Source organism: Trinickia sp. Z7 (assembly GCF_056498045.1).
Genome location: NZ_JAUEQW010000007.1, coordinates 228,548 through 286,218, shown reverse-complemented (window position 1 = coordinate 286,218; position 57,671 = coordinate 228,548). Strand labels below are relative to the sequence as shown.

Genomic DNA, 57,671 nt, shown 5'->3' with positions numbered 1-57,671 from the left:
TCCAAACCTTGTCTTCAACTCGGATCTCATGATGATCGAGGCCGCGGCCCACCTCGGGCGCGAAGACGATATCGTGCGTGGCCGTTTCGAACGATACCCGTGGCCCGATTTGCACGTCGGCCCCGATCGCGATGCGGCTGTTGCGGCAGGCAAGCCGCGTGTCGAAATTCAGGTAGGCGCGATCGCCGATCGAAATGCCTCGGATCGTTTCCTCGTTCAAACTCAGCTCGACATTGAGCGGGCCGATGATCGTCACGTTCGCGCCGATCGTCATGCCCGCGGCGCGGTACAGGGCAGGCCGGATGCGGTTGAACGGGCCGTAGGTTGGCATGGCATTGCCGAGACTGATGAAAAAGTGTCGTTTGAAAGCCGTCAGGAGCTTCATCGGTTCGCCCACGGGAAGGCGCGTCGCGCCACAACACTCCACAGTACCGCGCCCGCGGCGTTCCGTCCCTAATCTGGCGCATAGAGCAGTGCTTTTGTCGCAAATCCGGGCAGTGCCCGGATCAATTGCCGTTTTCGCAATGCGAGGCACCCGTTCTCCAAGCGTTTCGGCATTTCCTCGTATCGGCCGAAATCGTCATGCGGCGGCAGAAACGCAAAAATTAAATTAGGGTCGTTATCCGAATAAAGAACCGGGTTAATCGTTAATCGCCCGTAATAACTTCCGAAATTCCTACAAACTTTTTGCGCAAATTAGGGATTCCCCTAGTGTGGTATCGGTAACAAATAGCCGACTAGCCGTCACACTTTGATACAAAAATACGCACTTCGGGAAATTTGCCCGTAGAGCGTTTTTCATGCCTGTTATGTCGGATGAATCCTACAGAACTTGCTGACGCCCTACGCGATCTTCCTCCTGCGCTGATTTCGCCAGCCCGCGCGTTCCCCGATACTTCGCATCAACGAGTTGCAGCCGCTTTCCGCCAGAACGCGATTGTGCACGCCGGGCGGGCCTGAACAGCGGACCCTCCCAGGAAGCGATGCCCGAGGTTGTGACCCGAAGCTGTCCTGTTAGTTAGGACTGCTAACTAAATAGTTGTAGAGCATTGGTTTGGGAAAGCCCCGTTTCGCTTCGAGATGCCGCTGCCCCGCCTTCCACACGTTCCGCTCGGGCCTGTCTCGATGCATTTGAGGGTTTGAAAGATGAAACGACGTCAATTTCTCGGCTGCCTCACCGCAGCGGCAAGCAGCTACGCTCTCGTTGCCTGTGGCGGCGGCGGTTCCGGCTCCAGCTTGGGCGGCAGTGCGGGAACGGGTGCGGTGGTGAACGCAAGCTCGACGTCGACCTCGGCGGCTTCGCCGGACGGCACTACCGTGCCCTCGGCAACCTCTATCGTGGACAACAGCGCAAACGTTTGGACACTGTCGAATGGTTATATTTACAAAAACGGCACCAAGGACCCGTACTCGTACAACGTGATCATGCTGCTCTGGTACGGCGGCTACGTGTACCAGGAGAACACCAGCAAGGCGTTCTACAAGTGGACCGGCACGACTTGGACGCAATGCCTCGACCCGCGCTTGGGGGGCACGTCCGCGGACGGCACGACGATCCCTCCTGCCTCGTACATCATCGACAAGCAGAACAACCAGTGGACGCTCTCGGGCGGCTACATCTATAAAAGCGGTGTGAAAGATCCGTACTCGTACAACGTGAGCTTGCTGCTCTGGTACGGCGGCATGATTTATCAGCAGGGAACGGGCGGTCAGTTTTACGTGAAGACGTGGATGAACACCTGGGTGCCTTGCCGCGACCCTCGCGTGAACTTGGCGGCAACGGCCGGTTCCTTCTACGGCATCAACGGCCACTACGACTATCCGTTCACGCCCACCCAAGTCGTCACTGCGTTGCAAGCCCTCGGCTGCACCACGTATCGCGTGGGCTGCATCAACAAGTCGACGCAATTGAACCCGCTCATCGCGCTGGCCAGGCAGTTCCAGACGGCGAACATGACGCTCTTCACGCTCCTCGACTACGGTCTGCGCGATTCCACCGGGACGCTCTACACGAGCGAGTCGGCTGCTTACAGCGCCGCCTACTCGGGCGCAGCGGCGGTTGCCACCGCGCTGTCGCCGTACGGCGTCACGATGTACGAATGCGGCAACGAACTGACGCGCGACCCGGCGATCATCCTCAATTCGGCGACGGCGGGCACGAACAAGACCGACTTCAACAACGCGAATTGGCCGATCATGCGCGGGGCGATCCGCGGGATGATCGACGGTATCAAGTCGGTGCAGCCGGGCGCGAAGGTTGGGGTGAACTTCTGCGTGGCCGATATCGCGGCCTCGGACATGTTGTGGGACGGCCAGCAGCCCGACGGTACGGGCGGCCACCCGACGGTGCGCTGGGACATCACGACGTGGCACAACTACTCGCCCTACGGCGACATTTTCAACATCGGCACGGATGGCGCCGGCCCTGGCTTCAACTTGCCGGCGTACTGCAAGGCCCGCTACGGTGTTCCGTTCATGATCACCGAGTGGAATGCGGCGCCCGAGCAAAATGAGACCCAGCGCTCGAGCTATGTCACGACACAACTCGGCGAGTTCTATGCGGCGCGTAAGACTCAAGGGCTGCAGTCGGTGATGTACTACGAGCTGACGAGCGGCGATTACACCTACGGCATCGTGCTCGACGACCTCACGCCGATCCAGCCGACATACGGTACGTTCCAAACGTTCGTGCAGAACAACCCGGACAACTGATCATTCGCTGCAATCGCCCCGAGGGCGAATGAAAAAGCTCGAAGCGGAGGCGCAATGCGCCGAGGCTTCGAGCCTTTTGCTTACCGTGTGTGGATATCCGCCGCCGTCAGCGCCCCGTATTGGGCGAGGGCACCACGCCGGACACGCGTGGGTCGCGCACGCGGGCGGGCCGACGCGCGGCAGCCGCGGGCGCAACCGGACTGGGGCGCCGCGTGAAGGCCGGATACGTTTGCCGCACGCGCGATGCGAGCAGCAAGGAGATGACGAGCGCAATCGGCAGCATGTTCGAGGGCGTGGTCAAGCGGTGCTCCGTGGCGGACATCGCCAGCAGGCAGACCGAGCCCAATTCGATGAAACGATACGCCACGAAATTGCGGCCGTTTTCGCGTACCGAGGCCCAAGCGCCTGTTTGGCACCAGGCGATGAGACGCCAGTAAAAGGTAATCATCAGCAAGAGGCCGATCACGCCGAGTTCCGCGAGGATGTTCAAGAACGAGTTGTGAGCGTGCGAATCGCTATGGTTCGCCGTCACGCCCACCGCTTGTCCGAAGAATCCAAAATAATGGACCACATAGGCGATCTGATCGTCGAACGAGCCGAACCCCATGCCGAAGATCGGGCTTTGGCGGAAATAAGACAGCGCGCGCGGCCACAGCCACTCATAGCGGATGTTGAGATTGGCCACCTTCTCGTCGGGATTGGAGATGTTGAACTGATAGCCCATGTAATCGACCGAGCCTTGCGTGTGCAGGTACGCAATGAACAGCGATGCGGCAATGAGACCGCCCATGAGCGAGGCGAGCATCCAACGTTTGCGCCCGAAGTATAGATAGGGCAGCAGCACCAAGATGCCGAACGCCGATCCGCGGCTATAGGTCGAGAACAACATCAGCGCATTGACGCCCATCAACGCGAGCATGCCGCGGCTTCGCCTCATCGAATAGCAGGCGATACCGAGACACAGGAGCACAGCCAGGAATCCGCCCGCCGCATTACGCGCGATGAAGTAGCTGCCGAACGTGTCGGACGGGTGGCGGAAAATCGTCAACAGCCCGTTCTGCGCGACATACCAGAGGTAATACGGGATGTTGACGAGCACAGCAAAGGTATAAAAACGGCGCAAAACCTTGTTCAGATCCCAGCGGTGCATGTAGACGCAACCGGCCAGAATCGGCGCATAGGAAACGAAAAAGTTGCCGTCGTGACGATAAAAATCGAATTCGGTGAACGATTGCGGGTTGTAGTAGAGCGTGGAAAGCAAGGCGAACGCCGCGAAGGTCACGAGCGGTGCGATGAACGACGGGTAGCGGCGTCCGAAGAAGCGCCACCCGCACAGCACCATCGGCGCGAAGCCGATCGCGCTGATTGGGACGAAGTTCGTCACGCTGAAAATCAGCGCGATCAAGGAGACGTAGGCCACGCTCGCTTTCCCTCGGCTTATTTGGTCACGATCGCTGCCGTCAAGCCGGCGTTGAGCGCGGGCAACAGCAGGCTCAACACGCGGTTGAAGCGGACGAGCGGGCCATTGTCGACGTACACCACATCCTTGGGCTGCAGGTTGAACTGATTGGCGAGCAGCATCGAGACCGGGGAGCTCGAATCCAAGTGATAGACGAGCGGCTTGCCGTTCTCTTCGCGAATCACGTACAACTGCCTCGCATTGGACGTGCCCTGGTTGATGAAGCCGGCTTGACTCAGCGCCTCGGCGAGCGTGAGCTTGCCGTCGGCGGTGGGCGTGGCGGCGATCGGCTTGGCCACTTCGCCCATTACGTAAGCCGTGTTGTCGTCGCGCGTGCTCACGCGCAGCATGTCGCCGGGCTGCAGCATGATGTCTTGCGGATTCTTGCCGAGCGCAATCATCTGCGTGAGATTGATCGGGTAGGACGTGCCGTTGCGCGTGATGGTCAAATGCGCCCGATCGGCGTTCGCGGTAAAGCCGCCCGCACGGTTCACGGCTTCGGTCAACGTCATCGGAATATCGTTGATCGATTCGCCGCCAGGGGCGCGCACTTCGCCGTCGACGTACACCTGCGCCGACCGGTACGACGCCACGCGAACGGTCACCTGCGGCTCGCGGAACTGCTTGGCTAGATCGGACCTAACATCGCGCCGTACCTGCTCGACGGTCTTGCCGGCCGCGTGAATCGGGTGCGACAGGTAGGGGAAGTCGAGGTTGCCTTGGCCGTCGACGACGAAACCCTGGCCGGGATCGCTCGTTTTCGACGTTTGCGTTTGCTGACCGAGTGCGGCCGCGAGTTCGGGGTGATCCCACACGGTGATCTGCAGCACGTCGCCTGGGCCGAGCTTGTACGGGCCGGGCTTGGCGAACAAGTCGAGCTGATTGGCGATTTGCATTTGGCTCGCGCTGCCTTGAAGCTGTTTGATCAGGTTCAAGTCGATCGGCTGAATCGGAATCTGCTCCGCGGTTTGCACCGCGCCGTCGGGTGTCGACGAAACGGGCAGAGAAGGGGGCGTCTCCATATGCTGACCGGGAACGATCGAGCACGCGGCGAGCAGCGTCGACAGCGCGGTGAGGGCCGTCGTGCAGCTTCTGACGGCGCGCGCGCGCGTCGCATTGCCGTTACTTGCGTTCGGGTCGAGCAATCGTATTGAGTTTTTCATTGTTCGCACTCCATGCTTCAGTAGGCGTTGCTTCAGTACGCATTGGTATGACGTAGGCCCTTGAAGATCGTCGCCAAGATGATCCGCATGTCGAGCCGGAAGGACCAATTGCGTAGGTAATAAAGATCGTGGGCGACGCGCTGCTCCATTTTTTCCACTCGCTCCGTTTCGCCGCGGAAACCGTTGACCTGCGCCCAGCCCGTGATGCCTGGTTTGACGCGGTAGCGATGGATATAGCCCTGTACGATCGGTTGATAAAGATTGTCGTGCTCGATGGCGTGGGGGCGCGGTCCCACGACCGACATTTCGCCTTTCAACACGTTGATGAACTGCGGGAGCTCGTCCATGCTGGTGCGTCGTAGGAAAGCGCCCACGCGCGTCACCCGCGGGTCGCCGCGCTTGGCCTGCTCGAGCACGCCGTCCTTCGCTTGATGCACGCGCATCGAGCGGAATTTGTAGATTTCGAACACTCGCCCATCCACGCCTTTGCGGCGCTGCTTGAAGAACACCGGCCCCTCCGAGCTGAGCTTGACCGCGATGGCGATCGCGATCATGACGGGCGCCAACGCAATCAACGCCGCGGCTGCGAACAAGCGATCGAACAGTTCCTTCTTGATGAGCGCGCTCGGCGGCACCGGCGACGCAATCAGGTTGATCGTCGGCAGTCCCAACAAATTCGTCACGCTTCCTTCGAACAGGGACAACATGCGCACGTCGGGCATGAAGCGAATGTTGATCAGATCGTTGCGGAATTCGTTGACGACGTCCATGATCGCGGCGTCTTCAGCCAACGGCAGCGCGAGCCAGAGTTCGTCCAGCTCTTGTTCGCGCACGAATGCAGCGAACGCGGCGCGATCGTCGTACACCGGGATCTCGGGGTGCGCGATCGGCGTGCCGCCCGAATTGATGTTGTAGATCGCCGCGGCGCGAAAACCGGTGGTGGGGGACGTTTCGATCTTCCGGATCAGGTCGTCGCAATGCGCGCCGCACCCTACGATCGCCACCTGATGCAAGTTCATGCCGGCCGTGCGCATGCGGGCGAGCACCGCGTGCATCCACAGCCTGCCCCCGATCATGACGGCGCCGGAGATGACGGTCCAATAGCCGAACCACAGCCGCGACACCAGGTTGACCATGTGCAACGAGAACATGAGCGCCATCGCGCCTACCTGAACCAGCGCCCAGGCCAATGCGATTTGCCGCACGAGCGCGCGCTTGGAGCGGCCGCGCCATGACTCGTAGACGCCGAACGACGGAAACACGACCAGCGACAAAGCAGCCGAGAAGGCGACGAAAGCCCAGTAAAGCCGCGCGTCGGCCACGCCTTCGAATCGCAGTTGCGATGCGATCAGGGCGCCCAGCGCGATGATGCCGACGTCGAATACGCGCGCCCAAAGATCTTGCAGTCCTCGCATTTCTTCACTCCTAGTCGTTGTTCGTTCGTTCGTCCGCAATCGCATGCCACGCTCTTGGCGTTGCGCTCGCGAAGCCGTTCACGCTCGCCACGAGTCGATCGACGATGCGATAGGTAAGAAAAGCCCCAAACGTGTCCTCCCGAGCAATGACGCGCGCCCTAGGCGGCCCGATGCCACGGCGCCGCGCCCGTCACTGACTCAATGCGTGTTTCCGATAGACGGTGGGCGATACGCCGTACCGTTTTCTGAATAGGCGTCCCAAGCGATCGCCGTTGCCCATGCCGCAGCGCCGGGCAATCTTGTCGACGGGCAACTTGGTGCCGACGAGCATGGCGCAGATCGCTTCGAATCTGAGCTGCATCAAGTACTCGAGCGGCGTGACCCCGAACTCGCTTTTGAAGCGCCGCAAATAATTACGAACGCTCATGGCCGCGACGGCGGCGGCGTCCGACACGGAAATGTCGCTGCCGAAGTTCTCGCGCATCCAGCGCGTCGACTCGTGGATCTTATCGACGGTAGTGTTCAGGTTCGGCGTCTCGCTGCGCGCTTTCACGACTTCTCCGACTGACGGCGGCAGGCTGCTCGCGATGCGCAGCGACATGTCTTCGCCGTGATCGGAGGCGATCTGCGTCAGCGCCATTTGCGCGGCTTTTTGGTTCAGCGCCCACGCCGGCATCGAGCCCGAGCCGATCCAAAACACCGGCACGTTCGGCCGAGCGTGCCCCATGCCCACGCCGAACGCGGACGCATGCCGCGCCGCGGCCGCATGAGCGGGCGAGCCGGGCCCGGAAAGCCAGCGCGCGAGTTGCACGTCGAAGCCCGATGTCACACGCACGTCGTTACTTGCGACGTATAACGCGTGAAAGTCCCCCACCGAATAGGAGTCCAGACGCTGCGTCATGACGGCGATCGAGGACGAACTCGTCACCGGGCCGCCGAGCTTGGAGAGCAACGACACCCGGTAAGGAGGTTGATTGCTCGAGAAGCGCATCAAGGCGTTGGCCAATTGAAAGACTTCGCTGATCACCCCCGTCGTGAACAGGCAGTGACCGTCGAAGATGAGGATCCCAATATGGCGCGCGTCTGCTAGCGAGGTCATTTCTCGCCGCATGACGTGCGGTGTAGTAAAGACAGTGGCGCGATCCACGAAGCATTCCTCCCGCATGGTGAACACGATGAGTGTTGCGGTGCATCATCGTAATCATCATGATGCCATGTCGATTTTTGGAGAAAAACCTGGCAAAAATAGCCGTGTATTTGGCGCGAGCGGTCGGGTCGGAGAAGTTTAATCGCTGAAGTATTTTTTATATTTTTGTTATAAAAATTTACAAACTCGGTTTTTTTTCGTGCACCCCTTCGGCATTGTTGGGGTCAGGGCTGGCGGCCTTCCGCGGGCGGTCTCGGTAAAAAATATCGGGCTTTAATCAGAAATATTGTCATTTCGCATAATTGCACCGATCTGTCATTTACCGATCTTAAGCCTTCGGGTATTTGTAATGTTTGTCGGGCTTCACCCAAATCCGCCAACACATCGGCCTTTTGCGACCTTCGGGATTACGCATGAACTTGTCTCGCTATGCTTCACAGCAACATGAGCCGAAGCGGTCGGTGACGCGCTCTTTTTGCGCAACGCTCGCCGCTTCTTCATGCATCCGGACCCATTAGGAGAACAAGCAGATGAGTACTCCTGTCGAAACGAGGGAGCGACCGCGTAAGGTCGGGGCGGTGACGCAATTGCGCGCGCCGCACACCCTGGCGCCACAGTCGGCGCTGCGCACGCGGGCCGTCGTGCTCGCGGGCGGCTCAGGCACCCGGCTTTGGCCGCTCTCGCGCAAGCATTTCCCCAAGCAACTCGTCGATGTGCTCGGCGCAGGCTCGCTTCTGCAAATGACGGTGCAGAGGCTGCAGCGGCTCGCCGATGTGCAATTGCAGATCGACGACACCCCGATCATCGTCTGCGGCTCCGAGCACCGCGCCATCAGTGCCCAGCAGATGGAGCAACTCGGGGTGGGCGCGCAGTTCATCATCGAGCCGACCGGGCGCAACACGGCCCCTGCGCTCTCGCTCGCGGCCATGCATGCGCTCGCGGACGGCAACGACGCCGTGCTCGTCGTGATGCCCGCCGACCATATGATCGGCGACGTGGCGGCATTCCAGCGCGCCGTCGCCGTGGCCGCGCGTCATGCCGAGCGCGGTGCGATCGTCACGCTCGGGATTCGGCCCACGCGCGCCGAAACCGGCTACGGTTACATCGAACCGGGCGACGAGATCGGCGATGCCCGCAAAATTGCCCGTTTCGTCGAAAAGCCGCCGCTCGAAGTGGCGCGTTCCTACCTTGCCTCGGGCAAATACTTCTGGAACAGCGGCATCTTCGTATTGCGTGCGAGCGTTTGGCTCTCGACGTTGCAGCAGATGCAACCGGAGACGTTCGCGGCTTGCGCTGCCGCCTACGAAGCAGGAGAGGATAGCGCAACTGGCTACAAGCCGAACGAACAGCTGTTCGCGGACGTGCCCTCCGATTCGATCGACTACGCCGTGATGGAAAACCTCGCGCGCGGCGGCGGCGTCGAGGGCGTGGTCGTTCAGCTCGATGCGGCATGGTCCGATTTGGGCTCGTGGGATTCGGTGTGGGATGCCCTCGGCAAGGATGCGAGCGGCAACGTCGCGTCGGGCCGCGTGCTGATGGAGGACGCGCAATCGTGCTACGTGCGCGCCGAAAGCCGGCTCGTGACCTGCGTGGGCGTGTCCGATCTCGTCGTCGTCGAAACCGCGGATGCCGTGCTCGTCGTCGATCGCTCCCGGGTGCAGGACGTCAAACGCATCGTCGGGCGCATCGCCGATCAGCAGGGGCCGGAGGTCGACGCCCATCGGAAGGTGCAGCGACCGTGGGGCTGCTACGACTCGATCGACAAGGGCGAGCGTTTTCAGGTTAAGCACATCGTGGTCGAGGCCGGGGCGCAATTGTCGCTGCAGCTTCACCATCATCGCGCCGAGCATTGGATCGTCGTACGCGGCACGGCTCTCGTCACGCGCGGCGAAGAGCAGTTCCTGCTCGGAGAAAATCAATCGACGTATATTCCGCTCGGCGTCAAGCATCGGCTCGAAAACCCCGGAAAGGTGCCGCTCGAATTGATCGAAGTTCAATCGGGCGCCTATCTCGGCGAGGACGACATCGTCCGCTTCGAGGATGTCTACGGACGCGCCAGCTGATGGCGGCGGCCGCGCGCAGCGATTGCGAGCGGCCGCGGCGTTTGCCGGCGGAGCATACGTGGCAACCGTTTTTGAACTCGATCCATGAACGTTTATGACGCTGCGCTGGAGCATGTCCGCAACTCGATCGGGACGGCGGAAGTGCTGGGACTGAAGTCCTGCGCGATCCTCGTCTCCGATCTGAAGCTCTTGCTCGAGGTGCTGGAAGAGGCGGTGCGCAACCAGCAACCGGGTTCGCAACAACAGAAGGCGCAATGAAAGCGGACGCGATCCACACAACGCTACATTTTCGAGGACGACGCCAGTGAACGATTTGGCTCTCAACTCTCTCTACGTGCAAACAGGAGGCGAACGCAGCCAACTGTCTGCACGCGACCTATTAAAGCTGCTGCGCGATCACATCTTCGAGGTGCTCGGCGTGGCGCTGGCCGTGACGGCGCTCGCCGTGGCCTACCTGTTCATCGCGACGCCCGAGTACGAGGCCGATGTGCTCGTGCGGGTCGACCCGCCCGAACCGAACGCGCTCGGCATTTCCTCGCAGGGGCAGCAGTTCGCGCCGCCCGCGCCGTCGCCGTCGGCCGAAATCGCGATCATGCAGAGCCGCTCCGTGCTCGAGCCGATCATCAACCGGTATCGCTTCGACGTGACCATCACGCCGAAGACGCTGCCGGTCATCGGCAACCTGGTGCAAAAGCTCGCGAAGCCGGGGCACCCGGCCGGCGCGTGGTTCGGCATGGGTTCGTATGCGTGGGGTGGCGAGAAGGTGCATATCGGCCAACTCGACGTGCCGCCGTCGCTCGAGGAGCGCAAGCTGACGCTGACCGCGCTCGATGGCGGCCGGTACGAGCTGCGCGGCCCGGGCGGCGAAGCGATTTTGACCGGCCAAATCGGCACGCTCGCACGTTCGAGCGATGGTGTGTCGATGCTGGTGACCGAGCTTGCGGCGCGCCCCGGCACGCAGTTCGAAGTGAAGCACTGGGCCATGCTCGATGCGATCAAGCGATTCACCAAGGACTTGAAGGTAAGCGACAAGGTCAAGGACACGGGCCTCGTCGAAATCACGTATTCGGATCGTCATCCCGAGAAAGCCGCGGAAGTGGCCAACGCCATCTCGCAGCAGTACATGATGACCGCCGTTGCCGCGAAGCAGCGCAACGACAGTTCGACCTTGGCGTTCATCAACAAGGAACTGCCGCGTCTGCATGCCGAGTTGGAAAAAGCCGAGCAAGCGTTGTCGAGCTATCAGACGACGGCCCAATCGATGCAGCCGACGAGCGAAGCCCAAGCGTACTTGCAAGGCGGTATCGACTTCGATCGCCGCATCGCCGATTTGCAGATCCAACGCACGCAATTGCTCGACCGCTACACGCCCGATAGCCGGTGGGTGCGTAACATCGACGAGCAATTGAGCCAACTGCGCGCGCAGAAGGGCGCGTTCGACACGCGCTTCGCGGCGATGCCGTCTTCCGAGCGCAAGAACGTCGACCTCACGCGCGACGCCAAAGTGGCGGAGCAGGTCTACCTCGGCATGATGCAAAAGGCAGAAGAATTGTCCGTGCGTCGCGCCAGCACGACCGGCGGCGCGCATATCGTCGACGCAGCGGCGGTGCCGTTCCGTCCTGTCAAGCCCGATCCGCTGATCGTGCTGCCCGGCGGTGTCGTGCTCGGTTTGTTGCTTGGCGTGTCGACGGTTTTCGTGCGTCGCCACGTGCTGATGGGCGTGACCGATCCGCTGTTCGTCGAGGCGCGCCTGGGCGTGCCGTTGATGGGCGAAGTGCTGTACAGCCAGCAGCAAGCGCGCCTGGACCAAGAGATCGGCGCGCTGCAGCGGCGCTCTCTGTCCTCGCGCAGTGCGGTGCCCGGCCTGCCGGCGCGCGTGCAAAACGCCGTGCCGGCGGACGGACGCGTGGTCGCAACGGGCGGGGGAGTATCGAAGGTGCTCGCCGATCGTTACCCCGACGATCCGTCGATCGAGGCATTGCGCAGCGTGCGCACTTCGCTCTCGCTCGACTTGGCCCATGCGCCCAACAACATCGTCATGATGGCGGGGCCGACGCCGTCTGCCGGCAAGAGCTTCGTCGCGGCCAACATGGCGGTGTTGCACGCCGAAGTCGGATCGCGCGTGCTGCTGATCGACGCCGATATGCGCGCCGGTCACTTGGCCTACTACTTCGGCCAGCCCAATCGCGGCGGCCTTTCCGAAGTGCTCAAGGGGGCGATGCAGCCGCACGAAGCGTTGCGCCGCACGAGCGTTGAAGGGTTGACGTTGCTTTCCTGCGGCAGCCGCATCGCGAACCCCGCGGCGCTTTTGATGCGCCACAACTTCCGCGAGTTGCTGCAGCGGTTCTCGCAAGAATTCGATCTCGTCATCGTCGACACGCCGCCGTTCCTGGTCGTGACCGATGCCGCCATCATTGCGGGCGACGCGGGCGCCACCGTGCTGGTGCTGCGCTCGGGCATGCAAAGCGAGGAGGAGATCGCGGAAACGATTCGCAAGCTCGAACGCTCGGAAGCACGCGTCACGGGCGCGGTGTTCAACGCGATCCCCCTTTCGCGCAGCCATCGCTACTACGGCTATTACGGCTCGGGCGACGACACGGAACCGATGTTCGACGCGACGGCGTGATGTCGAAGGCCGCGTTTTGCGCGCGGCCTCATCGACTCGTTTTTTCGGGAGCACTATGCGCCTCGTAGTCAATGGTAAGTTCACCGCGCAGCGCTTGACGGGCGTGCAGCGGGTGGCTTACGAACTGTTGCGCGCCGTACGCACCAACTACGCAGCGGCGGACGAAATAGAAGTAGCGGTACCCAAGAATGCGATCGAATCGGCATCGCCCATCGAGCGGTTGCGGCAAGTGCCTTGGCTCAAGGGCGATTTGTGGGAGCAGATCGCTTTGCCGCTCGCCACGCGGGGCGAGTTGTTGCTGAGCCTGTGCAACAGCGGGCCCGTGTTCAAGCGCCGCCACGTCGTGATGGTGCACGACATGGCCGTCTACGATACCCCGCACACCTTTTCCTGGCTCTTTCGCACTTGGTATCGCGTCAAGTTCGCGCTGCTGATACGGCATGCGCCGATCCTGTTGACCGTGTCGGCGTTTTCGAAAGCGCGCATTTGCGAGTTGCTCGGCGCCGAAGTGTCGCGCGTGCGGGTAGTGCGCCCCGCCGTGGACCATTTCGGCCGCATCGTTGCCGATTCCTCGATCGTCGATCGGCTCGCGCTGCGCGATGTGAAGTATTGCGTCATCGTGGGCAGTTTGGATCCGCGCAAGAACCTGCAACGCGTGTTGGCAGCCGTCGAGCGGCTCGGGCATTTGCGCGACGTGAAATTCGTCGTGGTCGGCGGTGCCAACTCGCGGGTGTTCGCCCAGGCCGGATTAGCCTCGCCCCAGGTGGGTGCGTCTTCCGGATCGGGCGCGCAGATCGTGCGTGCGGGCTACGTGTCGGACGGCGAATTGAAAGCGCTTTACGAGCATGCCGCCTGCCTTGCATTTCCTTCGTTGTACGAAGGATTCGGCCTGCCTCCGCTCGAAGCGATGTATTGCGGCTGCCCGGCGATCGTTTCGCCGCATCCGGCGCTGACCGAGGCGTGCGGCGATGCGGCGATGTACTGCGACCCGCATTCGGTCGACGACATCGCGCGCAAGATCGAGAGCCTGTTGACGGACGACGCGTTGCGCGCCGTGTACCGAGAAAAAGGCCTGGCGCATGCGCACGCCCGCGGTTGGGAGAGCGCGGCGCAGGAGTTGATCAAGATTCTGAGGGGAGAGACTTATGAAACGGAGCCTGCGATTGCCGTTAGCTCGGCCGCATAGCCCGCGCCTAGCGAAAGGAACCGGCGCATGACCGATCGCTTCGAATTTTCGCAGCGGCGGCGCGCGCTGCTGGCGGCGCTGGCGGCAAGCGGTGCGATGCCGAGCATGGGCGCGTTTGCCGCACAGCTCGTGCCCCGTGCGGGCTCATCGAGCGGCGGCGAACGTCGCATCACGCAGTTGATCGGTGCGAACGGCTGGGCGGAAACCTCCTCGAACATCGCCATGTGGAAGGAGATGGGCATCAGTTGGGGACGCGATTCGGTCGGGCCGGGGCAGCGCAACTCGCCGGACGATCCGATCAGGGTCGAGAAGACCGGGGCGGCATTCGATCACGATCTCGCGCCAGCCATCTTGCAGAACAACCGCAACGGCATTCATTCCTTGCTGCTGCTCGGTTATACGCCGAAGTGGAACGCGTCGGTCGACGGCGACAGCCGCTCCGCGCCGAAGGACGACAGCGTCTGGCAGCGCTATGTCGAAACGGTCGTGCGCACCTATGTCGCGCCGCCCTATAACGTGCGTCATTTTCAGATCTGGAACGAAGCGGCGGGCAAACTGACGGGCGGCTCGCCGCAAGCGACGTTTTGGCACGGCAAGAACTTCAGCGCGCATCGCGAGCAGGCGCGGCCGTACGATCGCGCGATGGAGGATTACGTCGAACTCGTGCACATCCCGGCCGCGCGCATCGTGCGCAAATACGGCGGCTATGTCGTGTATGGGGGATGGCCCGATCAAGGCGGCTTGGACAACTACATCAGGTGGCTCGAGTATCGCAGCCCCGAGGCCAATGCGCGCATGATCGATTGGGTCGACTATCTCGACACGCACTACCTGGGCGTCGATGCGCTCACGCCGCTCTACGAGCGCTATGTCGCTCGCGGCGCCGCCCGGGGCATTTGGCAGACGGAAATCGGCGATCGCTACATGACCGATCCGCACTATCTGCCGATGTATTTCTTCAAGTTCGCGGTGTGGGCGCTTGCGCACGGATGGAACGATCCGAACCAGTACGTTTCGATGGTGTACCACTGGGACGGGTTCGAGCCGTACCGTCTCACGCATCGCGGCAATCCGCGCACTTACAACGTCTCGGGCAAATCGCTGGTCGTGCTGAACAAAACCGTCGGCGGCGCGCTCGAGCGCTTTGGCGGCCAACTCGCTTTCGGCCCGGATGCGGCGGGGCTCGCATTGCGCTCGGGCGGTGATCTCGTGATTCAAGTGCGCGCCGCGCCGGGCCCCCGAACGGTAGAGGTAAGCGGCTGGTCCGGCGCGCAATCGGAGCGCCTCGGCGTGGCGATGATCGACGCCCTGACGGGCGAGGCGGCCGATGCGAGCGCGATTGCGGCGCGCTCGAGCGCGCAAGGATTGTCGATTGGATTTCGAATTCCGGAGACGGTTAACGGAGCGGGACATGGCGCACCCCAGCACCTCGCTTATCTCGTCGTGACGCAACGCGCATGACGACGGCGAGCGCAGCTCGGATCGATAAGAGACACGCGCCGAGTTACAAGGAGGATCGAAGTGAACAAGGCGGATGCGGTACGGCGCCCCAACGGTGTCGCCGCGGGCCTTCATGCGGTGGCCCGTAGCGGGCGGGGCGAAACGGATAGCGCAGCGTCCCCTGCGCACGGCGGTTCGAATTCGCATGGGCATCACGGCGCATCGGCGCAGGCGGGTACGACGTTGCACGAGGCGTTCAAGGTCCTTTGGCACGGCGCGAAGTGGTTGTTGTCGGATCGCATGTTCATGCGAATTCAGCATCGGCGGTTGATCGGGCGCTGGCCGAAGATGAGGCGCCCGGTTGCTTACAACGAATCGATCTTGCTGCGCTGCTTGCACCCCGACATGCGATGGGTTGCCCTGACCGATAAGCTCACCGTACGTGCATACGTGCGGCAAAAAGTGGGAGAGGCGCATTTGATCCCGCTCATCGCGGCGCCCGAGCGATTCACTCGTGAGGTATTCGAAGCGTTGCCGGACGCATTCGTCATGAAAGCGAATCATGGTTGCGCGTTCGTGAAGGTCGTGCGCGAGAAGTCGCAGACTTCGTTCGAAGAATTGAATGCACTCGCCGAAAAGTGGTTGTCGATCGACTTTTCGCGTAGCTCGCGCGAGCGGCATTATCGCTTCATCAAACCGCGGCTTTACTTCGAGCAACTGCTGCTCGACGAAACCGGAAAAATCCCCTCGGATTTGAAGCTCCATATTTTCGGCGGCCGCCCCGAGGGACCGCGCATCTACACGATGGTGGTAGCCGATCGCTTCGGCGATGTGCACGGCGATCTGTACGACGAGCATTGGAACCGGATGAACGTGAGTTTCGGCCCGTACACACCGAGCGCGGCCTCCGTGCCGCGGCCGCGCAATTGGCCGGAGATCGAGCGCGTGGCCAAACGGCTCGCCGAGGATTTCGCTTATGTCCGCGTGGATCTCTATTCGGTGGGCGACAAGGTGTATTTCGGCGAGTTGACGTTCACGCCGGGCGCGGGCGTATTGCGCTTCACGCCGGATAGCCTCGACTACGAGTGGGGGCGCCTGCTCGAGGAATCGATCGAAGGGTTCGAGCGGATGCGCCGCGCCGGCTGCGCGTGAAGCGAGGGTGCTCGGGCCGCCCGTCGTGTCGCACGAAAGCGCTCACAAAAGCGCTCACAAAAGCGCCAATTATTCGTGGTTTCGTGCCCCCTTGAAATATACATGGAATTTTCCCGGATAATCTCAATCAGGCATATCGCGAGATGATGCCATCAAAGGAACGACCCGCTCGGCGGGGCTGGAATTCGAGCGGAGTCGCTTCATTGAAATTGCGTTGCGCAGTCAACGATTAATTAATCAACGTAATGGAGGCAAGTAATGCCACTCTTTATCTATTTCATCGCGGCCGTGTTTAGCGTCGGCGCGCTGACTGCTTCGCTGTCGAACGGAGCGGTCGGACCGGCGCATTTCGTTTGTATCGCGCACTGAGGAGACGGTAGCATCGCGCGCTACGTCGCGCGCGGCGTCCTCGCACGAGGCGCTCGCGTGGACGTAGCGCGTTTTTCTTCGCGTTATTGCGCGAGTTGCCAGTTCAGCACCGGATGCATCGCGCCGGCCGGCATCGCCCATGCACCTCCCGGGCCGAAGTTCCAAGCCGCGAAGCTAGCGGGATCGCTCATTTGCGCTGTAGTGAGGCCGTTCGCTGCGGGCACGCCGTCGCCGCCGTTCGGTTGGCCCGTCGTCTCCTTGTTCCAGTAGACCGACGTGATGGCGCCGGTATTGACGTAGGCCACACCGGCTGCAGAGAAGGTATTCACCACGCCCGTATCGAACGACTCGTCGATCGTCCCTTCGTTGGAATAGACGAGGCCTGCGCCGCCCCGGCTGCCTTGCGCCTTGCCGGTTGCGTAGGACTGAGAAATGAGCCCGGTGTTATCACCGACGAGCCCGCCCGGCGCCACATGGACGGGACCGGTTACGTCGCCGGTCGCATAGGATTGAACGATGGAACCGTTATTGCGGCCTACGAGGCCGCCGGCCAACCCCTGCGTGTCGGAACTGACGCCGCTCCACGAGCGGGTGATGACGCCGTCGTTCTGACCGACGAGGCCGCCCGTGGTGGTTTGGTCTTCGTTGGCGGCGTATAGGAAGCCGGTCGCGTAACTGTGCGTGACGACGCCTTGATTGTCGCCCACGAGGATGCCGGTTGCGGCGTCGTCATAACTGGCGTGGCTGTTGGTCACGCCGATGTTGCGCACGACGCCGGTCTTGCCCACGACCCCGAACAAGCCCGTCGGTTGCCAGAAGGCTTGCTGCTCGAGCGCCAGGCGGTCGATCGTATGTCCCATGCCATCGAACTGGCCCGTGAACGCGGCGCTCGTATTGCCGAGCGGCGCAAATGTCGCGCCGGCCGCGTCGATGTCTTTGCCGAGCGCGTAGGCGCCGGCCAAATCGAGCGAGACGTTTTGCAAATCGCCGAGCGAATCGACGAGCTTGTATGCCGTGATTTGCGACGGCAATCCGCTGTAGGGCGTGGCCGCCCAGCCTGGATTGGCGAGCAGCGTGCCGGGTGCATAGGCGCCGTTCATGTCGTACAGCGCGCTCACTACGCCCGTGCTGCCCGACCAGTCCACTGTGCCGTGATTGAGCACGCTGCCTGCGTTATCCGATCCCGATGCGTCCGCGCGCAGGTTCAAGGCGCCGTTGCCTTGGTTCTTGATCGTTGCGCCCGCATCGATCACGACGTTGTGCTGCGCATTCAGCGCCAAGCCGGCCGACCCTTGCCAGCGCAGATCGGCGCCCACCTCGAGATCGCCGGCATTGCCCGATGCGCCGGTCGTGGTCAAGTTGACGGCGGTGCCCGCGTTCAAGCTGCGCGACAGTACGCTCGCCGCTTGCGTATCGACCGTGAACGAAGGGGTCGTCAAGTTCCAGGTGCCGGCGGTCACGGTCGGCGCGCCACACGTATCGCAAAGCGAGAGCGTGCGTGCGGCCGTGTCGACGCCGCCGCCGTTGCCGTCGGCATTCTTCGCGGCGATCGCGCCGCCGATGACGACGTTGCCACGATCGGCGACTAGCCATACGTGGCCATCGCGCGTGGACGTGCCCGTCGCGCGGATGGGGTTGTGTGCGCCGGCGAGCGCGAACACGTTCCCATCGGCCGCTTGCAAATTGATTTGGGCCGCGGCAATGGCGCCGGTATCGAACACCGTGCCGCCGCTGCCTGCTTGCACGAAGACTTGTCGACCGGTGGCCGAGTCTTGCAACAGGACTTGCTGACCGGCGGCGAGTTCGACGGCGCTTTTGGGCGCGTTGATCGAACCGGTATTGACCACTTCATTGCCCGAAATGAGAACGACGTCGCCGCCGCTCGATCCGATTTTGCCGAAGTTGACGACTCGGGCACGCGATTTGCCTGCGAAGGTGAGGGGGCCGCCTTGCATGAAGGCGGCGTTCGAGGTGTCGAGGGTCGAAGCGAGGAAGCGGCCGCCTGTGGTCACGACGCCCGTCGATCCCACCACGACGCCTTGAGGATTGACGAGGTAGACGCTGCCCGTTGCGGATAGCGTGCCGAACAGATTCGAAGCGCTCGTGCCGGTGACGCGGTTGAGCGTCGCGCCCGAACCGTTGTTGAATACGACATGGTTGCCGCTGCCGATGGAGAAGCTGTTCCAATCGATGACGCCGCGGGTCGTGGTCTGGTTGACGGTCAACGAGCCAGTGCCGGAAGCGATGGAACCGGCGCCCGAGACGAAACTGCCGCCGCCCGGCAATGCGCCCGCATGCGCTCGCGCGATGCAAAGGGAAAAGATGCCGAGGGCGATGGGCTTGAGCAGCAAGCGCGTGCGGCGGGCATGGCGAGTGCGGCGGGCATGGCGAGTGCCCGGGCGCACGATCGAGACCGTGTCATTCATGTGAGGAACCCCGTGAGTGGTTGGCCGCGCTATTGTGCTGTTCCGCATTGGTGCGAGGGAGCAACAACTGTCAACCTAATCGGTCAAGACCACGGAATTTTCAGCCCGGTTCGTACTGCACCTTTTTTTGTCGCTTATTCTGCAGTGCAACACAGGAGGGGCTGCGATTTATCCGCTTGGCGAGGATAGCGAGCGCGGCGACGCGGAGACTGCCGACGAATATTGATCCTTTATACAGTTGTTGCCAAGAGGGAGTAGCGTTCAGATGAAGTCAGTCACGATCGCAATCTGTAACTATAACTACGAGCGGTTTCTTGCCGATGCCATTGATTCTGCGTTGGCGCAGGACTACCCCGCGACGAAGGTGCTCGTGGTCGACGATGGTTCGACAGATAGATCGCGTGAAATCATCACGAGCTACGGCTCGCGCATTCGCGCGGTGCTCAAGCCGAACGGCGGTCAGGTGTCGGCGTACAACCGCGCGTTGGAAGAGGTGGACACCGAGTACGTGATTTTGCTCGACGCCGACGATCTGCTCTACCCGAATGCGGCCACGGACGTGATGCGGCGCTTTGCGACGGGCGACTACGTCAAGGTGCAATTTCGCCTCGACGTGATCGGCCAGGACGGCACGCACACGGGCGTCTCGGTCCCGCATTCGGATGCGCCGGCTGACTGTGGCACGTTGCTGCGGCAAGGGTGGTTGTACCCGTCCCCGCCTGCCTCGGGCAATGCCTATCAAACCAGCGCGCTCAGAAAAATATTTCCGATTCCCGAAACGACGGAAGGCCGTTACGGCGCAGATTTTTTTTCGATTTATGGCGTGGCGTTGGTCGGTCAAGTTGCCTCGATTTCGCATGCGCTCGGCTCGTATCGCGTACATAATTCCGCTGCACAAGACGTTTCGTTCGCCAATTCGGAAAAAAATAACAAAGCGCCCAAAGCGTATGCCGCACGGTGGAACGCTTTACGGTATGTCGCCCGCCAGCGGCTGAACATCGATTTGCCCGAGTCGTTTCACGACTTCTCGCATGAAAAGGCAATTTTTTGCAGCGAGATCTATGGCGCCCCCGTGCTCGACCGTTGGCGCTGGTTCGCCTTCGACTCGCGCAATTATTTGCACTCGATCGTCGCCAACCCATTCTGGGGCCCGGTGAAAAAGCTCGGCACCATCGGCCTGTCGTGCCTGTGCCTTGTTCCATACGCACCGTTGTCGAACTATGTGGTGCGCTTCATCTCCAATCCGCTAGCGCGCGGGAGCAGCGCCGCGCATTGATGCGGCGCTTCGGCGTTCCCACGTGCTCGTCGCTTGAAGGGCGGCGGCCTATGAAATATTGCTATGGACAAGAAAGAGAACACCCGCGTACTCGCTTTCGTGTACGGCGGCTACATCATGAGGTACTTGTACCTCCTGGTGGTCATCCCGTTCTATGGGCGTGTGCTAGGCGTGACCGAGTACGGCCGCGTGCTCGCGGCCATGTCGTTGATGAACGTCATATGGATGCTCGTAAGCTACGGCTTCACCTTCGTTGGCATGCGCGACGTGTCGAGGGCCCATGAGAAGCGCGAATTCAACGATATCTTTTCGCTGCATCTGAGCGCGCGGATCCTACTCGGTGCGCTCGGCGGCGCCGTCGGTCTCACGGCGACCTTCTGCTCGCCCGTGTTGTCACAGCGCCCGCTCATAGGCGTGCTCGCGACGTTGCTCGGCATCTTGAACGGCTGGAACCTGGGCTGGCTGTTCCAAGGGCGGCATCAATTCCGCACGCCGATCATGCTGGAAGTGGTCGGCTTCGCGCTCAGCTTGGTGCTGGTGCTCTCGCTCGTGAGAGGGCCAGCCGATTCGACCTTGGTGTTGGCGAGCCTCTTGGCGGCTTGTCTGTGCTCGACCACGATCGCATACTGGCTCACGCTCAAGGACATCGGTCTACCGCGGATGAATTGGCGCGGGGTGCCCAGCCTCATGCGCGATTCGACGATGCTGTTCCTTTACTCGACGGGTTCGGTGGTGCTGACTTCGGCTTCCACGTACCTGTTGACGTTGCTATCGACACCGACGCAGGTGGGCTATTACGGCGCCGCCGAGCGTTTCGCGACGATCGGCTTGAGCCTCATGGGGCCGGCTGCGCAGGTTTTTATCCCGACCATTTCCCGGCAGATCGCGCAGAACGATCATCACGGCGCACGCGCGACGACACGGCGCGGCGCGGCGTTGCTGCTCGGCTATGGATTCCTCGCCTTGGCCGGCGCATACGTGCTTTCGCCGTTCGTGCTGCCGCTGATCCTGGGCAAAGCGTTCACGCCTAGCGCGCATGTGCTGCAGCGCTTCGCGTGGATGTTCCCATTTTCCGCGTTCAATCAATTCGTGGGTTTTTACGTCTTCCTGCCGCGGAAGAAAGACCGGCTGATGGCGGTCGCGGGGCTGATGTCGGCGGCAGCCAATCTCGGCTCCGCGCTATTGCTCGCACCGCATTTCGGCGCTCTCGGCATGGCGTCCGCGCGTGTGATCGGCGAGGCGACGCTGTCCGGCACGCTGCTGCTCCTCGCGTGGCGCACCGGGTTGCTGAGCGCAATCTTCGGCCGCACGCCGCCCGGCGACGGCGTCAACAAGCCCCAGCAACAACAGGCGCCCATCCGAGCCGCCACGACAATTGACGCGTCGCCCGCACCAGCCGCCGCGCCGGCAGCCCCGCATGCGCGCTCTCAAAGCTACCCGTCGATCCGATGAGCGCGATCACGAGGCGCACGGCGCCCGTGTGATCGAATACGGGCGCCGCAAGCGCGTCGATCCCGGGCAGCGGCGAGCCGAGCGCCGCATCGATGCCTTCTCTGCGAATGCGGGCAAGATGCGACTCGTAAGCGGGCGTCATCGCTTCCGCTCGCCCGCGTTCGCCTTCCTTTCCGTGGCGTTGCCCCGCACCGGCGGCGCGCGACGCCGGTGCGCCCGCAAGCCGCAACGATTCGAGCGCCAGCATATCGGCGAGCGGCTCCGCGCCTAAATAGGCGGCAAAGACGCGGCCTATCGCCGTCTGCACGAGCGAGACGACCGTGCCCACGCGCAGGCTGACGTGCAGGGGCTGCGTCGATTCTTCCAAGCGCACGACAGTGGGCCCGAGCGGGCCGAGCACCGCCGCGGCGACGGTCAAGCCCGTGTCGGCCGCAAGACGCGCGATCTCGCGCTGTGCGTCGCGCTCCGGCGCTTGTCGCTGCAATGCCATCAATCCCAATTGCAAGCCGAGCGGCCCGGTGTCGAAGGCGCCCGCCTCGTCGCGCGAGAGCAAGCCGATCCCCACGAGACTGACCACGTGCGCGAACGCTTTGGCGGCGGGCATGTTGGCGGCCGTGGCGAGGTCGCGCAGGATCAGCGGCCGTGCGGCGCGCACAAGGGCATTGAGCAACTCGCCCGTCGTATCGAGCGTGCGAATGCCCCGCTGGCCGGAGTCTTCGCTACCGGGTTCGGCATCCCAGGCGCGAGGGGGCTCGTTCGCAGCGCACGGCGAGGGCGAGTGCAAGAGCGCTTCGATGTGCTGCGCCGATGCACGCAGCGCTTGAGCGAGCCGGCCGTCCCAGGCGACGTCGATCGCGCTCGACGGGCCGATGGCGGTGAGCGTCAACTGCACCGCCCCCGAGGCATCGACGATGGGTACGCACATGCTGCTGATCCATGGCGTGGGCGTGTCGATTCCGCGTTCGATGCGCTGAGCGCGAATGCGTTCGAGCTCGGATTCGAAGGCATCGTCTCGTGCGCGTCGCGGCTTCGTTTCGGGTTGCATCGCCTGCCGCTGCGCCGGGCTCAGAAACGCCGAGAACACGCGGCCGGTGGAGGTGGCCGTCAGCGACATCACCGAGCCGACGTGAAGATTGACGTGAAGCGGCGCACCGGCGTGCTCGTAGTGCACGATGGTCGGCCCGTGGGGCCCCGCCGTGCAGACTGCGATACAGCAGCCGGAGCGTTTCGCGAGCGCGGCGACTTCGCGCACGGCCGCGCGATAGGCCGGCCGATGCTCGAGGTGCTGCAGCGCCAAACGCAGCGACAGCGGGCCGGGCTCGTAATCGCCGAGCACGGCATCGCGCTTGACGAGCCCCAGCCGCGTGAGGCTCACGAGATACGTGTGCACTTGCGCGGGCGCGATGCCGGCGGCGGCGGCGAGTTCCGCCAAGCTCACGCTGCCGCGGCTGGCAAGCGCCGTGAGCAGCACGCCCGCGACTTCGACGCTTTGCACGCCTCGGGACGACGCTTTGCTCTCTGCGGCTGAAGGGGAACGCGTGGCCAAGCCAACCTCTCGTCAGTGGAACGCAAAGGCGTGATCTTATCCGACGAAGATAGGCCTGTCGCGCGTGCAATTTGGGTATAGCAAACGCATTTGCTGTTGACAAAGCGCGTGAGTGCGGCCTACCATGGCTTCGACTGTGAACGATCTACGCCGCGGCCCTAGCGGCGGCGATAGGGGTTTCGGCCGGTTCGAATAAATAAGCAGCCCATTACGACACATTGGAGCGAGACGCCGTCCCAGCCGCTCGGCATGCCAGCCGGGTGGGCATCGTGCCGCGCTCGCGCATTCGTCGCTCGACGTTTCTTTTCATCAGCGAGATCAACATGGCAAAGGCATTTGCGTCCCAGGCGGACCTGGAACAGAAAAAGATCACGTGGACCCAGCTTTCGGAGAACGCCTATGCGTACACGGCCGAAGGCGATCCGAATTCGGGCGTCGTGATCGGCGAGGACAGCGTGCTGATCGTCGATACGACGGCAACGCCCGCGATGGCCCGCGACTTGATCGCCAAGATTCGGTCGATCACGGACAAACCGATCAAGCACGTGGTGCTGTCGCATTACCACGCGGTTCGTGTGCTCGGCGCATCGGCTTACTTCGACGAAGGCGCGCAGAACATCATTGCGAGCCGAGGCACGTACGAGATGATCGTCGAGCGCGGCGAAGCGGACATGAAGTCGGAAATCGAGCGCTTCCCGCGGCTGTTCGCGGGCGTGGAAACGGTGCCGGGCCTCACCTGGCCGACGCTCGTGTTCGAGCGCGAAATCACGCTTTACCTGGGCAAGCTCGAAGTCAAGGTCATGCATCTGGGCGCGGGGCATACCAAGGGCGATACGATCGTATGGCTGCCTTCGCAAAAGGTGCTGTTCTCGGGCGATCTCGTCGAATACGGCGCAGCCTGCTATTGCGGCGACGCGCAACTCGCGCAGTGGCCCTCGACGCTCGATGCGCTGGCGGCGCTCGGGGCCGACAAGCTCGTGCCCGGGCGCGGCCCCGCGCTGACCGATGCGGCGCAAGTCAAAGCGGGCATTGCCTACACGCGCGATTTCGTGACGACGTTGCTCGATCGCGGCCGTGCCGCCGTGGCGCAGGGGCTCGATCTCAAAGGCGCGATGGCGCTCGCGCGCGAAGCGATGGACCCGAAATTCGGTCAAGTCTTCATCTACGAGCACTGCTTGCCGTTCGACGTCACGCGAGCGTTCGACGAAGCGAGCGGCATCGTTCACCCCCGGATTTGGACCGCCGAGCGCGACAAGGAAATGTGGTCCGCGCTGCAGGACTGAAACGGGCGACGGGGAGACTGAGATGGCAATCGATTATCAGACGCTGAGGTTCGAATACCGGCGTCATGCGGAGCAGGAAGGCGGGGCGGCGGGTGCGATCCATCCGGTGATCGTGGTCGGCGCGGGCCCGGTGGGATTGGCGACGGCGATCGACTTGGCGCAGCGCGGCGTGGGCGTCGTCGTAGTGGACGACGACAACTGCCTATCGACAGGCTCGCGCGCGATCTGTTTTTCAAAGCGCTCGCTCGACATTTTCGATCGGCTGGGCTGCGGCGAGGCCATGGTCGAAAAGGGCGTGCGCTGGCATGTGGGAAAAGTGTTTTTGAAGGACGAGCTGGTCTATTCGTTCGACCTGTTGCCCGAGACCGGTCACCGTCGCCCCGCGTTCATCAACCTGCAGCAGTACTACGTGGAAGGCTTTTTGATCGAGCGCGCCAAGGCGCTGCCGAACTTGCAGATCCGTTGGAACCATAAGGTCGTGGGCGTGGTTCGGCGTGACGGAGCGCAGCCGGGGCAAGCGCCGGTTACGCTCACGATCGATACGCCCGACGGTGAATATGCGCTCGATGCGCGCTACGTCGTGGCCGCGGACGGCTCGCGCAGCCCGATGCGCCATATGCTGGGGCTCGAAAGCAAAGGCCGCACGTTCAAGGATCGTTTTTTGATCGCCGACATCAAGATGGAAGCCGATTTTCCATCGGAGCGCTGGTTTTGGTTCGACCCGCCGTTTCATCCGAATCAATCGGTGCTGCTGCACCGGCAGCCGGACAACGTGTGGCGCATCGATTTCCAGCTCGGCTGGGACGCCGACCCGGCGCTCGAGAAGACGCCCGAGCGTGTGATACCGCGGGTGCGCGCGCTGCTCGGTCCCGACGTGAAATTCGAAATCGAGTGGGTGAGCGTCTATACGTTCTCCTGCCTGCGCATGGACAGCTTCCGGCATGGAAACGTGTTGTTCGCCGGCGACGCGGCGCACGGCGTCTCGCCGTTTGGCGCACGCGGTGCGAACAGCGGCTTTCAAGACGCCGAAAATCTCGCGTGGAAGCTCGAGATGGTGTTGGCCGGCCGCGCGCCCGACAGCCTGCTCGATACTTATGCGCGCGAGCGCGAGTATGCGGCCGACGAGAACATCTTGAACTCGGCGCGCTCCACGGATTTCATCACGCCGAAGAGCCCCATCAGCCGCGTATTTCGCGATGCCGTGCTTACGCTGGCGCGACGTCATCCCTTTGCGCGGCGGCTAGTCAATAGCGGACGGCTTTCCGTTCCTGCGCTCTTGCGCGAATCCACGCTGAACACCCCCGATCGGGATCGATTCGAAGGCGCCATGATGCCGGGTGCATCGTGCGTCGATGCGCCCGTCGTGCGCGACGGGATGGAAGATTGGCTGCTCGGGCATATCGGCGGGAGGTTCACGGTGTTGCTTTTTGCAGCGGAGGAAGGCCTGCGCGCCGACGAGAAGGCTGCGATCGAACGTGCGCGCTCGCTTGCCGTGCCGCTCGAGATCGTTGTCGTCGGCCCGAGGGAGCCGTCGCAAGGCGGCGAGCAGTGGGTCGCCGACGCGAAGGCCATCGGTGCTCGAGCGTTGCACGATGCACAAGGGCTAGTGACCGAGCGTTACGACGGCGCCCCGGGTACGATTTATCTGATGCGCCCTGATCAACACGTGTGCGCGCGTTGGCGACATGCGGGCGCGAACGACATCGAGGCCGCGCTCGAGCGTGCACTCGGCTCGGGCGGGGCGGCATAGGAGAGTTGAGGCGCAATGAACGAAATTCATGTCGATTGCTTGATTAGCACTCCTAATTATACTGGCGATGCGCGAGACGACAGATGAAGCTGAATACGCAACCGAATCTGACGCAGCCCGACGATTTTTACGAGGCGTTGATCGATATGCATCGGGATTTGAGCGACGCGCAAAGTCATAGTGCGAACGCTCGATTGATCTTGCTGCTCGCCAACCATATCGGCGATCAAGCCACACTTGCCGAGGCGATCGGCCTCGCCCTCGAAGCCGCACTCGAAGGATATCCATCACTGCCGCACCGCTGCGCGGCATGAGAAAACCCCTACCCAAGTAGCCGCGCGATCGGCGCGCTAGACGCCGAGGCGCTTTTTTCCTCCTGGAGCGAGACAAATGACCCGATCGATCGATGCTGCCGTGCAAGCGGCAGGACAGACTATGCCCGGCGACGACGTCCTATACCGCAAGATTGCGTTGCGCGTCGTGCCGTTTCTATTTCTTTGTTATGTCGTGTCGTTTCTCGATCGCATCAACATCGGTTTCGCACAGCTTCAGATGAAGCACGATCTCGGCTTTAGTGATGCAATGTACGGGCTGGGCGCCGCGATCTTTTATATCGGCTATGTCGTGTGCGAGGTGCCGAGCAACATGCTGCTGGCCCGCTTCGGCGCAAAGCGTACGTTCGCGCGCATCATGCTGTTGTGGGGTGCGGTATCGGTCGGGACGATGTTCGTGAAGACTCCGGGCCATTTTTACGCGCTGCGGTTCGCGCTCGGGGTATTCGAGGCCGGATTCTTCCCAGGGATCGTTTTGTATCTGACCTACTGGTTTCCGGCGGCGCGCCGAGCTGCGATCCTGTCGATCTTCTTCGCGGGGGTGGCCGTCGCGGGAGTGCTCGGTGGATTGTTTTCGGGCTGGCTCATGCGCGAGACGGCTGGCGTGTTGGGGCTGGCCGGTTGGCGCTGGATGTTCGCGATCGAAGGGGCGCCCGCGCTCGTGCTGGGCATGTTGTCCTTGACTTGGCTCGTCGATGGGCCGAAGCAGGCCACCTGGCTGAGCGCGGAGGAAAAGGCCCGCGTGGCGCAGGCGCTCGCGCATGAGACTCGGGATTGCGCCCGTGCGCCCGGACACGGTGCGTTCGCCCAAGCGTTGCGCACGCCACGCGTTTATCTGCTCGCGTTCATTTACTTTTCGTTGACTTGCGCGTCGCTGACACTGAATTTTTGGATGCCGCTCATGATCCGCGATTTCGGCATCACCGATGTGGTTTCGATCAGTCTTTATACGGCCGTTCCCAACGCGTTGGGCGTTGTCGGACTGATCGCGATCGCGCGCCATTCCGATCGAACGGGTGAGCGCCGGCGGCACTTCGCTTTTTGCACGATCGTCGGCGGCATGGCGTTGGTCACGCTGACCGCGCACTTGTCGAGTTTTGCGGCCATGCTGGCGATTCTCAGCGGCGCAACGATTCTGATCTTCGCCGCGTTGCCGATCTTTTGGACGATGCCTTCGCATTGCTTGTCGACGGCGGCAGCAGCGCCGGGTATCGCCCTCATCAGCAGCATCGGGATCACGAGCGGCATCGTCAGCCCGTGGGTCATCGGGCAGATCAAAGTGCGCACGGGCAGCATGGACGACGCGCTCTACCTATTGACCGCCTTGCTCGTCGCGAGCGGATGCGCAGTGCTCCTGACGATGCGCGAAGCAAATGCGTAGACGTAGGCGCGCGAAGGCTGGTGTTGCCCTTCTATTGACGGCCCCCAGACGCCGGACGTCGGGGGCCTAGGGGCACGATGGCGACACGATGGCGGTTCGGTCTCAGGCCGAGGACGGTCGGTAGGTTGCGCGCGAAAGCGTCGACGAAGCCGCTATCGGATCTCCATCGAGACGAAACTGCGTACGTTATCGCGCTGAATCAACAGCGCTACCTCCTTGCCGCTGCGTTCGAGCAACGCTTCGAGCGCATTGCGCGTGTCGATACGCTCGCTGTTCACCGACAAAATGACGTCGCCCGCTTGGATGCCTGCGGCCTCGGCGACTCCCGTCGCGGCATCGACCACGACGCCGCCGATGGCTCCCGTCGTACGGCGTTCGTCTTCGCTCAATGCATGCACGGTCAGTCCCACGCGTTCGATCAAGTTGCGTTCGACCGCGCCGGCGCCTCTCGTTTTCGTGAGGCTCTCGCCATCCTGCGCAGTTCGCGCCGCGACGGCCGCCGTCAATTGCATCGGCTTCTTGTTGCGAACGACGGTGAGTGAGACCTTCGATCCGGGCGGTAACGCCGACACATAGTCGGTAAGGTCGCTTTCATGCTCGATCGTCTTCCCGTTGATCCGTGTGATGACATCGCCCGCCTTCAGCGGGTTCGCGAGCGAGCCGTGCCCCGTGGGCGCCGCTGCGGTGACGAGCGCTCCGGTTGCATGCGGTAGACCGAATGCCGCGGCAAGGCCCGGATCGACATCCTGCGTTTGAATGCCCAAGCTGCCGCCGCCTACCTTGCCTTGCCCTTGCAACTGCGCACGCAGCCTGAGCGCCGCGTCGATCGGGATCGCCAATGTCAGGCTCCGGTAGCGTCCCGTATTCGCGTAGACCTGCAGATTGATGCCGATCACGGCGCCGGTGCGATCGAGCAGGGGGCCGCCGGAGGCGTCCGGATCCGGGGCGATGTCCGTTTCGAGGAAGGTGAAGGCGTTACCGTCCGCGAGCGCATGCGGTGTGACGCTGATGAGGCCCGAGGTGGCCGCATTCTGCGGGCCGTCGGGCGAGGCGATCGCCAAGACGCGCTCGCCGACGCGCACGTGCGAGGCGTCGCCCACCCGCACGGCCGGCAGCTTGCCGGCGCCCGCGATTTGCAGCAGTGCCACATCCGTTTGCGGGTCGACGCCGAGCACATCGGCTTTGAATTGACGGCGGTCCGTCAACGTGACGACGACTTGCTCGGCGCGGTTGACGATGTGCGCCGTCGTCACCACGATGCCGTCCGCGCTGATGATGAAGCCGGAGCCCCTTCCCCAAACGACGCGTGGCGCATCGGGCACCGTCGATGGCGCTGCCGGTTGCGCCGACGTCGCTCGAACGAGCGCAAAGACCGGGTCATCCGGATCGAGATCGTCGAGCCCTCGCGCAGCGGCTGCCTGATCCGCCGTGTCGTCCCGCGCTGTCGTGACGATGTTGACGACGGCCGGCCCGTAGCGCTCGACCATCGCCGCGAAGTCCATCTGCACCGCGGCGGGCACGGCAGCGGGCGCGGCAGCCGACGGCGGCGCATGCTGGCTTTTGGCGGAGGGCGCGCGCGGCTGTGCGCTCGATGGTGCCGGTGAAAGAAGCACCGCAGCGCCGATCAATGCGATCGTCGCTGCGGTGCGGCGTACAGCTCGGGCTCCGGCCCGCCAGGTCTCGCTACGCACGGCAAACCCCTCGGATAGTTGTCTCGTGGGTGGCCGGCTCGATGGTGATTGAATGCGCTTGGTCGATGTCGGTCCCCAGCGCAACCATTGTCCGTCGGGCAGTCAGCCGGCGGCTGTGAGCGAGCGCACGATCGCGGTGTAACAGTCGGCTCCCTAGACCGGGCGGCCGCTTGCGCGGCGCTTCGCTGCGTTGCGCGGGTGATGCGCTTCGATATCTGCGCCGGGGCGCCGTTCTCGCGCATACTCCTTAAGCCCCGCTTAAGGGGCACGAGTCACATTACAGAATGTCAGGAAAGCAGGCGCCGCGGCTTCTGCGCCTCGAGAACGGAACTCATATGCCTTACTTCGGAATCGGCCTTCACGTCATCGTCGCGATTTACTTCGCGGTGCATGCCGTCCGCCATCAACAGAACATCTATTGGTTGTTCGTGCTCTTTGCGTTTCCCATGTTCGGCAGCCTCGTGTATTTCTTCGCCGTTTATTTGCCGAGCTGGCGGCAGTCGCGCGGGGCGTATGTCGCAACGCGCGCGATCACGCAGTTCGTGGATCCGAACCGTGCCGTGCGCGAAAGCCGCGCCGAGCTCGACCGCGCGCCCACCGTGGCGAACCGGATGCGGCTAGGCAATGCGCTGTTGGAAGCCGGGACTCCGCAAGAAGCGATCGAGCAGTTTCAGATGGCGGCGAATGGGCCGTTCGCGAACGACCCAGCGTTGTTGCTCGGCTTGGCGCGCGCGCAGTTCGAACTCGCGCGGTATGCCGATGCCGACGCGGCGTTGGCGCGTCTGTTCGCGAGCCAACCGCAGATGCGTCAGCAAGCGCAGCCGTCGCTGCTTTACGCCCGCACGCTCGCGGCGCTCGGAGCCGGCGGCGCGCGCGCCGCGTTCGAGGTGGCGCTTGCCTGCGCGAGCGATGCGGCGCCGCGTTGCTTGTTTGCCGATTGGCTCGCCGCGCAGCCGAACGAAGCCGACCGCAAGCGCGCCGCCGCATTGTACGAAGACATTTTGCAGGACGGAAAACATTGGCCGCGCCACGCGCGCGCGCATAACCGCGAGTGGTTGCAGCGCGCACAGTCCGCACGAGCCTCGATGCCGGCTCGGTGAGCGGGCGACATTCTATCCGTTGGTTTCTTTTTCCTTCCTTTAACGCTCGGGCAGGCGGCGCGCGCATTTCGCCCCCGAGCCGTCTCGATTGCCGGCGCGGCTCCCGCGCTCACATTCAAATAGTCGCCTTAACGGATTCGCACTAGGCGTAAACACGGGTCGCGACGGCGAGAAACCGTGGTTTCAAGCCGATATAAGCGCTATCGCATGGGCTTCATGTCGCCCGGCTGATGGGACGCGATTTTGTGTTCGCCTACGCTTCGTGACAGCCGAGTGAAAACGATGCGGCGATAGAGCACGCGTCGCAAAGCACGAGCGGCGAGGGTCCGCTCCTGAGCTCGCGAAACGACGCCAACATCGGCTCGCCCGTCCCCAAGACGTTCCCCCGTTAGGCCGTCGCGGCCTGCGGGCTGATTGAATTCGGACGGAGCAGATTCGAGACAACCCTGACGACGGTCCGCGCGGCCGTTTCAGCATGCTGATAAAGGAGCAAGCTCATGAGTGATACCCAGGCGCGGCCGATCGTTGGCTCCAGCGCGGCGGACGGCTTCGGCGACAAGGGCGCCGTCGATCGCTATTTCGATATTTCGGCGCGAGGCAGCACCGAGCGCCGCGAAATCGTCGCGGGCGTCACCACTTTTTTGGCGATGGTGTATTCGGTATTCGTCGTCCCCGGCATGCTCGGCAAAGCCGGATTCGATACGAGCGCCGTGTTCGTCGCGGTTTGCCTCACGACGGCTTTCGGCTCGCTGTTGATGGGCTTATGGGCGAAGCTGCCGATTGCGATCGGCTGCGCGATTTCGCTCACCGCATTCACCGCGTTCGGTCTGGTTCTGGGCAAGGGCATCGCGCCCACGGTCGCGCTGGGCGCGGTCTTCTTGATGGGGCTCGTCTTCACCGCGATCTCCGTTACCGGCGTGCGCTCGTGGATCTTGCGCAACTTGCCGGCGGGCGTCGCGCACGGCACGGGTATCGGTATCGGCCTGTTCTTGCTGCTGATCGCATCGAACGATGTCGGCCTCGTGGTCAAGAATCCGGGCGCGGGCTTGCCGCTTGCGCTCGGGCATGTCACCGCGTTCCCCGCGGTGATGTCGGTGATCGGTCTGGCAGCCGTTTTTGGGCTGGAGCGGCGCCGCGTGCCGGGCGGCATCTTGCTTGTCGTCGTCGCCGTGTCGGCGATCGGTCTCGCCTTCGATCCGAGCGTGAAGTTCCACGGCGTATTCGCGTTGCCTTCCCTGAGCGCGCCGGGGCACGCGTCGCTGATCGGCGCGATGGATCTCAAAGGCGCGCTGTCGGTGGCGGTGCTGCCCAGTGTCCTCGCACTCGTCATGACCGCCGTCTTCGATGCCACGGGCACGATTCGCGCCGTGGCGGGGCAGTCGGGCCAGCTCGACGAGAAGGGCCGCATCATCAACGGCGGCCGGGCGTTGACGGCCGATTCGCTCAGTTCGATTTTCTCGGGGTTTCTCGGCGGTGCGCCGGCAGCGGCCTATATCGAATCGAGCGTGGGCGTGGCCGCGGGCGCGAAGACGGGACTGGCCGCCGCGGTGGTCGGCCTGCTGTTTCTGGTCGTGATGTTCTTTTCCCCGCTTGCAGGGCTGGTGCCGTCGTATGCGACCGCGCCCGCGTTGATGTACGTCGGCCTCTTGATGCTATCGAGTGTGAGCAAACTTCACATGGACGATAGCGTCGATGCGATGGCCGGGCTCGTCACCGCCGTGTTCATCGTGCTGACGGCCAACATCGTGACCGGCATCATGCTCGGCTTCGCGACGCTCGTCATCGGCCGCATCGTCAGCGGCGAATGGCGCAAGCTGAACCTCGGCACCGTATCGATTGCCGTCGTGCTGGTGGCGTTCTATGCAGGCGGATGGGCGATTTGACGAGGACGAGCGCCGAGCCGCAGAGGCGCTCGTTTCCCGGCTTTTCGTTGACGATCGAACGGTAGGAGGGCGTCTGCTCCTGGGGAGCGGCGCGCTACAATGAGCGGCGGTAAAACGTGGCGCTACGTGGCGCCGGTTGCGTTTGAATCGACTGTCAACGGGAGCGCCCATGCGATTGCAAACCCCATTTCTGTTCGACCTCGACGGCACCCTCGTAGATAGCGTCTATCAGCACGTGCTTGCGTGGAAACAAGCGCTCGATGCGGAAGGGATCGCGTTGTCCGTGTGGCGGATTCATCGCAAGATCGGCATGAGCGGGGGGCTGTTCACGGCGCAACTATTGCGCGAGACGCAGGCGCAAGTGAGCGAGGAAGCCATCAACCGGCTGCGCGTCGCGCATGCCGACGCCTATCTCCAGTTTCGCGGCCAAGTGCGGCCGTTACCCGGGGCGCGGGAGCTGTTGACCGCGTTGTCGCAGGCGGGCATTCCGTGGGCGATCGCGACGAGCGGGCGCATGCAGACGGCCGCGCTCAATCTCGAGGCGTTGGGCGTGGATCCGGCCAAGGACGTGGTCGTGACGCGCGACGACGTCAAATACGCCAAGCCCGACCCGGACCTCTTCATCGCCGCGGCAGAGCGGCTCGGCGTGCCGATCGAGCACGCGGTCGTGGTGGGCGACAGCATCTGGGACATGCTTGCGGCAAAGCGTTGCCGCGCCCTGGGCGTGGGGTTGCTCTCGGGCGGCTATGGCACCGACGAGCTCGAACGAGCGGGTGCGCTAAGGGTTTATGACGACCCGGCGGATCTGCTTTACCACCTCGACGAGATCGCGGCTCGGCCATAGCCCTCCTCGCGCATTGCAGATCGATGCGGCATCCACGCCGGGGAGGGTGGGGACGTCACGCGGGCCATTCAAACGAGAATTCGAACGAGAATTGAAACGAAAATCCCTGTTTCGTCCCAGAACGGTTCCCCTCGCCCAAATTCGCTTGAAGCACCGATTTCGGCTCAGTAAATAGAAACCACGTCCCGGCGATCGTTCGAATCGCCGGGACGAAAAAAAACGCCCCGGAGGAGACGATCAGGGGCCCCCGAAATCCTGTTCCGCAAGCGCGCACGGGTATTTACTGGAGGAGGAGCCGTTTCATGTCATCCCATCCGCACATCGATTCCCGCATGGTTCGCCGCGTCGCAATGGCCAGTGTCATCGGCGCGACGGTCGAATGGTACGACTTCTTTCTATACGGCGTGGTCGCCGGCATCGTCTTCAACAAGCTCTACTTTCCGGCGAACGATCCGCTCGTGTCGATCCTGCTCGCCTATACGACTTTCGCGGTAGGCTTTGTCACGCGCCCGATCGGCGGCGTGTTGTTCGGGCACTTCGGCGATCGCATCGGGCGCAAGTCCGCGCTGATCCTCTCGCTGTTCATCATGGGCGTGTCGACCGTGGGCGTCGCCTTCGTCCCAACCTACGCGCAGATCGGCATAGCCGCGCCGATTCTCCTGTTGTCGTTGCGCGTGCTGCAGGGCATCGGGCTCGGCGGAGAATGGGGCGGCGCGGTGTTGATGGCATACGAATATGCCCCGCCGTACCGGCGAGGGCTGTACGCTAGCCTGCCGCAGATCGGCTTGTCGATCGGCCTGTGTCTTGCGTCGGGCATGGTGGCGGCGGTGTCCCATCTGTTGTCGGAGCAGGCGTTTTTCGCATGGGGCTGGCGCGTGGCGTTCGGCGCCTCGCTCGTGCTCGTCATGATCGGCCTCTATATCAGGCTCAACGTGATGGAAACCCCGGAGTTCGTCGCGCTCAAGCGCAACCGCAACGAAGTGCGGCTGCCGTTCGTCGAGATGCTCGCCAACTATCGCCGAGAGTTGTTGCTCGGCATGGGCGCGCGCTATATCGACGGCGTGTTCTTCAATATCTTCGCGGTATTTTCGATCGGGTATCTCACCCAACACATCAAGATGGATCGCACCGATGCGCTGCTCGGTGTGATGATCGCTGCCTTCGTCATGTGCTTCTTCATTCCGATCTTCGGCGGCCTGTCCGATCGCATCGGCCGCGCGCGCGTGTACATGTGGGGCTCGCTGCTTTGCGGCGCGGCGGTCTATCCGGCCTTCTGGTTGATCGAGAGCCAGCCGGGCAATACCCTGTTGATTTGGCTCGCCATCGTCATTCCATTCGGCATTTGCTACGCCATGGTGTATGGGCCGGAAGCCGCGCTGTTCTCCGAGCTCTTCGATGCAAGCGTGCGTTACACGGGCATCTCTTTCGTGTATCAGTTCTCTGGCATTTTCGCGAGCGGCATCACGCCGATCATCGCGACGGCACTGTGGAAGATGAGCGGCGGCAAATGGTGGACCATCTGCGCCTACGTGCTGTTTTCCGCGCTGGTATCGGCCGCTTCGGCGCGCGCGATCGCACGCGGCCGCGGCGCGCGCTTATCGACGCACGAGCATCCGGTAGTCAGCGCGCCATGACGTTTCGGTAGCACCTTAAGGCCCGCTTGCCGCGGCCCCGCGCTCGATCGCCGCCCCGGCGGCCGAGCGCCGCCGCATCAAGTGCGGAACGTCTTGGCGGTTTCTTCGGCGGCGTGCCGCAAATCCGGCTCGAAGGCTAGCAAGTCCTGCAGCGTGAGCCGGCCGACCGGCGCCTGCACCGCAATCGCCGCGCAGGCGCGGTGACGGTCGAGCATGACAGGCACCGCGATGGCGATCAGCCCCTGAAGATGCTCCTGGTCGTTGACGGCCAACCGGCGCCGGCGCGTCAACGCAAGCTCCTTGCGCAGCACCTCGCGGCTCGTGATCGTACGCTCGGAATAGGCGCGTAGCGGCAGCGTGTCGATCACGCGTTCACGCCGATCCTTCGGCAGAAAGCTGATCAAGAGCTTGCCGCTGGCGGAACAATGCAGCGGCACGTGCGACCCCGGCTGCAAATGCATGCGCAACGGCCACTCGGTTTCCACACGGTCGATATAAACGACGTCGTTGCCCGACAACATGGTCAAGTTGCATGTCTCGCCGATCTTCGCCACGAGCTGCTCGAGCAATACGTGCCGCGCGGCGGCCGGGCCGGCATGCATGAGCACGTTCACGGCGAGCATGCGCACCCGCGCAGAGCATTCGTAGCGCTTGTCGCTCGCGCCGCGCGTGACGAGCCAAGCATCGGTCAACTGCACGAGGATACGATGCATCGTCTGTTTCGGCAGGCCGAGCGTGGTCGCGAGATCCATCATCGACAAAGGGCGGCCAGCCGCCGCCAACGTTTCGAGCACACGGAACGCGCGCACCGCCGCCGCATTCGATTGATTCGATCCCGACATGCTGTCTCCCCATTCGGTGCATCCGGCGCACTCGTCGCGCCGCCTTCATTGTGTATCGGACCGCACGGTTTTCGGGACTGGGAGAAGTCCCGAAATTCATGTTTTTCCCTACGCGAGAGCGCGCAGTCGATGAATGGTCGGGAAACGGGACTCGCACGCCATCGGCGCCGCCTAGATTGGCTGTACCGCCAAATCTTTACTGCAATGGGAGCGTGTATGAATGTGAGGGCTACAACGGCTGAAACCGCGAGCGTACCGGCTGCGGACGACGTGAGGCGCGAGGTTGGTTCGCTCATTGCCCGCGCCCGCGAGGCGCAACGCGTCTTCGAACACGCCGGCCAAACGGTGCTCGATACGGCTGCGGCCGCCGCGGCCTGGGCGATCATGGAGCCGGACCGCAATCGCCGCCTCGCAGAGCTCGCGGTGCGCGACACCGGCCTCGGCAACGTCGAGGACAAGGTTCAAAAGAACTTTCGCAAAACGCTCGGGCTGCTGCGCGATTTGCACGGCAAGCCCACTTGCGGCGTCATCTCACGCGATGCCGAGCGCGGCATCGTCGAGATCGCGCGGGCGGTCGGGGTCGTGGCCGCGGTCACCCCATCGACCAATCCGGCTGCCACGCCCGCGAACAAGATCGTCAATGCGCTCAAATGCGGCAATGCAGTGATCGTATCGCCATCGCCCAAAGGGTATTCGTCATGCGCGCTGCTAATCGAGTTCATTCATCAGCAGTTTGACAAAGCCGGGCTCGACCCAGCGCTCGTGCAGCTGCTGCCGCCCCCCGTCAGCAAAGCGGCCAGCGCCGAGTTGATGGCCCAAGCGGACCTCGTCGTGGCCACGGGCTCGCAAGCGAACGTCCGCATGGCATACGCGAGCGGCACACCGGCTTTCGGCGTCGGGGCAGGCAATGTCGCGTCGATCGTCGAGCGCTCGGCCGATCTTGCCGATGCGGCACGCAAGATCGCGCTGTCCAAGACCTTCGACAATGCGACGAGCTGCTCTTCCGAAAACAGCGTCGTGATCGAGGATGCGGTCTATGACGCGATGCTCGGCGCGCTGCAACGGTGCGGTGGCGTATTGCTCGATGCGGCGCAAAAATCCCGGCTGCAAGCGGCGATGTGGCGCGACGGCAAGCTCTCGGAGCGCTGCACCGCAAAGCCGGCGTCGCGCATTGCGCAAACGGCCGGGCTGAACGAGATCGCGGCGCGCGAGCCTGCGTTCTTGATGGTCGAGGAAAGCGGCTTCGGGATCGATCACCCGTTCTCGGGCGAAAAGCTCTCGCCGGTGCTCGCACTCTATCGCGCGAGCGATTTCGAGGCGGCGGCGAGCATCGTGCGCCGGCTTTATGCGTATATGGGCGCAGGTCACTCGGTGGGCTTGCACACCGCGCATCTCGATCACGCTGTGCAATTGGGCGAGCGCTTGCCCGTTGCCCGCGTGATCGTCAATCAAGCGCATTGCTTCGCAACGGGCGGCAACTTCAACAATGGTCTGCCGTTCTCGCTGTCGATGGGATGCGGCACCTGGGGGCGCAACAATTTTTCGGGAAACCTCGATTACCGGTATTACCTGAACGTGACGCGCGTGGCCTATCCGATCGAGGAGCGCGTGCCCGAACTCGACGTGCTGCTGGGCGACTATTTTCGGAGCGTCGGACGATGAAGACGCCCACGACGCTGCGCGCATTGATCGACCTGCGCGCGTTGCAATCTCCAGACAAGCCGTTTTTGTTGAGCGCCTGCGCGCCGGATGACGCGGGTACCGATGCGGCTACGGCGATCACCTTCTCGATGCTGCGTGCGCGGTGCCGCGCGCTCGAGGCGCGGTTCCGGGCGGCCGGGCTGCGGCCGGGCGACGTCGTGTCCGTGTTCATGGGAAACGGGATGCAGACGGCCACGCTGCTGCTCGCCGCCATGTACAGCGGGCTCGTCGCCCATCCGCTCAACTTGCTGTGCCAGGCTTCGCAGTTGCGTTATATCGTCGAGCATTCCGATACCCGCATGATTTTCGTTTGCGACGAGACGGCCGAGGCGATCGCGGCCGCATGCTCGGCGCTTCGGGAGCAAGCGCCCGAGCGAGACATCGCGCTCGTCCGCACGGCGCCCGATGCGCTCGAGTTGCCGGCGCTGGCGGCAGGCCGTCTCGCGCTGGCCGAAACGGCCTCGGCGGGCGCCGAAGCAGAACCCGCCGACGAGGATCCCTGGCTGGCTTCGGTCGAGCCGAACGACATCGCGTTGTTGATGTACACGTCCGGCACGACGGGCGCGCCCAAAGGCGTGCTCTTGAGCCACCGCAATCTCCTGGCGAATGCACGCAACATCAGCGTCGAGCACCGGCTCGGCATGGGCGATCGCGTGCTCGCATCCTTGCCGCTTTATCACATCAACGGCCTCGTCGTGACCCTGCTTGCGCCGCTTTACCACGGCGGCTCGGTCGTAATGACGCCGCGCTTTTCGGCGCGCACGTTCTGGCAGGACGCTTCGCGCTTGCGCTGCACCTGGATCAACCTCGTGCCGACGATCGTGGCGTATCTGTTGGGCGGAGAGCCGCCGGACGGGTGCGACCTCTCGGCGCTCAGGTTCTGCCGCACCGCGTCGGCGGCGCTTCCCGCCGATCATCATCGCGCGTTCGAGGCGCGCTTTGGCATCGGCATCATCGAAACGATGGGGATGACCGAAACGGCCGCGCCGATCTTCAGCAACCCCTATGAGCCGGCATTGCGGCGCATCGGCAGCATCGGGCTGCCCTCGGGTGCGCAGGCGAAGGTGATCGATCGCGAGGGCCGCGACTGCGCGGCATACGAGGCCGGTGAGATCGTGCTGCGCGGCGAGCAAATCATGCAGGGCTACTACAAGCGGCCCGAAGAAACCGCGAAGGCCTTCACGGCGGACGGTTGGCTGCGCACCGGCGATCTCGGATACCGCGACGACGATGGCTATTTCTATATCAACGGCCGCGCGAAGGAACTCATCATCAAAGGCGGCGAGAACATCGCGCCGCGCGAGATCGACGAAGCGCTGTTGCGCCACCCCGGCGTGTTCGACGCGGCCGCCGTGGGCGTGCCCGATCCGGCCTATGGGCAGGAGATCGTCGCGTTCGTCGTTGCGCGCGAGGCGCATTGGGCCGGCCCGCCCGACGCCGGCGAACTGCGCGCGCACTGCCTGCGGGAACTGGGGCGGTACAAGACGCCGAAGGAAATCCACTTCGTCAGCGAATTGCCGCGCGGCCCGTCGGGCAAGGTGCAGCGCCTGAAGCTCGTCGCGCCCGCGCCCGACTGACGCAGGCGGCGCGGGTTGCGCGCGCCCCAAGCGCCCGAGCGCCCACCGCGCAACCGCCTAAGCGCCTAAGCGCGGCCCAGTACGGACATCGCATTTCCCAAGAAAGAGACGGTAGGAGACATCGACATGAAACAACGTGCGCAGCGCGTGAAGACGCGCCACATCATTTTGGCCGTCATGTGCCTCATGTATTTCATCTCGTACATCGACCGCGTGAACATCGCGGTCGCAGGCCCGCTGATACGCCACGAGATGGGCCTGACCACGGTGCAGCTCGGTCTCGTTTTTTCGGCGTTCGCTTATCCCTATGCGGCGATGCAGATCATTGGCGGCTGCCTGTCGGACAAATTCGGGCCGAAAATAGTGCTCACCGTGCTCTCGCTGATTTGGGGCGTGGCCACGCTGGCGACGGGTTTCGCCGGCAGTGTGGCCACCCTGGTCGCGCTGCGCTTCATGCTCGGCATCGGCGAAGGCGGGGCGTTCCCCTCCGCGACGCGTGCGTTCACCTACTGGATGCCCGTGCGCGAGCGCGGCTTCGCACAAGGCATCACGCACAGCTTCGCGCGTCTGGGCGGGGCCGTGACGCCGCCGCTCGTGCTTGCCGTCGTCGTCGCGGGCGGTTGGCGTGATGCGTTCATCTTGCTGGGTATCGCGAGCCTTGCGTGGACCGTGCTCTATTTGTTCGTCTTCACGAACACGCCTGAACAGAATCGTCGCATCACGCAGGAGGAAACCGCCGAAATCGGCTATCGAAGCGGCGATTGCGAGCGAGCCAAGCGCGCGCCTACGCCGTGGCGCAAGCTGATCCGGCGCATGTGGCTCGTGACGTTCGTCGACTTTTGTTACGGCTGGCTGTTGTGGGTCTACTTGACGTGGCTGCCGTCGTACCTGAAGGAATCGCGCGGCTTCGATCTGAAGCATCTCGCGCTGTTCACCGCATTGCCGCTGCTCGCCGGGGTGGTGGGCGACACGTTGGGCGGCGTGGTGTCGGACCGCATTTACAAGAGCACGGGGCGCTTGCGCCTTGCACGCTGCTCGGTGCTCGTCGTTGGCATGGGCGGTTCGCTCGCATTCTTGGTGCCGATGATTTCAGTCGCCGATCCCATGACGGCGGTTTGGCTGCTCACCGGGTCGTTCTTCTTTCTGGAGATCACGAATCCGGTGCTTTGGACCCTGCCGCTCGACATCGCCGGCAAGTATGCCGGGACCGCGGGCGGGATGATGAACACCGGGTTCGGCATTGCGGGGATGATTTCTCCGGTGGCGTTCGGCTATCTGATCGAACACACCGGCAGCTACAACGCGCCGTTCATGGTGTCGGCCGGTTTGCTCGCATTGGGCTTGGTCGCCGCGTTGTTCATCGACACCGCGCGCACCGTGGAAGCCGACGAGGAGCGCGAGCGCAGCGAGGGGCCGGCGCCGCGCGGCGCCTTCGCCTTTCTCGATGCCGCGCCGGCCGTGCGGCTCGAACGCCATTCGCTGCGTCGGCCGCTGCGCTGGTGGCGCTGAGTGCGCGCGGCCGCGTCACACGCCGGCGGCAGCCGGTTCGCGCTGCAAGAGCGCCGGCGTCGCGCGGTCTTCGAGGATCATATCGGCTGCCTTCTCCGCGATCATGATGACCGGTGCATTGGTGTTGCCCGACACGAGCTCGGGCATGATCGACGCATCGACGACGCGCAAGCGGGCGATCCCGCGCACGCGCAGCCGCTCGTCCACGACGGCGAGCGGGTCGTTGCCCATTTTGCAGGTGCACGCCGGATGGTAGATCGACTGACTGAACTGGCGGGCGGCATCGAGCAATTCGGCGTCGCTGCGATAGTGCGCGCCTGGGGTGAATTCGGACACGATATGCGGCGCGAGCGAGGGCGCGGCAGCGATGCGGCGCGCGACTTTGATCCCGCCGACGACGACCGGGTGATCGCGCTCGTCGGACAAATAGTTGGCGTGGATCAGCGGATAGCGCAGCGGATCGGGCGAGACGATTTCGATATGGCCGCGGCTGAACGGCCGCAGTTGGCATACCGACGCCGTAAAGGCGGAAAACCGATGAGCGCCGTGTCCGGGCTTGTCCGCGCTGAGCGGCTGCATGTGAAATTGGATGTCGGGCCGATCGACGTCGGGGCGCGAGCGCGTGAAGATCGCGACCTGGCTTGCGGCAAGCGTCAGCGGGCCGGTACGCCACAGCGCGTACTGCATGCCGATCCACGCTTTGCGCAGCGGGTGATTGACTTCGTCGTTGAGCGTGCGTTCACGTGTGCGGTACACGAGCCGAACTTGCAGATGATCTTGCAGATTTCGGCCGACACCAGGCAGATCGAGCACGACCGGCACGCCGGAGCGTTGCAGCACGCTGGCCGGGCCGATGCCCGAGTGCTGCAGAAGCTGCGGCGAGCCGATCGCGCCGGAGGCGAGAATCACTTCGGCGCGCGCGCACACGAACTTGCGCTCGCCGCCTTGCAGGTATTCGACGCCGATCGCGCGCTTGCCCGCGAAGCGCACGCGGCAGGCCTGGGCATGCGTGAGAACGCGCAAATTGCGGCGCCCGCGCGCCGGTTTCAGAAAGCCTTTCGCAGTGCTCCAGCGAAAGCCCCTGTGGGCCGTCTGCTGGAAGTAGCCGACGCCTTCCTGACTGGCGCCGTTGTAGTCGGGATTGAAAGGGATGCCGATCTCCTGAGCGGCAGCGATGAAGTGATCGGCGATGGGGCGGCGCAATCTCAGGTCGGACACTTTCAACGGTCCGCCCACGCCGTGATAGGCGTTCGCGCCGCGTTCCTGATCTTCGGATTTCTTGAAGTAGGGCAGCACTTCGGCGTAGCTCCAGCCGCGGTTGCCCAGTTCGGCCCAGCGGTCGTAGTCTTCGCGCTGTCCGCGCACATAGAGCAGGCCGTTGAGCGAACTGGATCCGCCGAGCACTTTGCCGCGCGGCCAATCGATGCTGCGGCCGGCGAGATTGGCGTCGGGCTCGGTGCGAAAGCACCAGTCGAGCTCGGGATCGTGCATGGTCTTGAAGTAGCCCACCGGCACGTGAATCCAAGGGTTGGTGTCCGCGCCCCCGGCTTCGAGCAACAGGACGGTATTGCGCGGATCGGCGCTCAGGCGATTGGCCAATACGCACCCCGCCGATCCCGCACCGACGATGACATAGTCGACTTCCGGTTCCATGAAAGGGTCTCCTGACAGCCCCTGCGAGGCGGCGCAAGTGCGCGCCGCATAAGGGTCGCCTCACTGTCGCGGATGGCGCGAGACGGCGCAAGACTCACCCGCGTTGGGCGGACCAAACTGAAACGGAAAGTATCGATTCGGGATCAAAAGCGACGGACGCTGCGCCGCGCGCGGCGCTGTACCCACCGAAACGGCGCCACTGGCGCTATTCCCGGCCCGGACGCGGGCGATACGATGCGGTTCGAGGCCTGAACGGCTTGGCGGCAAGGAGAAAGCGGTGACGATGGATTTCATGCAGGACAGGCCCGATCGGATGGTATCGGTGCGCGAGTGCTTCGGCATCGACACGAGTTTGATGGCGCCTATGTTCGCCGAGCGCGACGATCACGTGCCCGATGTCGATCCGGCCTACCGTTTCAACCCGGAGGTCACGCTTGCGATTCTGGCGGGCTTCATGCGCAATCGACGCGTGATGGTGCAGGGTCTGCACGGCACCGGTAAATCGACTCACATCGAGCAAGTCGCCGCGCGGCTGAACTGGCCCTGCGTACGCGTGAACCTCGATGGTCACATCAGCCGGCTGGACCTGGTCGGCAAGGATGCCATCGTCGTGCGCGAGGACCGGCAGATCACCGAGTTCCAAGAGGGCATCGTGCCATGGGCGCTGCAGCGGCCCGTTGCGTTGATCTTCGACGAATACGATGCGGGGCGGCCCGATGTCATGTTCGTGATACAGCGCATCCTCGAGCGCGACGGCAGTTTCACGCTGCTCGATCAGAATCGCGTGATTCGTCCGCATCCGTACTTCCGGCTATTTGCCACGTCCAATACCGTAGGCCTCGGCAACTTGAACGGGCTGTACCACGGCACGCAGATGCTCAACCACGCGCAGATGGACCGCTGGAACGTCGTCGCGAAGCTGAGCTATTTGCCGCCCGAGCAGGAGGCCGACATCGTGCTGGCTCGTGTGCCGGAGATGGACGATGTGGCAGGTCGCGTGCGCGTCGAGCAGATGGTCGCGATGGCGGCGCTCACGCGCCGAGGTTTCGCGGCGGGCGATCTGTCGACGCTGATGTCGCCGCGCACGGTGATCAACTGGGCGGAGAACTGCCAAATTTTCCGCGACCCGGAACTCGCATTTCGCCTAACGTTCCTGAATAAATGCGACGAATCGGAGCGTCCAGTCGTCGGCGAGTACTATCAGCGCTGCTTCGGCCTCGAATTGTGCGATGCGGGGCACGAGGCCGAAGCGGGCGGCGGCGCGTCCAAGTCCCTATGATGGCGCCAGCGCTTGAGACAGAGTGCGCCGCGGTGCGCCGCGAAGGGTTGTGTGCGGCCGTCGCCCGCGCGCTCACGGGCGATGCCGCTTTGCATTATCGAAGCGGACGCTTGTGCCGGCTGGTGCGGCCGTTGCCGTTGCACGCGCCGCATCTGCGCAGCGACGCGACGCAAGACGACTTCGCTTCGCTGCGAGGCGCAGCCGATTGCGCGGCGATGCGGCTCATGCATTCGGATGCGGCGTTGCATCGGTCGTTATCGCCCGAGCCGTACGTGGAGCGCTTGCTGTTCGAAATATTCGAGCAGATTCGCTGCGAGGCCCAGCCTGCGCCAGGCATGCACGGGCTCGCGCGCAACCTGCGCGATCGCTTCGAGTCATGGTCGCGCGGCTATTGCAGGGCGGGCCTTGCAGACGATCACCTCGGCATTCTCGTCTATACGGTCGTGCAAATTGCCTGGTCGCGCGTGACGGGCTGGCCCGTGCTAGCCGAAACCGAGGGTCTCATCGAGGCCACGCGCGCAGGCATCGCGCCGCAGATCGGCACGGACTTGGCGGGGTTGCGCCGGAATCATTTCGATCAACGTGCCTATGCACGGCATGCTCGCGAGTTGGCGTGTCGGATCGCATCGATGCTCGCGTGCGCGCGCGCCAGGTTCGCCGATAGCGGCGACGATGAACGAAAACCCGACGACGCGTTGAGCGCGTTCTCGCGATGGGTGGACTTCGACGAATCGCATGAGGCCGGCGCCGAAAGCGCGGCGGCGGGCGCAAGCCGAGGCTTGGATCCGTCGGCGCAGGGTTACCGGGCATACACGACGCAGTTCGACCGCGAGGTCCGTGCCGGAGCGCTCGCGCGGCGGCTGCTGCTGCGCGAATACCGCGAGAAGCTCGACGAGCGGATCGCGGAAAGCGGCATCAACAGCGCGCGCATTGCGCGCGTGTTGCAAGCAGCGCTCGCCGTCCCGCGCAGGGACGGCTGGTCGTTCGGCGAGGAAGACGGACGCATCGACGGACGCCGTTTGGCGCAGGTCGTCAGCTCGCCCGGGGAGCGGCGCGTGTTCGTGCAAGAGCGGGTGCGCCCGCACGGCGATTGCGCGATCGGCTTTCTGATCGATTGCTCGGCATCGATGAAGGCACAGATCGAAACCGTTGCGACGCTGGTCGATAGCCTCGTGCGCGCGAGCGAGCAAGCCGGGCTTGCGACCGAAGCGCTCGGTTTCACGACCGGCGCATGGAACGGCGGGCGGGCGCGGCTTCAGTGGCTCGCGTGCGCGCGGCCGTCGCATCCGGGGCGCCTGAACGAGCTTTGCCACATGGTGTTCAAGAGCGCGAACGATAGTTGGCGGCGGGCGCGCACCGACATCGCAGCACTGTTCAAGGCGGATCTGTTTCGAGAGGGCGTCGACGGGGAGGCCGTCGAGTGGGCATGCGCGCGGCTGGCCGCGCTGCCGGTCACGCGGCGCATCCTCGTCGTGATTTCCGATGGCAGCCCGATGGATGCGGCGACCGCCCAGGCCAACCACGCTTCCTACCTCGATGCGCATCTGAATGACGTGCTTTTGCGCCACGAAACGCTGCGCGACGTGGACGTGGTGGGGTTGGGCATCGGGCGCGACCTCAGCGCTTACTACCGGCATTGCGCAAGGTTGGACCCGGAAGCGCCGCTCGATACGAAGCGGCTCGTCGGGTTGGCGCGGTGGATTGGAGCGAGGCGCTAGACGTCGTTATCGTCGAAGCCGACCTAGCCGACCTTGCCGTCGGCCAAGCGGCGGCTCGGCCTCACGCGGCGTGAGGTTCCTGCGAGGGATGGGCGCGGCGCGCGTGCGCGGCTTGCGCTTGCACTGCGGTCACGGCGATGACGTAATAGATGTCCTCGCTGCTGCACCCGCGCGACAGATCGTTGGCCGGGTAATTCAACCCTTGTAGCAGCGGGCCGATCGCCTTGGCGCCGCCGATTCGTTCAGCGAGCTTGTAGCCGATATTGCCGGCGTCGAGATTCGGGAAGACGAGCACGTTCGCGTGGCCGCCCACCTGCGAGTGCTCGATTTTGCGTTCGGCGATTTCGGCGACGATCGCGGCGTCGAGCTGGACGTCGCCGTCGATGGCCAGGCTCGGGCGCAGCGATTTCACCCGTTGCGTCGCCTCGATCACCTTGTCCACATGCGCGTGATGCGCGCTGCCGCTCGTGGAAAACGACAGCATCGCCACCCGCGGCTCCTCCATCAGCAAACTGCGCGCGCTGTCGGCTGCGGCCATGGCGATTTGCGCGAGCTGCTCGGCGTCGGGATCGACGACGAGCGCGCAATCGGAGAACACGAGTCCACCCTTGTAGCGATGAAACGGCTCGCACAGCATCATCAGGAAGAAACTCGACACGAGCTTGAACGACGGCTCGAGGCCGATCAACTGAATCGCCGTGCGCACGACGTCGGCCGTGGTATTGACCGCGCCCGCCACCGAGCCGTCGGCATAACCCTCGCGCACCATCAAAGCGGAAAAGACGAGCGGCTTGAGCACTTCCCGTTGCGCCAGCTCGTGCGTCATGCCCTTGCCGCCCCGAAGCGCGACCAGGGTGTCGACGAACGGCGCGCGCCAATCGGATGTGGCCGGATCGACGAGGGCGATGTCGCCGAGCGCGAGCGATTCGCGCTTGGCGGCCGCGCGAATGCGGCCGGGGTCGCCCACCAGCACGACGCGCGCGATGCCTTCGCGGCTGGCGCGCACCGCGGCGGCCAGCACGCGTGGATCATCGGCCTCGCACAGCACGATACGCATGGGCGACATGCGCGCCGCTTCGATGATGCGGTTAAGGGCTTTCATGGCGCGATCAGACGTAGTCCTTGTACTTGTCGAGCAGACGCACCGGCTTGGACAAGGCGTCGCGACGGAAGGGATCGCCCAGTTCGCGCGTGCACATGATTTCGATGATCGTGGTCTTGCCTTCGTTCATCTGCATGTCGATCGCGCGTTTGAGCGCAGGCCCCACGTCCTCCAACTGATCGACGACGATGCCCTGCGCCCCCATCGCGCGTGCGATCGCCGCGAAGCTTTGATTGTCGAGCTCGCCCGCCACGAAGCGGCGGTTGTAGAAATCGACTTGGTTCTTCTTCTCGGCACCCCATTGCCGGTTGTGGAAGACGACGGCCGTCACGGGAATTCCATGGCGCACGCAGGTCATCGTCTCCATGAGGCTCATGCCCCACGCGCCGTCTCCGGCGTATGACACGGCAGGGCGATGCGGCGCCGCGACCTTGGCGCCGATGATCGTCGGGAAGGCATAGCCGCAATTGCCCCAGCTCATCGCCGCAAAGAAGCTGCGCGGCTTGTTGAAGCGCAGGTAGCTGTTCGCGACCGAATTGATGTTGCCGATGTCGGTCGACACCATGACATCCTCGGGCATAGCTTTCTCGAGCTCGCGCAGCACTTGCCGTGGATGCAGATAGTGCCCGCCGTTGAACGTGCGCTCGTGCTTTTGCTCCTCGATCATGTCGAGGCTGTAGGGGTCGATCTCGTGCGTCCAGCCGTCGAGTTCTTTTTCCCACGCCGCCTTCTCGGTGGCGATTTGATCGGCGCGCTCGCTGCGCGTGGCGTCGCACGCGAGTTCGCGACCGGCCAGCCGCTGCGTGAGTGCGATCGCCGAAGCCTTGGCGTCGCCGCAGATGCCCACCGAGATCTTCTTCACGAGACCGAGCATCTTGTGGTCGGCGTCGATTTGAATGATCTTCGCCTCTTTCGGCCAATAGTCCATGCCGTGCTGGGGCAGGGTGCCGAACGGGCCGAGGCGCGAGCCGAGCGCAATCACCACGTCGGCGCGCGAGAGCAGCTTCATGGCCGCTTTCGAGCCCTGATAACCGAGCGGACCGCACCAGAGCGGATGGTTCGCCGGGAACGAGTCGTTGTGCAAGTAGCTGTTGACGACCGGCGCGCCCAAGCGCTCGGCCAGCGCCTCGCAAGCTTGAACCGCATCGGCCATGACCACGCCGCCGCCGGAGATGATGACCGGGAACTTGGCGTGCGCGATCAGATCGGCCGCCTCGTTCAAGCTTTCGTCGCCGCCCGGGCCGCGATCGAGCTTGCGCGGCTGCGGAATCTCGACCTTGATCTTGCCGTAAAAGTAGTCGCGCGGGATGTTGAGCTGAGTCGGACCCATCTCGGCTTGCGCGCGATCGAAGCAGCGCGCGGTGAATTCGGCCATCCGCGCCGGATGCGTGACATGGCCCTGGTACTTCGTGAATTCCTGGAACATCGGCAACTGATTCGCTTCCTGAAAGCCGCCCAGGCCAATGCCCATCGTCCCCGCTTCGGGCGTGACGATCACGACGGGGCTGTGCGCCCAATAGGCGGCCGCGATCGCGGTTACGCAGTTGCTGATGCCGGGGCCGTTCTGGCCGATCACGACGCCATGTCGGCCCGATACGCGCGCATAACCGTCCGCCATATGGCCCGCGCCCTGCTCGTGCACGACGGGGATCAGGCGTATGCCGGCCGGCGCGAAGATGTCCATCGCGTCCATGAACGCCGAGCCCATGATGCCGAACATGTCGGTCACGCCATTGGCCGCGAGCGTTTCGACGAACGCTTCGGAGGGGGTCATCTCTTGCGGGCCGCTGGCCGTCGTATGCTTGGAAGTGGATTGGTCGCTCATCAGTGTCTCCGGTCCTCGGTTAACGAAACGCTTGGTGTCCGATGCTATTCAGCGGTCGAGTCGGGTCAAGCCATTCCGTCTGCCGACGACGAATTTGGAATGGAATGAAATGATTCGTTTCAAAAGACGCGCGATGCATCCGGCAACGCGCGCTCTGCGGCTCATGCGGGCTGCTTCGGGCATTCTTTACGGAATGCCCGTTTGACCGCGATCAGCCCATCGCGGAATTCGAACAAGTCGCAGCCTTCGGCTTCGATGCGCCAGCCGTCCCTGTGCGTGCCCGTAAATACCCACTCGGACACGCCGCGCTCGCCGGCGACGTAATGCCGGCCGTGGCCCCAATGCGCGTCGGGGAAAGCGCTGAATACCGCTTCGAACGCCGCGCGCACGGCGGCGCGGCCGACGAAGCGGGTTCCGTGCACATCGGGGCCTGCCGCGGCGTCGAACACGCAGTCCTCGGTCATGAATCCCATCAGCGCGTTCGCATCGTGCCGGTTGAACGCGTCGGAAAACGCGATGAGCGTGTCGGCCGTCACGGCGCAAGGGGCGAGAGGCGTGTCTGTCATACATATCTCCTGAACAATGAGCTGGCCGGGTCTCGCAGGAAGGCAAGCCGCGGCATGATTTATCGACACGTTAATGGGCGCGCGCATGCGCCGGTAGCGCCAGTTTCCCGGTTTCGCTTGGGCCAGAGACGAGCGACGATCGAAGGGCGGCGGGCCTGCGCGCTGGACCCATCGGATCTCTTCGCCTGGCACTACCGGCGCGCTTATTGATTGACAATGCTTGACTAAACGGGCGAGCTATCTCCTGTTTGTCGTACGCGCATCGCGACGCCGATGCGATAGCTGCAGCGAGGTGCGTGCCGGATTGCTGCGCGCACCGTAGGCGCCCCATGTAGAACCGAAGGAGACGGCAGTGAGAGCGAGAGCACTACCCGAACAGGGCAAGACGATCAAACGGCCCGCCGGGCCGCCGCGCGAGTCGCGCATCAAGCTTCGCCTCGTTCATGCGAGCATGAAATCATATGGGCTGACGGCCGCCGTGCTGGCGGTGGCGGTGCTGCTTTGGCAGGCGGTCTCGATGGCGGGTGTGTTCCCCGCCTTCGCACTGCCTTCGCCGGTGGCGGTATGGCGCGCGTTCGTCGACATCGTGCGCGAGGGTTACGGCGGGCAGTCGCTCATCGGCGACATCTTGATCAGTTGTTTTCGCATCGTCATCGGATTCGTCGGCGCGGTGGCGATCGGCGTGCCCGTCGGTCTCTTGATGTCGCGCAACAAGATCGTGAACGACATCATCGACCCGTTGCTGCAGTTCGTGCGGCCCGTGCCGCCGCTCGCCTACATCCCGCTGCTCGTCGTCTGGTTCGGCATTGGCGAGTTGCCCAAGGCGATTCTGATTCTCGTCGGCACGATTCCGGTCATCATCATTGGGACCATGTCCGGTGTCAAAAGCACGCCGCCGCTGCGCATCGCGGTCGCGCGCACGCTGGGCGCCACGAACGCGCAAATCTTCCGAAGAGTCGTTCTGCCTTCGGCGTTGCCGGAGATTTTCACCGCGATGCGCGTGGGGATCGGCGTCGCCTGGACCTGTCTCGTCGCGGCCGAACTGATCGCCGCCAGCAGCGGCCTTGGCTGGCTCGTGCAGTTCGCGGGGCAAGCGTTGCAAGTGAGTGTGGTCATCGTGGGCATCGTCATCATCGGGGTGATCGGCTATGCCATGGAATTGGTCATACGCAAAGTCGAAAACTGGGTCGTGCCTTGGCGCGGGCATGACTGATTCCACTCATCGAGGAGACGAATGATGAAAACGAAACACGGGATGGGAGCGGTTGCCGCGGCGTTGCTCGCTGCCGGCTATTTGGCGGGCGGCGCGGCTTACGCGCAAAGCAAGCCCGAGGTCGTGATCGGCTATGAGGACAACGGCGCCGATCCGTACATGGTGTCGATGGCCGAGCATCTGTTCGAACGCCATATGAACGCGGACGTGCAGTACAAGCTCTTCAGTTCGGGGCCGGCGGCCATGAGCGCGCTGGCGTCCAACAGTCTGACGTTCATGTGCGGGATCGGCATTCCGCCGCTCGTGACGGCGATCGCTCAAGGCTTGCCGATGACGATCGTCTATAACCAGGAGCGCTACACCAACGCGGCGGGCATCGTGGTCAAGCCCGAAAGCGGAATTCACGATGTGGCGGGATTGCAGGGCAAGAAGATCGCGATCGTCGCCGGCTCCCAGGCGTCGTTCGAATTGGCGACGTTTCTCGCTCAAGCGCACGTGCCGTATTCGGCCGTGACGCAAATCAACATGGCGCCGCCGCAAATGCGCACGTCGTGGGTGACGGGAGCGATCGATGCGGCCATCGTTTGGGACCCGGTATTCAGCGCACTGCGCGCGGCGGGCGGAAAGGCGATCAAAACCGACGGCGATCTACCGCGCGAGGCGTCCAGCTACAACGTCTGCATCGCCAACGCCGAGTGGGCCAAGGCCCATCCGGAGTTGACCGCCGGCTTCGTGGCCGCGCTCGACGAAGGCTATCAAGTGACGCAGGCGCATCGCGATCGCGCGCTGGCCGAGATGGCGCGGCAAACGGGCGTGACCGTTGCGGTCGCGCAAAGCGAATTGGCGGGCTACGAGCTGTTTTCCGGTGCGGATCAGACCACGGCGAAGGTCATGGGATCCGGCGCGGGCGTGAAGACATCGGCCACTTACCAGACCTTGGTCAACACCGCGAAGGTGCTCAACACGATCGGGCGTATTCAGTCCGTGCCGGCAACGTTCGATGCGAACGTTGCGCCGCAGTATTCGCAATCGCTTGCCCACTGAGCGCAACGCAGCGCTGTAGGAGACGGACGTGAACATCGTCATCGATTCGCTGTACAAGACGTTCGGCGCGACCTCGGCGCTCGAGAACATCAATCTGCAGTTTCAAGGCGGTGAATTCGTCACCGTGCTCGGCGCCTCGGGCTGCGGCAAGACGACCTTGCTGCATCTGCTCGCCGGGCTCACCTCTCCTTCGAGCGGCAACATCTACATCGACGGCGAGGCCAAGAGCGCGCCCGGGGCCGACCGCGTCGTCGTCTTCCAGCAGGCCGGGTTGCTGCCCTGGCTGAGCGTGGAGCAGAACATCGAGTTCGGCCTTTCCCTGCACGGCGTGCCGAAGGCGCAACGCCGGCAGGCCTCGGCCGAGATCTTGCGCACGATCGGCCTAGAGGCGTTCGGGCACCACAAGACCTATGAGTTATCGGGCGGCATGCAGCAGCGCGTGGCGATCGCGCGTGCGCTCGTCATGAAGCCGAAAGTCTTGCTGATGGACGAGCCTTTCGGCGCGTTGGACGCGCAAACGCGCACGGCCATGCAGCGGTTCCTGACGCAGCTATGGGAGCAATTGCATTGCACGATCGTATTCATCACGCACGACATCGACGAAGCGGTCTTTCTCGGCACGCGCCTCGTGGTGTTGTCGTCGCGGCCGGGACGCGTCGCGCTCGATGTGCCCATCGAGTTGGATCGGCCGCGCACGCCGGAAACCGCTTTCGAGCCGCATTTCCTGGCGCTTAAAAAGCGTGCGATGGACATCTTGGCGCATTGAACGGCAACGCGGGAGAAGTAGGGATGTACGGCTGACGCCGAGCAGCGCCCCGTACCCCGCACCGTCTGCGCCTGGCTGCGCATGTTGGGCCGCTAAGCGCGGCTCACATGCAGCAGCGGCGCGAGGCCGCTGGCGGCTTGCTTCATCTGCGGCACGGCTTTGAGCAGATCGTCCAGCGTCGCCCGCGCGGTAGGCGCATGAACGGCCAGCGACGCCAGCACGTGGCCGTCGTCCGCATCTCTCACGGGCACCGCGACGGCCACCATGCCGCGCACGAACTCCTCGTTGTCGATGCCGACGCCGCGCGCGCCGAGGCGATCGAGCTCGGCGGCGAGCGTTCTCGGATCGGTGAGCGTGCGGTGCGTCATCCTCTTGAGCGTCAGGCGCGCGAGCATGGCATTGCGCTCGAGCAGCGTCATTTGCGAAAGAAACAGCTTGCCGCTCGCCGTGCAATGCAACGGCACGCGCATGCCGGGGCGCATTTCGAGCCGTAGCGGCTCGGCGGTCTCGACGCGCTCCACGTACAGCACCGCGTCGTTATCGAGCGCGGTCAGATTGCAGGTTTCGCCGAGCACTTCGACGAGCGCGCGCAGCACCGACCGGCAGCCACGCGTGAAGGTGTTGTTCGACAGCGTCGCCAACGCGAACTGAGCCGCGTGCGGGCCGAGCGCGATCGCGCGGTCGTGACCGCGGGAATCGGGCATGTGCATGACGTAGCCGCGCGACTCCAAGGCTTCGATCATTCGCAGCAGCGTGGCCTTCGGGATACGCAGGCGCGCGGACAGTTGCGACAGCGTATAGGGCTGTCCCGCGGCCGCCAGCGCTTCGAGCACGGCGAGTGCGCGCAGCACCCGGGCATCTTCGGCGGGCGTGGTGTCGGGCGATGTGGAGGCGATGTCGGACATACGTATCGGTTCGCCGAGGTCGACGAAAGGAATGAACCGTTTTGTACCATTTCATAGCGTGCGGCATGAAATTGCGGCTGCCTATGCTGGTTTATGCCGATACGGCACGCGGCGCGTTCGACCGTGGCGAGCGAGCGCCTCGTCTCGCCGGCATCGTGTGGAGTGCGCACGGCGTCCCTGGTCCAAGCGAATCTACGCCACTGGTTCTACCTGCGCGAAATTGGCCTGCCTACACTTTCTTCGACGGATCGCCGCATCGACAGCGCTGCGCGCGAACGAGTAGAAAGAACGATCAGGAGATAGAGATGGGCAACAGGCATTTCGCAGGGATCGAGGGCGCGGCAAGCCTGCCCGGCGCGACCGATCACGAAGGCGGACCGAGCACGGCGGCCGCGCGCGCGAAGCGGGCGCCAGTGTGCGTCGTACGGTTCAATCCTTAGGAGTCCTCATCATGGAATACAGCTCAGTCGAGCGGGCGGCGAGCGGTTTTACTCCGGACGCGGCCAGCGACCGGCGCTACGATCCGAAGTACGATCCGCTCGTGTCGCCGGGGCCGGGCCACGGCAAGGACTATGCGCCGACGTACTGGGTCGCGACCGCCGGCGCGGCGCCGGCCGACGATGGCCCGATCTCGAAGGATATCGACGTCGATGTCGCGATCATCGGTGGGGGCTATACCGGGCTCGCGACAGCGTTGTGCCTGGCGCGCGAGCATGGCATCAAGGCAGTCGTGCTCGAAGCCAATCGCACGAGCTGGGGCTGCAGCAGCCGCAACGGCGGGCAAGCGCAAAACGCCTCGGGCCGCCTGTCGCGCTCGCAATGGATCGAGCGCTGGGGTAAAGGCGTCGCGCTCAAGATGCATGAAGAGATTCTCGAAGGCTTCGCGCACTTCAAGTCGCTCGTGGCCGAGATCGATTGCGATCCGCAACCGGGCGGGCACTTTCTCATCGCGCATCGTCCCCGCATGATGGAAAAGCTAGCCGCCGAAGCGAAGGTCTGGAAGGACGTGTTCGGCTACCCCTCGGAGTTGCTGAGCGCGCAAACGTTCCGCCGCGAATTCGTCGACGATCACGAGGCGGCGGGCGCACTGCACGAGCCCGAAGGGATCGGCATTCACGCGCTCAAGCTTGCGTTCGGGTACTTGAGACTTGCGCGAGCGGCCGGCGCACGCGTGCATACGAGCAGCCCCGTGACCGGTTGGGAGACGATCGGCGGCGTGCATCATCTGCATACGCCGGGCGGCGTGGTGCGCGCGCGCTCCGTGGGCATTGCAACGGGCGCCTATACGGCGCAGACGTTGCACCCGGCGCTGCGCAGCAAGGTGATGCCGATTCTGTCGAACTCCATGGTCACGCGCGTGCTCACCGACGCCGAAATCGCCGCGTGCAACTTTCGCACGACGCAGGTGCTGACCGATACGCGCACGCTGCGGTTCTATTATCGGTTTCTGCCCGATCGGCGCCTGCAGATCGGCAGCCGCAGCGCGATCACGGGCGAGGACGCACCGAACCCGCGCCATCTGGATCTGCTCAAGGAAGGCATGGCGCGCAAGTTTCCGGCATTGCGCGGCGTCGATATCGACTACTCGTGGTGGGGCTGGGTCGATGTGAGCCACGACATGATGCCGCGCGTGTGCCAGCCCGATCCCAAGCAGTCGGTCTACTATGCGCTCGGCTACGGCGGCAACGGGGTGTCGTATTCGCAGCAAGCCGGGCGAAGGCTGGCCGAGCGCATTGCGGGCAAGAGCGCGCACCAGACGCTGCCGATTTTCACGAGCCCGCTGCCGGGCCATCCGTTTGCGCCGTTCCGCAGAATCGGCCAACGCATACTCTATTTTCAATACTTCAGGCGCGACGAACGGGCGTAACCCACGCGCGGCTGCCGCCGCGATTGCCGTCGTGCAGGCCCGGCCGATGGTAGGCCGGGCATCGCAGCGCCTCTTACGACAGCAGTGAATCCCATCCATGCGGCGCGGCGCACGGACGCCTTTTGCGCGTGCGTTCGAAGGCGCTCGCGATTTCGCCCGCAATTGCCTCTTGGTATTTACGCCTCGTCAGCGGTTAAATCACTAGATATGGAGAAGACATGCAACCCTCGTTGGATAACAGCACCCTAAAATGCGGGCTCAAGCAGCGTCATATGACGATGATTGCGCTTGGCGGCGTGATTGGAGCAGGGCTCTTCGTGGGCAGCGGGGTCGTGATTCAGCAAACGGGCCCCGCCGCGATTCTCTCGTTCCTGATCACGGGCGTGCTCGTCGTGCTCGTCATGCGCATGCTCGGCGAGATGGCGTGCGCGATGCCCGCCGTCGGGTCCTTCTACGAATATGCCCGGCTCGCATTCGCGAACCAGCGTGGGCCGGGCAGGCTCGCCGGGTTCATGACCGGTTGGATGTACTGGTACTTCTGGGTCATCGTGGTGGCGCTCGAGGCGGTGGCGGGCGCCAAGCTCGTGCAGTTCTGGCTGCCCGACACGCCCGCTTGGCTCATCAGCCTCGTTCTGCTCGTCGTGCTCACGGCGACGAACCTGATTTCGGTCAGCAGTTACGGCGAGTTCGAGTTTTGGTTTTCGTCGATCAAGGTCGGGGCGATCATCGTCTTCCTGTTCCTCGGCGGCCTCTATGTGCTCGGTTTGTGGCCGGCGTCGCTGCACACGAGCGCCGTGCTGCCGACGTTGCTCGGTCATGGCGGATTCATGCCGCTCGGCATCGGGCCCGTATTGAGCGGGGCGGTGGCGGCCACGGGTTTTTACTTCGGGGCGGAGATCGTGACCATCGCGGCGGCTGAAGCGCAAGAGCCGGCGCGGGCGGTGGCCAAGGCCACCAACTCGGTGATCACGCGCGTGCTCGTGTTCTACGTAGGTTCGGTTGCGCTCGTGGTCGCACTCGTGCCGTGGAATTCGGCCCGCATGGCAACGCCCTATGTCAGCGCGTTGCAGGTGATGGGATTGCCCGCGGCCGCGCACGTCATGAATGCGATCGTGCTGACCGCCGTGCTCTCGGCGCTCAATTCGGGGCTCTATGCGGCATCGCGCATGCTGTTTGCCTTGACGCGCAACGGCGACGCGCCCGCGTCGCTCGCGAAGGTCAACCGGCGCGGTGTGCCGGTGCGCGCGATCTTGCTCGGCACGCTGTTCGGCTACGTATCGGTCGTCATGTCGTACGTCTCGCCCGATACGGTGTTCGCATTTCTCGTCGACTCGTACGGGACCGTCGCGATTTTCGTCTACGTGTTGATCGCGTTTTCCCAACTGCGCTTGCGCAGCCGGCTCGATCGCGCTCAGGCGAGCCGCCTTCGCGTGAAGATGTGGGGCTTCCCTTATCTCACTTGGCTTTCGATCGCCGGCATGATCGGGATCCTGATCGCCATGGCGTTCATACCCGATCAACGTAAGCCGCTCTGGCTCGGGGTCGTGAGCCTGGGCATGCTGCTGCTCGCCTACGCGCTGTTCGTGCGTCGACGCCGCGAGCGTGTCGTCGACGAGCACGAGTTGGCCTCCTATCCTCCTCGATGAACTATCGCTTCGGCCGATAGTTTCGATCATCGAATACAACTTTTTGCCGGCCGCGGACGCACCTACCATAGCCATATCCCACTGCGGGTGCTGCCTCATCGAGGCCGCGCGCCGCATTGCTGAGTGAGGGAGCACGATGGATCATCACGCCCGGACGCAAAACGAGAAGCTCGAGTTCAAGACGACGACGTGCTACATGTGCGCCTGCCGTTGTGGCATTCGCGTGCATTTGCGCGACGGCGAAGTGCGTTACATCGACGGCAACCCCGAGCACCCGCTCAACCAGGGGGTGATTTGCGCCAAGGGCGCATCGGGCATCATGAAGCAGTATTCGCCCGCGCGGCTCACGCAGCCGTTGATGCGCAAGGCGGGCGCCGAGCGGGGCGAAGCCCGGTTCGAGCCGGTATCGTGGGAGGTCGCGTTCGACGTGCTGGAGAAACGGCTTTCGCATTTGCGCGCGACCGATCCGAAACAGTTCGCGCTCTTCACGGGCCGCGACCAGATGCAAGCGCTCACGGGCTTGTTCGCCAAGCAGTTCGGCACGCCGAATTACGCGGCCCATGGCGGTTTTTGCTCGGCCAATATGGCGGCCGGGATGATCTACACGATGGGCGGCTCGTTTTGGGAATTCGGCGGCCCCGATCTCGATCAGGCCAAGCTCTTCTTCATGATCGGCACTGCCGAAGATCATCATTCGAATCCGTTGAAGATCGCGTTGTCGAAGTTCAAGCGGGCAGGGGGGCGCTTCATCGCCATCAACCCCGTGCGAACCGGGTACGCCGCGATTGCGGACGAATGGGTCCCGATTCGTCCCGGCACCGACGGCGCGCTGTTCATGGCGTTGATCCGCGAGTTGATCGAACAGAACGCCTACGATCGCGCGTTCGTCGAACGGTTCTCGAACGCGGCCGAACTCGTCGATTTGCGCGAAGACCGCGATACCTTCGGGTTGTTCGTGCGCGACCCGAACGCGCCCGAAGTCAACGCGCTCTATCCGCAGAATCACCTGTGGTGGGATACGCGCACCGATCGCGCCGTGCTGCATCACACCGAGGGCGCGCGACCCGCGCTCGAGGGCCGTTATGCGCTCGAGGACGGCACGCCCGTTGCACCGTCGTTCACGCTGCT

The 57,671-nt window shown here is 63.7% G+C and carries 41 protein-coding genes and 1 pseudogene (2 of these 42 running past the window's edge); 28 read left to right on the top strand and 14 right to left on the bottom strand.

All coding sequences use genetic code 11. The features are described 5' to 3' along the window. Nucleotides 1-385: the 5' portion of an acyltransferase gene (locus tag QQS38_RS15200; protein WP_479646191.1), read on the bottom strand. Its footprint begins 149 nt before the window's first position; 385 of the gene's 534 nt are visible here — the first part of the coding sequence; its start codon is at nt 383-385; the stop codon falls past the left edge of the window. 761 nt (nt 386-1,146) lie between these two features. Between QQS38_RS15200 and QQS38_RS15195 the strand changes: the two genes are divergently transcribed. Then, on the top strand, nt 1,147-2,712 hold the full coding sequence (locus QQS38_RS15195) for a hypothetical protein (RefSeq protein ID WP_479646190.1): 1,566 nt from the start codon (nt 1,147-1,149) through the stop codon (nt 2,710-2,712). Nucleotides 2,713-2,818: 106 nt separating this feature from the next. On the opposite strand, the gene QQS38_RS15190 is transcribed toward QQS38_RS15195, so the two are convergent. The 4 genes from QQS38_RS15190 to QQS38_RS15175 form a co-directional block, all read right to left on the bottom strand. Then, nucleotides 2,819-4,132, bottom strand: coding sequence for an O-antigen ligase family protein (locus QQS38_RS15190; RefSeq protein WP_479646189.1), 1,314 nt, complete (start codon nt 4,130-4,132; stop codon nt 2,819-2,821). A gap of 17 nt (nt 4,133-4,149) precedes the next feature. Next, complete coding sequence (locus QQS38_RS15185) at nt 4,150-5,334, bottom strand: polysaccharide biosynthesis/export family protein (RefSeq protein WP_479646188.1); 1,185 nt, start codon at nt 5,332-5,334, stop codon at nt 4,150-4,152. 32 nt (nt 5,335-5,366) lie between these two features. Further along, entirely contained in the window at nt 5,367-6,749 is a 1,383-nt protein-coding gene (locus QQS38_RS15180) for an undecaprenyl-phosphate glucose phosphotransferase (RefSeq protein WP_479646187.1), read from the bottom strand. Between the two features lie 190 nt (nt 6,750-6,939). After that, nucleotides 6,940-7,848, bottom strand: a complete 909-nt coding sequence (locus tag QQS38_RS15175) for a helix-turn-helix domain-containing protein (RefSeq protein ID WP_479646186.1) — start codon at nt 7,846-7,848, stop codon at nt 6,940-6,942. Nucleotides 7,849-8,426: 578 nt separating this feature from the next. Here QQS38_RS15175 and QQS38_RS15170 point away from each other — a divergent pair. The 6 genes from QQS38_RS15170 (at nt 8,427) to QQS38_RS15145 (ending at nt 16,363) form a co-directional block, all read left to right on the top strand. Then, nucleotides 8,427-9,959, top strand: a complete 1,533-nt coding sequence (locus QQS38_RS15170) for a mannose-1-phosphate guanylyltransferase/mannose-6-phosphate isomerase (protein WP_479646185.1) — start codon at nt 8,427-8,429, stop codon at nt 9,957-9,959. Between the two features lie 84 nt (nt 9,960-10,043). Next, nucleotides 10,044-10,217 carry a hypothetical protein gene (locus QQS38_RS15165; RefSeq protein ID WP_277426830.1) on the top strand — a complete coding sequence of 58 codons (174 nt, stop codon included), beginning with the start codon at nt 10,044-10,046 and terminating at the stop codon, nt 10,215-10,217. Nucleotides 10,218-10,263: 46 nt separating this feature from the next. After that, the gene (locus tag QQS38_RS15160; RefSeq protein ID WP_479646184.1) at nt 10,264-12,585 is read left to right on the top strand and encodes a polysaccharide biosynthesis tyrosine autokinase; all 2,322 of its coding nucleotides are present in this window, start codon (nt 10,264-10,266) and stop codon (nt 12,583-12,585) included. 55 nt (nt 12,586-12,640) lie between these two features. Beyond that, nucleotides 12,641-13,771 carry a glycosyltransferase family 4 protein gene (locus QQS38_RS15155; protein WP_479646183.1) on the top strand — a complete coding sequence of 377 codons (1,131 nt, stop codon included), beginning with the start codon at nt 12,641-12,643 and terminating at the stop codon, nt 13,769-13,771. 27 nt (nt 13,772-13,798) lie between these two features. Next, complete coding sequence (locus tag QQS38_RS15150; protein WP_479646182.1) at nt 13,799-15,232, top strand: hypothetical protein; 1,434 nt, start codon at nt 13,799-13,801, stop codon at nt 15,230-15,232. A gap of 60 nt (nt 15,233-15,292) precedes the next feature. Further along, a complete protein-coding gene (locus QQS38_RS15145) occupies nt 15,293-16,363 on the top strand; it encodes an ATP-grasp fold amidoligase family protein (protein WP_479646181.1) in 1,071 nt (356 codons plus the stop codon). A 452-nt stretch (nt 16,364-16,815) separates the two neighbouring features. On the opposite strand, the gene QQS38_RS15140 is transcribed toward QQS38_RS15145, so the two are convergent. Next, nucleotides 16,816-19,158, bottom strand: coding sequence for a beta strand repeat-containing protein (locus tag QQS38_RS15140; RefSeq protein ID WP_479646180.1), 2,343 nt, complete (start codon nt 19,156-19,158; stop codon nt 16,816-16,818). A gap of 265 nt (nt 19,159-19,423) precedes the next feature. On the opposite strand from QQS38_RS15140, the gene QQS38_RS15135 reads away from it, so the two are divergent. Beyond that, nucleotides 19,424-20,434: a glycosyltransferase family 2 protein gene (locus tag QQS38_RS15135; RefSeq protein ID WP_479646179.1), complete on the top strand. Its 1,011-nt coding sequence runs from the start codon at nt 19,424-19,426 to the stop codon at nt 20,432-20,434. A 63-nt stretch (nt 20,435-20,497) separates the two neighbouring features. Next, nucleotides 20,498-21,886: a lipopolysaccharide biosynthesis protein gene (locus QQS38_RS15130; RefSeq protein ID WP_479646178.1), complete on the top strand. Its 1,389-nt coding sequence runs from the start codon at nt 20,498-20,500 to the stop codon at nt 21,884-21,886. On the opposite strand, the pseudogene QQS38_RS15125 reads toward QQS38_RS15130, so the two are convergent. Next, nucleotides 21,789-23,432, bottom strand: a pseudogene (locus QQS38_RS15125) (IclR family transcriptional regulator); the annotation flags it as partial. The gene QQS38_RS15130 and the pseudogene QQS38_RS15125 sit on opposite strands and share 98 nt — an antisense overlap. Nucleotides 23,433-23,755: 323 nt before the next feature. On the opposite strand from QQS38_RS15125, the gene QQS38_RS15120 reads away from it, so the two are divergent. From QQS38_RS15120 to QQS38_RS15105, 4 genes are all read left to right on the top strand, one after another. Further along, complete coding sequence (locus tag QQS38_RS15120; RefSeq protein WP_479646177.1) at nt 23,756-24,715, top strand: MBL fold metallo-hydrolase; 960 nt, start codon at nt 23,756-23,758, stop codon at nt 24,713-24,715. Nucleotides 24,716-24,737: 22 nt separating this feature from the next. Then, complete coding sequence (locus tag QQS38_RS15115; protein WP_479646176.1) at nt 24,738-26,465, top strand: FAD-dependent oxidoreductase; 1,728 nt, start codon at nt 24,738-24,740, stop codon at nt 26,463-26,465. Between the two features lie 83 nt (nt 26,466-26,548). Then, nucleotides 26,549-26,779 (top strand): DUF2783 domain-containing protein, encoded by a 231-nt coding sequence (locus tag QQS38_RS15110; RefSeq protein ID WP_479646175.1) that lies wholly within the window; start codon nt 26,549-26,551, stop codon nt 26,777-26,779. A gap of 76 nt (nt 26,780-26,855) precedes the next feature. Then, entirely contained in the window at nt 26,856-28,178 is a 1,323-nt protein-coding gene (locus QQS38_RS15105) for an MFS transporter (RefSeq protein WP_479646174.1), read from the top strand. A gap of 152 nt (nt 28,179-28,330) precedes the next feature. Here the strand turns inward: QQS38_RS15105 and QQS38_RS15100 are convergent, their stop codons facing one another. After that, the gene (locus QQS38_RS15100; RefSeq protein ID WP_479646173.1) at nt 28,331-29,791 is read right to left on the bottom strand and encodes a trypsin-like peptidase domain-containing protein; all 1,461 of its coding nucleotides are present in this window, start codon (nt 29,789-29,791) and stop codon (nt 28,331-28,333) included. A gap of 413 nt (nt 29,792-30,204) precedes the next feature. Here QQS38_RS15100 and QQS38_RS15095 point away from each other — a divergent pair, with 413 nt between their 5' ends. The 4 genes from QQS38_RS15095 to QQS38_RS15080 all read left to right on the top strand — a co-directional run bounded on the left by QQS38_RS15095 (nt 30,205) and on the right by QQS38_RS15080 (nt 35,330). Next, the gene (locus tag QQS38_RS15095; protein ID WP_479646172.1) at nt 30,205-30,969 is read left to right on the top strand and encodes a hypothetical protein; all 765 of its coding nucleotides are present in this window, start codon (nt 30,205-30,207) and stop codon (nt 30,967-30,969) included. A gap of 497 nt (nt 30,970-31,466) precedes the next feature. After that, on the top strand, nt 31,467-32,852 hold the full coding sequence (locus tag QQS38_RS15090; protein ID WP_479646171.1) for an NCS2 family permease: 1,386 nt from the start codon (nt 31,467-31,469) through the stop codon (nt 32,850-32,852). Between the two features lie 169 nt (nt 32,853-33,021). Then, on the top strand, nt 33,022-33,696 hold the full coding sequence (locus QQS38_RS15085; RefSeq protein WP_479646170.1) for an HAD family hydrolase: 675 nt from the start codon (nt 33,022-33,024) through the stop codon (nt 33,694-33,696). A 302-nt stretch (nt 33,697-33,998) separates the two neighbouring features. Further along, complete coding sequence (locus tag QQS38_RS15080) at nt 33,999-35,330, top strand: MFS transporter (protein ID WP_479646169.1); 1,332 nt, start codon at nt 33,999-34,001, stop codon at nt 35,328-35,330. Between the two features lie 77 nt (nt 35,331-35,407). Here QQS38_RS15080 and QQS38_RS15075 read toward each other — a convergent pair whose 3' ends face one another. Beyond that, nucleotides 35,408-36,172, bottom strand: coding sequence for an IclR family transcriptional regulator (locus QQS38_RS15075; protein ID WP_479646168.1), 765 nt, complete (start codon nt 36,170-36,172; stop codon nt 35,408-35,410). A 216-nt stretch (nt 36,173-36,388) separates the two neighbouring features. Here QQS38_RS15075 and sauS point away from each other — a divergent pair, with 216 nt between their 5' ends. The 3 genes from sauS (at nt 36,389) to QQS38_RS15060 (ending at nt 40,959) form a co-directional block, all read left to right on the top strand. After that, entirely contained in the window at nt 36,389-37,834 is a 1,446-nt protein-coding gene (gene sauS / locus QQS38_RS15070) for an acylating sulfoacetaldehyde dehydrogenase (RefSeq protein ID WP_479646167.1), read from the top strand. After that, nucleotides 37,831-39,450, top strand: a complete 1,620-nt coding sequence (locus QQS38_RS15065; protein WP_479646166.1) for an AMP-binding protein — start codon at nt 37,831-37,833, stop codon at nt 39,448-39,450. Before sauS ends, QQS38_RS15065 begins: the two co-directional genes overlap by 4 nt. Before the next feature lie 126 nt (nt 39,451-39,576). Beyond that, complete coding sequence (locus QQS38_RS15060) at nt 39,577-40,959, top strand: MFS transporter (RefSeq protein WP_479646165.1); 1,383 nt, start codon at nt 39,577-39,579, stop codon at nt 40,957-40,959. A 15-nt stretch (nt 40,960-40,974) separates the two neighbouring features. Here QQS38_RS15060 and QQS38_RS15055 read toward each other — a convergent pair whose 3' ends face one another. Further along, nucleotides 40,975-42,612 carry a GMC family oxidoreductase gene (locus tag QQS38_RS15055; RefSeq protein WP_479646164.1) on the bottom strand — a complete coding sequence of 546 codons (1,638 nt, stop codon included), beginning with the start codon at nt 42,610-42,612 and terminating at the stop codon, nt 40,975-40,977. 283 nt (nt 42,613-42,895) lie between these two features. Here QQS38_RS15055 and QQS38_RS15050 point away from each other — a divergent pair, with 283 nt between their 5' ends. Together QQS38_RS15050 and QQS38_RS15045 are read left to right on the top strand one after the other, a co-directional pair. Next, nucleotides 42,896-43,891 (top strand): AAA family ATPase, encoded by a 996-nt coding sequence (locus QQS38_RS15050; protein WP_479646205.1) that lies wholly within the window; start codon nt 42,896-42,898, stop codon nt 43,889-43,891. Next, a complete protein-coding gene (locus QQS38_RS15045; protein ID WP_479646163.1) occupies nt 43,888-45,609 on the top strand; it encodes a cobaltochelatase CobT-related protein in 1,722 nt (573 codons plus the stop codon). The genes QQS38_RS15050 and QQS38_RS15045 overlap by 4 nt, the downstream gene beginning before the upstream one ends. A gap of 61 nt (nt 45,610-45,670) precedes the next feature. On the opposite strand, the gene pta is transcribed toward QQS38_RS15045, so the two are convergent. The 3 genes from pta to QQS38_RS15030 all read right to left on the bottom strand — a co-directional run bounded on the left by pta (nt 45,671) and on the right by QQS38_RS15030 (nt 49,102). Beyond that, entirely contained in the window at nt 45,671-46,711 is a 1,041-nt protein-coding gene (pta, locus tag QQS38_RS15040; RefSeq protein ID WP_479646162.1) for a phosphate acetyltransferase, read from the bottom strand. Between the two features lie 7 nt (nt 46,712-46,718). Then, nucleotides 46,719-48,536, bottom strand: coding sequence for a sulfoacetaldehyde acetyltransferase (gene xsc, locus QQS38_RS15035; RefSeq protein ID WP_479646161.1), 1,818 nt, complete (start codon nt 48,534-48,536; stop codon nt 46,719-46,721). 161 nt (nt 48,537-48,697) lie between these two features. Further along, nucleotides 48,698-49,102: a nuclear transport factor 2 family protein gene (locus QQS38_RS15030; RefSeq protein WP_479646160.1), complete on the bottom strand. Its 405-nt coding sequence runs from the start codon at nt 49,100-49,102 to the stop codon at nt 48,698-48,700. Nucleotides 49,103-49,454: 352 nt separating this feature from the next. Between QQS38_RS15030 and QQS38_RS15025 the strand changes: the two genes are divergently transcribed. Genes QQS38_RS15025 through QQS38_RS15015 form a run of 3 tightly spaced genes read left to right on the top strand, consistent with a single transcriptional unit; the run spans nt 49,455 to nt 52,125 of the window. Continuing rightward, on the top strand, nt 49,455-50,315 hold the full coding sequence (locus tag QQS38_RS15025) for an ABC transporter permease (RefSeq protein ID WP_479646159.1): 861 nt from the start codon (nt 49,455-49,457) through the stop codon (nt 50,313-50,315). 21 nt (nt 50,316-50,336) lie between these two features. Further along, a complete protein-coding gene (locus tag QQS38_RS15020; protein ID WP_479646158.1) occupies nt 50,337-51,359 on the top strand; it encodes a taurine ABC transporter substrate-binding protein in 1,023 nt (340 codons plus the stop codon). Between the two features lie 28 nt (nt 51,360-51,387). Next, the gene (locus QQS38_RS15015) at nt 51,388-52,125 is read left to right on the top strand and encodes an ABC transporter ATP-binding protein (RefSeq protein ID WP_479646157.1); all 738 of its coding nucleotides are present in this window, start codon (nt 51,388-51,390) and stop codon (nt 52,123-52,125) included. Between the two features lie 92 nt (nt 52,126-52,217). On the opposite strand, the gene QQS38_RS15010 is transcribed toward QQS38_RS15015, so the two are convergent. Next, nucleotides 52,218-53,030 carry an IclR family transcriptional regulator gene (locus QQS38_RS15010; protein WP_479646156.1) on the bottom strand — a complete coding sequence of 271 codons (813 nt, stop codon included), beginning with the start codon at nt 53,028-53,030 and terminating at the stop codon, nt 52,218-52,220. Between the two features lie 451 nt (nt 53,031-53,481). Here QQS38_RS15010 and QQS38_RS15005 point away from each other — a divergent pair, with 451 nt between their 5' ends. The 3 genes from QQS38_RS15005 to QQS38_RS14995 form a co-directional block, all read left to right on the top strand. Continuing rightward, nucleotides 53,482-54,897 (top strand): NAD(P)/FAD-dependent oxidoreductase, encoded by a 1,416-nt coding sequence (locus QQS38_RS15005; protein WP_479646155.1) that lies wholly within the window; start codon nt 53,482-53,484, stop codon nt 54,895-54,897. Nucleotides 54,898-55,115: 218 nt separating this feature from the next. After that, the gene (locus QQS38_RS15000; protein ID WP_479646154.1) at nt 55,116-56,543 is read left to right on the top strand and encodes an amino acid permease; all 1,428 of its coding nucleotides are present in this window, start codon (nt 55,116-55,118) and stop codon (nt 56,541-56,543) included. Nucleotides 56,544-56,679: 136 nt separating this feature from the next. Beyond that, on the top strand, nt 56,680-57,671 hold the beginning of the coding sequence (locus QQS38_RS14995; protein ID WP_479646153.1) for a molybdopterin oxidoreductase family protein. The gene runs 1,969 nt beyond the window's last position; 992 of the gene's 2,961 nt are visible here — the first part of the coding sequence; the start codon lies at nt 56,680-56,682; its stop codon lies off the right edge, out of view.

Coding starts and splice junctions, on each gene's coding strand:
- QQS38_RS15195 (WP_479646190.1), top strand. CDS start 1,147: ATGAAACGACGTCAATTTCTCGGCTGCCTCACCGCAGCGGCAAGCAGC.
- QQS38_RS15185 (WP_479646188.1), bottom strand. CDS start 5,334: ATGAAAAACTCAATACGATTGCTCGACCCGAACGCAAGTAACGGCAAT.
- QQS38_RS15180 (WP_479646187.1), bottom strand. CDS start 6,749: ATGCGAGGACTGCAAGATCTTTGGGCGCGCGTATTCGACGTCGGCATC.
- QQS38_RS15175 (WP_479646186.1), bottom strand. CDS start 7,848: ATGACCTCGCTAGCAGACGCGCGCCATATTGGGATCCTCATCTTCGAC.
- QQS38_RS15170 (WP_479646185.1), top strand. CDS start 8,427: ATGAGTACTCCTGTCGAAACGAGGGAGCGACCGCGTAAGGTCGGGGCG.
- QQS38_RS15165 (WP_277426830.1), top strand. CDS start 10,044: ATGAACGTTTATGACGCTGCGCTGGAGCATGTCCGCAACTCGATCGGG.
- QQS38_RS15155 (WP_479646183.1), top strand. CDS start 12,641: ATGCGCCTCGTAGTCAATGGTAAGTTCACCGCGCAGCGCTTGACGGGC.
- QQS38_RS15150 (WP_479646182.1), top strand. CDS start 13,799: ATGACCGATCGCTTCGAATTTTCGCAGCGGCGGCGCGCGCTGCTGGCG.
- QQS38_RS15140 (WP_479646180.1), bottom strand. CDS start 19,158: ATGAATGACACGGTCTCGATCGTGCGCCCGGGCACTCGCCATGCCCGC.
- QQS38_RS15135 (WP_479646179.1), top strand. CDS start 19,424: ATGAAGTCAGTCACGATCGCAATCTGTAACTATAACTACGAGCGGTTT.
- QQS38_RS15130 (WP_479646178.1), top strand. CDS start 20,498: ATGGACAAGAAAGAGAACACCCGCGTACTCGCTTTCGTGTACGGCGGC.
- QQS38_RS15120 (WP_479646177.1), top strand. CDS start 23,756: ATGGCAAAGGCATTTGCGTCCCAGGCGGACCTGGAACAGAAAAAGATC.
- QQS38_RS15115 (WP_479646176.1), top strand. CDS start 24,738: ATGGCAATCGATTATCAGACGCTGAGGTTCGAATACCGGCGTCATGCG.
- QQS38_RS15110 (WP_479646175.1), top strand. CDS start 26,549: ATGAAGCTGAATACGCAACCGAATCTGACGCAGCCCGACGATTTTTAC.
- QQS38_RS15105 (WP_479646174.1), top strand. CDS start 26,856: ATGACCCGATCGATCGATGCTGCCGTGCAAGCGGCAGGACAGACTATG.
- QQS38_RS15095 (WP_479646172.1), top strand. CDS start 30,205: ATGCCTTACTTCGGAATCGGCCTTCACGTCATCGTCGCGATTTACTTC.
- QQS38_RS15090 (WP_479646171.1), top strand. CDS start 31,467: ATGAGTGATACCCAGGCGCGGCCGATCGTTGGCTCCAGCGCGGCGGAC.
- QQS38_RS15085 (WP_479646170.1), top strand. CDS start 33,022: ATGCGATTGCAAACCCCATTTCTGTTCGACCTCGACGGCACCCTCGTA.
- QQS38_RS15080 (WP_479646169.1), top strand. CDS start 33,999: ATGTCATCCCATCCGCACATCGATTCCCGCATGGTTCGCCGCGTCGCA.
- QQS38_RS15075 (WP_479646168.1), bottom strand. CDS start 36,172: ATGTCGGGATCGAATCAATCGAATGCGGCGGCGGTGCGCGCGTTCCGT.
- sauS (WP_479646167.1), top strand. CDS start 36,389: ATGAATGTGAGGGCTACAACGGCTGAAACCGCGAGCGTACCGGCTGCG.
- QQS38_RS15065 (WP_479646166.1), top strand. CDS start 37,831: ATGAAGACGCCCACGACGCTGCGCGCATTGATCGACCTGCGCGCGTTG.
- QQS38_RS15060 (WP_479646165.1), top strand. CDS start 39,577: ATGAAACAACGTGCGCAGCGCGTGAAGACGCGCCACATCATTTTGGCC.
- QQS38_RS15055 (WP_479646164.1), bottom strand. CDS start 42,612: ATGGAACCGGAAGTCGACTATGTCATCGTCGGTGCGGGATCGGCGGGG.
- QQS38_RS15050 (WP_479646205.1), top strand. CDS start 42,896: ATGGATTTCATGCAGGACAGGCCCGATCGGATGGTATCGGTGCGCGAG.
- QQS38_RS15045 (WP_479646163.1), top strand. CDS start 43,888: ATGATGGCGCCAGCGCTTGAGACAGAGTGCGCCGCGGTGCGCCGCGAA.
- pta (WP_479646162.1), bottom strand. CDS start 46,711: ATGAAAGCCCTTAACCGCATCATCGAAGCGGCGCGCATGTCGCCCATG.
- xsc (WP_479646161.1), bottom strand. CDS start 48,536: ATGAGCGACCAATCCACTTCCAAGCATACGACGGCCAGCGGCCCGCAA.
- QQS38_RS15030 (WP_479646160.1), bottom strand. CDS start 49,102: ATGACAGACACGCCTCTCGCCCCTTGCGCCGTGACGGCCGACACGCTC.
- QQS38_RS15020 (WP_479646158.1), top strand. CDS start 50,337: ATGATGAAAACGAAACACGGGATGGGAGCGGTTGCCGCGGCGTTGCTC.
- QQS38_RS15010 (WP_479646156.1), bottom strand. CDS start 53,030: ATGTCCGACATCGCCTCCACATCGCCCGACACCACGCCCGCCGAAGAT.
- QQS38_RS15005 (WP_479646155.1), top strand. CDS start 53,482: ATGGAATACAGCTCAGTCGAGCGGGCGGCGAGCGGTTTTACTCCGGAC.
- QQS38_RS15000 (WP_479646154.1), top strand. CDS start 55,116: ATGCAACCCTCGTTGGATAACAGCACCCTAAAATGCGGGCTCAAGCAG.